Consider the following 57,671-nt stretch of genomic DNA (forward strand, 5'->3'; position numbering starts at 1 on the left):
ACCGGCGTATCCGGGATTTCGATGGCAGCTTGAAAGCCTTTTGACTGAACAGCGTCATAATAGTGCAGGATATTTCGTTTGCATATGTCGTTCATATGTATTTTGGTGATCGGGATGTCTTTATCTTCAGATTCTAATTTGGCTAAATCAAAAAAGGAGTTGATCATTTGAATGAGTTCATTTGTTTTCTGGCGGAGCTTCCCCAGCAATCTTTCCCGCTCTTCGTCCGGCATGTCCGGGTCACTTTGAATCGTTTCGATATAGCCAAGAATGACCGTTAACGGCGTTTTAAGATCGTGCGACATGTTGGTCAGCATCCGCTTCATGGAGTGCTCTGTTTTGGCAAACCGGGCGCTGATCTGCTGACGATTCTCAACGAAAAGGTTGATGTTAACAAGCAGGTCTTTGAGTACCTGATCGTCTGTATGAAGCAAAATTTGCCCTGCCGAATCCCGGTTGAGCATGGCGCCAAGCTGTTCTGCCATGTACGCCAGATTTCCGTCCCGCTTCTTTTTCATCATGAATTGAATCACATTCAGACACGCCAGAACGATGACAGCGGCCATCCATAACACTGTCATTCTAAAACTCTCCTAATTTATAACCGATGCCCCATAACGTTTTAATGTATTGTGGAGAAGAGGGGTCATCTTCAATCTTTTCTCTGAGCCGCCGCATATGTACGTTAATGATATTTTGATCGTCAAAGTACTCGTTATTCCAGACGGAACGGTAGATCTGTTCTTTCGTAAACACTTTTTTAGGATTTGCCGCAAATAGGCACAACAGCTGCCATTCTGTTGACGTCAGCTGAAGCGGCTTCCCATTTTTCATAACTGAGACATTGTCTATATCTATCGTAAGCTGGTGAATCCGGATCACCTTCTTCTCAGCCGGTTCCTCCGCCGAATATTGCGTCGCCCGCCTTATCGCGGCTTTTACTCTGGCTGTCAGCTCAATCATCGAAAACGGTTTGGCGATATAATCATCCGCCCCAAATCCCAGTCCCAATGCCTTGTCCACATCTCCGTCTTTTGCCGAAATCATTAAAACCGGAACGTTGCTTTTTTCACGGATGATTTTCAGAAAATCCATGCCGTTCAGCTTCGGGAGCATGATATCAAGCAAAATCAAATCGTATGAATCCTGCTGAAACAGCCGGATGCCTTCTTCACCGTCGAAGGCATGTACCATCTCAAAGCCTTCTTTTGTTAAATAATGATCCACCATTTCACTAATTGAATGGTCGTCTTCTACTAGCAATATGCTTTGCATTCTCTCACCTAACCTTTGCAAAATCAAAAAACACACACGTGATTACACTTATTGTAATTGAAAAACGTGTGTGTTTTACAAAAATTATTCATTTTTACCTGTTTTCAGTTTTCTATATTCCATGCCCGTTATGATAATAAATACGGCTGCGCATCCAATCGTTTGAGTAAGCTGGAGCCGCTCACCGAGAAATAAGGCTCCAAAGAAAATCGTCAGGACAGGCCCTGCCATTGAAATAGTGGCAGCTCGCATTGCCCCGATTCGTTTTATGCCCTCAAGCATCAGCACAAATGGAATCACAGTGGAGACGACTGCGATGAACACAAACAAACCGTACACAGCAACCGGATATGCTGTCATTGGCGTATTCATGCCGATCGCCGCCTTTATGCCTGTGTAAAGCATCATGACCGCTCCGGCTGCTGTCATCCCGTAAGCATTGAGTCGGATGCCGCCGATTTGATGGACGAGACGCCCGGAAAGGACAAGATAACCTGCATAAACGGCCGAGGATAACAAAATGAATACAGATCCAATCATATTCGCCTGAAAAAGCTCAGCATTCCAGCCGCCGAGCGCAAAGAAAAAACCGATCATGACCATCAGCGCTGCGAAAAGGTCTTGGATGGAAACCATTTTCCGGTCACGACACGCGTTGAATCCGATCATAAACACCGGATAGCTCATCAGCAAAATACGCTCAACCATTGCGGATACATGGTTCAGCCCGATAAAATCAAACAAGGGAGACAGAAAAAAACAAAACACTCCCGCGACACACGCCCTCCATAGATCCCCTTTTTTCATACCGTCTGGGATTGGCGGACGGTATAACAAAAAAATCAGCCAAAACAGCGGAACAGCAAACAGCTGCCTGTATAACAATACCGCGTCTGGCTCAGCACCCATTTCATATGCGCATTTAATCCAAATCGACTTAGATGCAAAACAAACCGTTCCGATCAGCAAAAAAACCGTCCCTGCCGATGCCTTGGGAATCTCACTCTGCTCTTCTAATCTCATCTCATCTCAGCTTTTCTCCTTTACTTGTTCAAATGCTTTTGTATAAAATCCAGAAGCGTATTTCCTTGAGCCGTCAGAATGACACCCTTCCCGCCGCAAGCTGGACATGGGCTGCCTTCGATTTCTCCTGCTCTTTCACACTCAGGGCATGCGACCTCAAGATCATCAGTTGCAATGACCATTTGACATCCTCCTTTCCTATTTTCTGTTATGCACCACCAGCCATCATCCATTGGCCGTCACCTCCTTTAAGACACAAAAAACCCCCGTCCTATGCAAAGGACGAGGGTCTCGCGGTACCACCTTTATTAACAGCTAAACAGCCGTTCACTCTCAGTACAGAAAACATCCGTTTCGATACTCCTCTCTTGATAACGGGGAGAGAATCCCGGCAACGCCTACTATCCGTTCAGCAAAGCAATTCAGAAGCCCATTCGGCATCAGGGGAGGGTCGGTTCACACCTGCCACCGACTCTCTGAACCTCCACACTGATACGTACTTACTCTTCCTCACGATTGTTGATCCGTTCTTTTGTTAGTAAAATTTATAATACTCGGTTAATGTAAAGAAGTCAATTTTTAATCCGATTTTACGCCGAGTGCTTCCAGCGCCATATTGATGTGTTCCTCCTGCTGTGTCTGCAGAGCAAACTTGGCAACTTCCAGCGGATATGCCGCCTGCATCTCTGCGATGTGTTCCTGCATTTTTGCCCATATGCGGCCGCCTGCTTGATGATAGTATTCAAGCAAACGGGCGGTTTCCTCTTCCCCAAATAGCATTTGATAAAAGATAAAATCTTTTGCCGGATCAGCGACTTTGGCTTCTGTCCAATCCAGAAGGCCTGTGACATGTTCGTTTTGGCCAATCAAAATATGCGCCGGGTGGAGATCGCCGTGTATCAGTGCGGAAAATCCCGGCCAATATGCATCATCATTTATCCATGTTTGCCATCTTTGCCAAAGCTGTTCAGACACTCCAAGCTTGTTCTTTACGTCATCCATAGAATCAACTGTGTTTCGCCTGACTTCTTCCGGACTCATCACTTTTATACCGGATTGGCAAGCGTCTGCTGGGTTCACTCCATGTAATTCAGCCAGTATCTCGGCAAGTGTCCGTATAAAATGGTCTGACGGCGGCTGATGATTCATATTCCATACATACTGTTTCTGTTCCAAATCAATCCCAGCAGCTGGCGTTCCTTTTAACATTGGGTAAGCAATCAATTCCGGTGTATGAATTTTCCAATCTGGCACATCAGCTGTAAGAACCGTGCGGAGAAAGGCAAGCGTTCTGCCTTCTGAAGCTGCTCTTTCAACAACATCACTTCGCCGCGGTTTTCGCAGCACCCATGGCATACCTGTATCGTCCTCGACGAATACAACTTGAAAATCCATTCCAGTTTCATTTAATTTCGCGTTTTCAGAGTGAACCGCCAAACCTTGATTGCGTGCAAGCGCGACAGTCTCTGTGATCAGCTGCATGTCGTTCTGGTTTGTCATCTCTTTTCCCCTTTCTCATGCTCCGCCTGTCGTTAGAGAGAAGGGATGTTTTGAAGGCACAAAAAAGAGGGCAGCATTGCCACCCTCTTTTTATTACGATATAAGGGCTTATACATAGGCAGATCCATCCCGATTCTCCGCATTCAGGCGAGAGTCGTTCACTATTGAATTCGTGTCAATCGGAATCTAATGAATGCCATGCTGTAACCCCTCCGTTCTTTGTACGTCGATTTCCATTTTACATCATATTCCAAATTTGATCTACTAGAACAATGAATCAAGTCACTGGAGCAGGATTAAACAAGCACAAATCATTATGAAGGCCCCAACGGTCCGCCCACGTTTGTTTGCGGCCGCTTGCCACATCCAGAATCGTCCTGAAGATCTCCCAGCCTACGTCTTCAATACTGGCCTCCCCTGTTGCGATTCGCCCGGCATTGATATCGATTAAATCCGCCCAATGCTCTGATAATGAATGCCGTGTCGATACTTTCAGCACCGGTGCAGCGGACAAGCCGTACGGTGTTCCTCTTCCTGTTGTAAAGACTTGGAGATTCATGCCCGCCGCCAGCTGCAGGGTACCGCACACAAAATCGCTTGCCGGTGTCGCCGCGAACAGCAGGCCTTTTTGCTCTGCCTTTTCACCTGGGCCGAGCACGCCGGAGATGGGGCTTGTGCCTGATTTCGCTACCGAGCCTAACGCTTTTTCCACCACATTGGATAATCCGCCTTTTTTATTGCCTGGTGACGGGTTCGCGCTTCGGTCTGCTTCCCCCCGCCGGAGATAGCTGTCATACCACTTCATCTCTTCGATCAGCGAAAGTCCGACCTCTTCACTGACAGCCCGCGGCGTTAATAAATGAATCGCATCCCGCACCTCTGTCACTTCAGAAAACAAAACCGTTGCCCCTGCGCGAACCAATAAATCAGCCGCATACCCCACCGCAGGATTCGCCGTCACGCCGGAAAACGCATCACTGCCGCCGCATTGCAGGCCGATGACCAGATCAGAAGCAGGGCAGGTCACACGGGTTCTGCTGTTTAGCCTGATTAGCCGTTCCTCCGCCATTTCCAAAATGGATTGAATCATCGCTGCAAAACCTTTGTAATCTTGGAGTGATAGGATATCATCGTGATTCTGAGGCGCAATTCTTGCCGGGAGGAGCTTTTCACATCCCAATCCGATCACCATTACTTCCCCGCCGAAATTCGGATGCTTCGCCAGATTTTGAATCGTGCGAATCGGAATGACAGCGTCCGGCGCACTGATGGCCACACCGCATCCGTATTGATGATGCAGCGGCACGACATCATCGACATTTGGATATTTCGGCAGCAGCTCTTCTTTTATCCGTTTGACCGCATAATCCAAAACGCCAACGACACATTGAACACTTGTGGTGATACCGAGTATATTTTTCGTCCCGGCACTGCCGTCCGCATTCCGATACCCTTCAAACGTGTATCCTTCAAGAGGCGGCAGCGGTTTGGGCACTCTGTTTGCGAGAGGAAGATCGTCTAAAGCCGGAGGAGCTGGCATTCTTACCAGGGCTTCCCGAATCCAGCTCCCGCGTTTGATCGTCTCATCAGCAAATCCGATCACCTCTCCGTAACGCACAATCTCATCCCCTTGATTGAGATCGGTTAAGGCGACCTTATGGCCTTGAGGGACATCCTCTTCAAGTACGAGCCCGCATGAAAACACAGTGCCTTTTGGCAGCCCTCCATCATTGACAATAATCGCCGTGTTATCTGTTTCATTCACTTTGATGTAAAGGGGCGCTTGGTTCTGCCTGATGTTCATCGCCATAAGAAAATCACTCCTCATATCATAGTAAGCGTTTTCTAAATCGGTTCAAAAAAAGCCGCAGATCTTACGTTTCAACTGCGGCTGTCTCAACAATTATTGATCATCCATGCCCATCAGAATTTTGTCACGGACAAATTTCAGATGCTCATACATGTGGTAATGCGCTTTGTAAGGGTCTCTTTTGGCAAGAGCGTCGTAGATTTTTTTATGATATTCAACCGTTACATCCCTCTCCCTGTACGGAATCTGGCTGTCAATTTTCGCATGGGTGATCAGCAGGGATTGAATCATCCCTTCGACAACGGGATTATTGGCACTTAATGCTATAATTCGATGGAATTCTTTATCTGCTTCACCATAAAGATTGTCAGTGCTGTTGGCGATGTCGTCGATTGTCTTCTGCAAACGCTGAAGCTCATCCTCATTGATTTTTTCCGCGGCAATCGTCACGAGTCCGAGTTCTAACGCCATCCGCGCTTCAATGATCGCCGGAAGATTATCAGTCGCCAAGGCAAGCATGACGGAAAATGGCTGCATGCCGATTTTATCGTTGAAATACGTGCCGCCACGGGTTTTTCTCGTAATCACACCAAGTGTTTCTAGTGAACTCAACGCCTCCCGAAGCACGGGCCTGCTGACATGCAAAATGTCCATCAGTTCCATTTCTGTCGGCAATTTGTCTCCAGCCTTTAACTGTCCGCTCGACAATAAATGGACAATCCGTTCAATGACCTGCTTGGCTAATGTTTTCCGATTGACTGTATCGACTTTCAGATCTTCTAAACCTTCGTACACGAACAACTCTCCCTTCAGTTGTTCAATTGTAAGACAAAATAGCCGGTATGACAATATTTACAATCAAACTTATCGCACAAGACACGGGCGTTTCCGGTCGAACTCCCAGTTGCTGATCAGAAACTGCATAGGGATCGCGTCATTCCGCGCGCCTAAATTCATTTTTCGATAGAGGCCATACGCTTTTTCGACTTGTTCCATATCAATGTCGACGCCAAGACCGGGCTTATTTGGCACCTTGACACAGCCATCAGCAATCTCAAAAGGCTGTTTCGTTAAACGCTGCCCGTCCTGCCAGATCCAATGGGTATCAATCGCCGTGATGCGCCCCGGAGCCGCTGCTGCTACTTGGGTAAACATCGCAAGGGAGATATCAAAGTGATTGTTGGAGTGGGAGCCCCATGTCAAACCCCAATCATGGCACATTTGCGCAACCCGCACCGAACCCTGCATCGTCCAGAAATGAGGATCAGCCAGCGGGATATCCACCGCATGAAGCTGAATCGCGTGACCCATTTCCCGCCAGTCGGTCGCAATCATATTTGTCGCGGTCGGGAGCCCTGTCGCGCGGCGGAATTCAGCCATCACTTCACGGGCGGAGTAGCCATTCTCATCTCCGCACGGGTCTTCCGCATACGCGAGCACATCATGCTTTGCTTTGCATAATGCAATGGCTTCCTCTAATGACCACGCCCCGTTCGGATCAAGGGTGATCCTTGCCTCTGGAAAACGTTTTGATAATGCGGTGACAGCTTCGATTTCATCCTCTCCTGACAGCACCCCGCCTTTCAGCTTGAAATCCTGAAAGCCGTAGCGCTCCTGTGCGGATTCGGCAAGACGTACTATTGCCTCCGGCGTCAGCGCTTCCTCATGGCGGAGACGGAACCACGCACAATCTGACTGCTCATCACTTTGATACGGCAAGGTCGTCTGCTTTCGGTCGCCAATGTAAAAGAGGTAGCCGAGCATTTTTACTTCATCACGCTGCTTCCCTTCGCCCAGCAAGGCCGCGACCGGTTCCTGAAGAAACTTTCCAAGCAAATCTAACAAAGCCGCTTCCAGCGCTGTAACGGCGTGGACTGTGGTGCGCAAATCAAACGTCTGGATTCCGCGTCCTCCCCTGTCCTGATCGGCAAACTGCTTTCTGACTGTTTGCAATATCGACTGGTACGCGCCAATGGATTTTCCGATAACAAGCGGCTCTGCCAGCTCCAGTGTGCGGCGGATGTGTTCTCCGCCAGGCACCTCGCCGACTCCCTGATTTCCGCTGCTGTCGGTTAAGATCACGATATTCCGGGTGAAAAACGGGCTGTGTGCGCCGCTCAGATTCAGCAGCATGCTGTCATGTCCCGCAACAGGGATCACCTTCATCTCACGAATTGAAGGAATATTCGATCTCTTTTCCTTTTGAACCTGCTCTTGTATTGGTGAACTCATGTTTTCTCCTCCTTATATAAAGCGCTTTCATAAATATTAGACAGGCAATGATTGATCGGGGTCTTGCTCTTGTTTCTTTAACACGACCCGTTTGATCGGCCCGACCAGCAGCAAGTAGCTGAGGATTGCCGCAATCGCGTTAGCACCGACAAACACGAGCGCGCCATTAAAAGATCCTGTTGCATTCACGATGTAGCCGATAATAATCGGGGTTGTGATCGAGGCAATATTTCCGAAAGTGTTGAACAAACCGCCGCTTAATCCTGCACACTCTTTCGGAGACGTATCCGACACGACAGCCCATCCCAGTGCGCCGAAGCCTTTTCCGAAAAACGCGAGTGACATAATAACAACGACGAGCCACGCTGAATCCGTGTAGTTGCAGACAATCATACTGCAAGACAGCAGCATGCCGATAATGATCGGCACTTTTCTTGCAAAGGTGAGCGAACGGCCTTTTTTGAGTAGAATGTCTGACACAATGCCCCCAAGCACACCGCCGGCAAAACCGCACAGCGCCGGCAGGGAAGCGACAAACCCTGCTTCAAGGATGGACATGCCGCGGGCTTGAACCAAATATACCGGAAACCATGTGAGAAAGAAATAGGTGAGAGTTGTAATGCAATATTGCGCGATGTACACACCGATCAGCATGCGGTTCGTTAACAGCTGTTTGATATAAGGCCATTTCGATTCTGTTTCTTGCTTGCTTTTGCTGTCATCCATGGAAATCAGCCCGCCGCCCTGTTCGATATAAGCAAGCTCAGCTTCGTTGACCTTCGGATGTTTTTTCGGTTCATACACCGTTTTTAGCCAGATGACAGCCAGAAGAATACCCGCTGCACCCATGACAACGAAGACGGAATGCCAGCCGAAAGAGTGGGTGAGCCAGCCCATTAAAGGAGAAAAAATGACGATTGCGAAGTATTGAGCTGAATTAAAAAAGGCTGAAGCTGTCCCGCGCTCGGAGCTTGGGAACCATGAGGCAACAACTCTGCCGTTTCCGGGAAATGAAGGCGCTTCGGACAAACCTACCAGAAAACGCAGTGCAAACAGCAGGATAATCGCTGTGCCGGCAGAGAAAAAACCAATCGCCCCTTGCAGCAGCGTAAAAAACGACCAGAAAAAGATGCTTAATGCAATAACAGTCTTTGAACCAAAGCGGTCCAGCAGCCAGCCGCCCGGAAGCTGCCCGATGACATAGGCCCAGCCAAAAGCAGAAAAGACATAGCCCATAGCGACCGAGTCCAATCCCAGATCATGCTGGACGGAATCTCCGGTGATGGAAAGTGTGGCCCGATCCGCGTAGTTAATAGAGGTCACAAGAAACAGCATAAAAACGATGAACCAGCGTACAGACGTTTTTTTGCCCGCCGGTGAAACATTCGCATAGTCTTTTTTCATAGTATCTTCTCCTTTTCAAAGTAGAGAATCATATGCTGGCTGTGATAAAGCTGGGAAAGAGACGTTCGCCTCTTTCCAGCACCATTACGGCTTCATAAAAACGGTTTTGATCGCAGTGAAAAAGTCCTTCGCCGCCTCACCCTGTTCGCGGGAGTGGGAGCTCGACTGCTTCATGCCGCCAAAAGGCGCCTGAAGCTCAACACCCGCGCTTTCCGCGTTAATCCGGACTAGCCCGGCGTCAATTTCATCAACGAATGAAAGCATTCGGCCGATGTTTTGCGTGAAAATGGATGCGCTTAAGCCGAACTTCACTTCATTGGCGATGTCCAGCGCCTCCTCCATCGTGTCCACCTTGATCAAGGCGATCACCGGGCCGAAAATCTCCTCTTGGGCAATCGTCATCTCAGATGTCACATTGTCAAAGATGGCAGGCTGAACATAATAGCCGCTTTGATACTTTCCATCCTCCAGCTTTTCTCCTCCGATCAAAAGGGAAGCGCCCTCCTGTTTGCCTTTCTCAATGTACGATAGGCAATTATCAAGCTGACTCTTGCTGGCGATCGGTCCCATCCAGACATCCTCTTTTAAGCTGTCTCCAATCGTAATATCCTTTGTGTGCTGGAGCAGTTTTTCTTTAAATCGCTCGTAAATTCCGCTTTGCACGATGACGCGGCTTGTCGCGGTGCACTTCTGGCCGGTTGAACGGAAGGCACCCGTAATGACAGCTTCGGCCGCAGCTTCAAGGTCAGCGTCATCGGCTACGATGACCGGGTTTTTGCCGCCCATTTCAAGCTGATATTTGGCTCCTCTCGCTAAAGCGGCCTGCCCGATGATTTTTCCGACTTGATTGGAACCGGTAAACGTAACAGCGTTTACCCCATCATGCTCAGCAAGCCCCTGCCCGACAACAGAACCTGGGCCTGTCACCAAATTGATGACTCCTGCCGGGAGCCCCGCTTCTTCAAAGCAAGCAATGATTTTCGCGCATGTCACGGCTGTTTCTGTCGCCGGTTTGATGACAACGGTATTGCCGTACACCAATGCCGGGGCCATTTTCCAAATCGGAATCGCCACCGGGAAGTTCCACGGAGAAATCACGCCGACCACACCGAGCGGAACACGTGTGGTAAACATGAGCGCGTCTTTGTCAGTAGACGGAATAACGTCACCCGTTTTGCGCATGCCTTCTCCGGCGTAATAGCGAAGAATGGCAATCCCGCGGGCTGTTTCCCCTTTCGCTTCCGGCAGTGTTTTTCCCATCTCACGTGTTGCGCAGGCGGCGATGTCTTCTAAGCGCTGCTCCATAATATCCGCTGTTTTGTATAAAAATTGACCCCGCTCGGCCCCCGTCAGCTTTCTCCAAGCCGTTTTGGCTTCATTGGCGGCGGCGACAGCCCGTTCCACATCTTCAGCTGTTGAATTCTGTACATAGCCGACAATATCGTTTACATCCGCAGGGTTTTCGACCTTGACCATATCGCCTGATTGAGACTTAACCCACTCTCCGTTAATAAAGTTGAGATACGTGTTTTGTTCCGTGATCACAGACATGCCCATTGCCCCTTTCATATTTTTTCTGTTCATCAAACCGTCGCGGCTTTTTTCGGAAAACGATCCGCCGCCTGCTTCAGAATCGCTTCTAATTGCTGATAGTGATCTTTTTCAACCGGGCCGACAGGCGGTCTGGCTGTGTTTCTCACATTCAATCCCATGATCTCCATGCCCGCTTTAATCAAAGATACGGCATATCCTTTTCGTTGTTTGCGAATGTCGTTGATCGGGAGAATCACATGCTGATAGAGCTCCTTCACAAGCTCGTCGTTTCCATTTTTCAATGCATCATAGAACATCCGGGAAATATGCGGAATATAATTTGAAATCGCTGAGGAATAGGAGTGAAACCCGATCGGCAGATAAGCTGGCATCGTCACTTCAGCCATCGGCATTCCGTTGAGCCATCCTAAGCGGTCGCCGAGCGTATAGACGAGGTTAATATTCAAATCCATGTTCCCCACCCCGTCCTTCACACCGACAAGCTGTTCACATTCGGTCAGCCGCTTGATCTGTTCAAGAGAGAGAACCGCGTTATCGCGCTGATAAAGAATCGCATTCAAATCGGTGCTTTCAATAATCGTTTTCGCATACTGATACAGCCCCTCCTGTTCGCCATGCACCAAATACGGAGGCAGGATCAAATACCCGTCGGCGCCTTTTTTCTCCGACAGCTGCGCCCAGTCCAGCGCTGTGCTGAGGTTGCCGCCCACCCCCGTGTAAACCGGCACCTTTCCTCCGGCTGCCGAGACTGCGACTTCCACCATTTGCTCGTATTCTTTTTGGCTGAGAGATTGAAATTCACCAGACCCGCAAGCGATAAAAATTGCTTCCAAGCCTTCTTCCAGCAAGAATTCAATGTTTTGAAAAAGAGCTTCTTCCTCCAGTTTTCCTTGTGTATTAAAAGGTGCAACCGGAAAACCTAAAATTCCAGCGGGTGCTTTTCTGATACGGCTCATCAACATAACCTCCTGTTATTTGGATATACAGCCCCTGACTGAAAGCGCTTTTATTATTTTTTCTTTCATATCCGCTCCTTCCCTATATCCTTTTGTTTTATTGTAAGACAAATAAACAATAAGTCAATATCTTTATTTTCTGATATTTTTCAGAACCCAGGAAAAACGCTGTCTAGCCGGGGTTCTGCATAACAAAAAAACAGCCGTACTGCCGGCTGTTTTGGTTTACATGCTTCTTTGTTTCATCGTCTCGTGCAAAAGCTTCGCTTCCAAAAAGAATACGTGGATGAATTTTTTCATATTCACTCTTGCAGGGGCGAGAGGTTTTGCATCCTTTGATTGAAGTTCTTTCATTTTCTGGCTGACAACCGGAAAATCAAAGAATTTCGATGCATAGGTTTCAAATTTCGGATTGGAAAAATCCGTTGTTCCTAATGAAGCAAAATGGTGCAGCGAATGGATAATTGCTCTGCGGATGCGCTGCTCCGAGGCTTTCATTTCGCGATTGACTTCCGTTTGGGATGCTCCTGCGCCCAGCTTCCGTTCCGCTACTTGGATGAAGATCTGTTTTAGCGAAGGGATATGTTTTTCGTACGGCTCAGATTGCTCATGTTCTGCTAAATACTGCAGAACCGCCATGAGATCATGAGCGCCGCCTTCCCCCATCATGCCAAGCTCGGACAACAGGAATGTTCCTGCTTCTTTTAAGCCGCTGTCACTCTTCTGCTGAGGACGCGCTTTCCGTTCAGTCCGGTTGACAAGCCGGCTTAGAGAGTGCTGAATATCCCCAATCGAGTGCTCAAGCTCGATCCGTTCCTTCACCTTTTGGAGAACCGTGACAATTTCAATGCGGTTAATTGGCTTATGGATAAAATATTCGATGCCGAGCGAGTACGCTTCTCCGACCATTTCCTTCGCTTCCACTTGAGAGATCATCACGATCTTTCCGGAGTACGTATCCTGAAGCTGGCGAATCGTTTCAATGCCGTCCCGTCCGGGCATTAACAGATCGATTAATAAAATATCAATCTGCTTAAATTGCAGCATATGACCTTCCACCTGGCTTCCGTCTTCTGCTTCACCAGCAGCTTCCCCCAGATCCTCATCCTCAATGATCTGTCTTAAAATCGACCGTACCGCACGGTCATCATCCGCGATAAAAAAACGCATAGCTTTCGGTTCACCCTTTCTGAATCAAATGCCGGACAGGCAGCCTGATGGCAAATACCACTCCCCGCTGCTGATTATCGAACCTGATATCTCCTTCTAGCTCTGTCACGATTTCCTTCACGTAGGAAAGTCCGATTCCGGTAGAAGGCGTGCCAAATTCGTCATATTTTGAAGTAAAGCCCGGGTCAAACACAATGTCTCCGATTTTCTCAGAAATGCCGGGGCCATTGTCTTCCACCTGGAATTCTACCATACTCTCATTTGGCTTATGGAGCCTCAGGCTGATCATTCCCTCTTCTCCCATTGCCTCTACCGCATTTGCCGTTAGATTATTAATGATCGAAAGCACGATAAATACGTGATAATCGTTATGCTCCCCCTCTATCGAGCAGTGAAAATCAATCTGCTTTCCAAGTGCTTCAGCGTACTTTTCATTCATTCGAATCACAAGCTGCAGCAAATCAGAAGCCCTCATATAATCTCTCAAGCTCTCATTCGAAATCAGTTTTGAAAGCCCTGCGAATATCCGCTGGTTGTCCTTTTTCACTTCATGAATCTCCCCGGCCAGCCTCAGGATTCTGCCGCTGAGCTGTTCATCCTTGCCCTTCACTTCCCGATAGAGCTGATACGAATCATTCGTCACTTGCTCTGTCGTCTTCAATGTCTTTTTTAAATGCACCGTTTCTTCATATAAATTCGAAACGATCATTAGCATGTGCTCATGCTGCCGCCTTGTCTGTTTTTCTCTCGATTGCGTTTCATACAGCTTCAGCACACTGTAAAAGCTCATGACGATAAATGTGTGAGAAATTGCGATCACCGCAATGTCTGTGATTTTCTCAGGCGTCACAACCGTATGAAAAATGAGAAACTGCACGACCAGCTCGACACAATCTGACACAATTTCAATCATAAACCCGATGAAACCGAGCATAACCGGCCGTTCCCGAAAACGATTAGCCTTCAATACGTAAAACAGACAGGCGTAAGTCATATAAAAGAAAAAGCCAGACGCTTGGTCATACAGAATTGGAGCCAGTCCATCATGTCCCCCGCCCCATAATCCCAGAATGACGCGAAAGATGAAAACTGCCGCTCCAGTCAAAAAACCCGGCAGCACAGCGGGCACTTGCCGCAGCAGCGATAAGAAGAAGAAAAAAACCGGTGCGCCAAAGCTGATCCGGAACTCTTCATTAAGGGGATAAAATTTCAGTTCACCGGCCAGCGGCACCGTAATCAGCATGAGAGCCAGTATATATCCGTCTTTTTCAAAAAAACGTTCCAGTTTTATGATGATCACATCCTCGCTTCTATTTTGGGGAAACAGCAGAAAACCTGCAAATTTCTTTTGACCCAGAACATGAGCTTTTTATAAATCTTACGGCTTATTTTCAAAATATTTTTGTCGTATTTTGTATGATTCTGTAGTCGTCATTATACAGTAAATATACCTTCCGCTTTTATGAAAGCGTTTAATGCCCCTTCAGCCTTCGTTTTGATAAACCTCAGTCCTTAAAGAAGAAAAACAGTGAGGAGGAATTCGATGAAAGAATTGATAAAAGAGCCCCAAATAGAAATAGACCCGGCGTCACAGCTGCATCATTGGGTTGAGCACTATCGCCCCTTTGCCGCCAATGGACAAAGTGCAAACTATATCCCCGCTTTAGGAAAAGTCAATGACTCACAGCTCGGCATTTGTATATTGGAGCCTGACGGAACAATGATACATGCCGGCGATTGGAACGTCCCTTTTACCCTGCAAAGCATTTCAAAAGTGATCAGCTTTATCGCCGCCTGCATGAGCCGCGGCATTCCCTATGTGCTGGACCGCGTAGATGTCGAGCCGACAGGTGATGCCTTTAATTCAATCATTCGGCTCGAAATCAACAAGCCGGGAAAGCCGTTTAATCCTATGATCAACGCTGGTGCCCTTACCATCGCATCGCTTCTTCCGGGTGAGTCGGCACACGATAAGCTCGAGTTTCTTTATTCGGTGATGGAAACCTTAATAGGAAAGCGGCCAAGAATTCATGAGGAAGTGTTCCAGTCAGAATGGGAAACCGCCCACCGCAACAGAGCGCTGGCCTACTATTTAAAAGAAACAAACTTTTTAGAAGCAGATGTAGAAGAAACGCTTGAGGTTTACTTGAAGCAATGCGCCATGGAGAGTACCACAGAAGACATTGCATTGATCGGCCTGATCCTTGCCCATGACGGCTATCATCCGATTCGCCGCCAGCAAGTGATTCCAAAGGACGTGGCAAAGTTGGCCAAGGCGTTAATGCTGACGTGCGGCATGTACAACGCTTCAGGCAAATATGCGGCGTTTGTCGGCGTGCCGGCCAAAAGCGGCGTCTCCGGCGGCATCATGGCTCTCGTTCCTCCAAGTGCCAGAAGAGAACAGCCTTTTCAATCTGGATGCGGCATCGGCATTTACGGGCCTGCTATTGACGAATACGGCAACAGCCTTACTGGCGGTATGCTGCTGAAACATATGGCGCAAGAGTGGGAGCTCAGCATTTTTTAAACATTAAAAAAGAGGTGATTGTATGCAGCAAATCCTGGAACATATCGTCGGTATCGCAAATGATCTTTTATGGTCAAAGCTATTAATTGTATTGCTCCTTTCTCTGGGAATCTATTTTACGTTCAGGCTTAAGTTTTTGCAGGTTCGCATGCTGAAAGAAATGGTGAGAGTGTTAAGAGAAGGAGCTGCTTCCCGGTCGAAAAACAGCATTTCTCCGTTTCAAGCCTTTTGCATCAGCATGGCAGCCCGTGTCGGCACGGGAAATATTACGGGCATTGCCATCGCTATTGCGCTCGGCGGGCCAGGTGCAATCTTCTGGATGTGGATTATCGCCATTATCGGATCAGCATCAAGCTTTGTGGAAAGCACACTGGCTCAGATTTATAAAGTAAAAGATGTAAACGGCTTCCGCGGCGGGCCGGCTTATTACATGGAAAAAGGGCTGAACAAAAGGTGGATGGGCGCGCTGTTTGCCGTATTAATCACCTTATCGTTCGGTATCGTCTTTAACTCGGTTCAATCAAATACAGTCAGCCTCGCCTTCGAAAACGCGTTCGGCACAAACCGCCTGACTTTGGGACTCATTTTAATTGCTGTGTTCGGCACGATTATTTTCGGCGGTGTAAAACGCATTGCGAAGCTGGCTGAATCCATTGTTGTCGTATTGGCTGTCCTGTATATCGGAGTTGCGTTTTTCGTGATTGTCACCAACATTACACAGCTGCCAGACGTGCTTGCGCTTATCGTGAAAAACGCATTTGGTTTTGACCAGGCCGCTGGCGGCGCCTTGGGAGCAGCGTTAATGCAAGGCGTCAGACGGGGAATCTTTTCAAACGAAGCGGGAATGGGAAGTGCACCGAATGCCGCTGCCACCGCAACAACAAGCCATCCTGTCAAACAGGGGCTGATTCAAGCTTTTGGTGTGCTTACTGATACGCTGGTCATTTGTACAAGCACCGCCTTTATCATTCTGTTTTCAGATGCCTACCATACTCCGGGACTGAGCGGAATCGCGCTAACTCAAGCCTCTCTCAGCGCCCATGTCGGATCGTGGGCATCAGGCTTTCTCGCCATTCTGATTTTGTTATTCGGATTCTGTGCTTTAATCGGAAACTATTATTATGGCGAAACCAATATCGGCTTTTTGAATAAAAGCAAAAAACTGATTTTTATCTACCGTATCGGCGTGCTGGCGATGATTGTGTTTGGCTGTGTTGCCAAAGTCCAGCTCGTCTGGGATCTGGCTGATTTGTTCATGGGCTTGATGGTCGTCGTGAATTTAATCGCGATTTTCTTATTATCCAAGGTCGTTTTTACGGCGCTGAAAGACTATACATGCCAGAAAAAAGCAGGCAAAGATCCGGTCTTTTATAAAGATGTGCTCAAAAACCATAATGGCATTGAATGCTGGCCGCTTTCTGACACAAAGGCTGACACAAACAACAAACAAATATCATAAAAAAAGGGTGTTCAGACATACGGGCTGAACACCTTTCTCTTGTTCGTTTATTGACAAACATGTAAGCGTCCATTACGATTTTCATATCTTTTTCAAAAAAATCTGAAAGAAGGCATCGGTACATTCTATGAATCCTATCCAACACATTCTTGATACATACCCGCTCATCGTGTTAGACGGCGCCATGGCGACCGAGCTTGAACGCAAGGGCTGTGATTTGAACGACAGTCTCTGGTCGGCAAAAATTCTGCTGGAAGAGCCGAACCTGATTAAACAAGTTCATACTGATTATTTCGCGGCAGGCGCCGACTGTGCGATCACCGCCAGCTATCAGTCTACGTTTGAGGGCTTTGCCGCACGCGGGCTGAGCGAAGCGGAAGCACGCCGGCTCATCGAGATGTCCGTCACCATCGCAGCTGAAGCACGTGATGAATTTTGGGCGGTTGGAGAGAACCGTCTGAATCGGCCAAAACCGATTATTGCGGCTTCTGTAGGCCCTTATGGCGCTTATCTTGCGGACGGCTCTGAGTATCGCGGCAACTACGGAATCTCAGAGGATGAACTGGTTGAATTTCATCGCCCCCGCATGAAAGCGCTGATCGAAGCCGGAGCTGATGTTTTGGCATGCGAAACAATTCCGTGTCTGACCGAAGCAAAAGCGATTGTGCGGCTGCTGAAGGAGTTCCCTGAAACATATGCGTGGATTAGCTTCAGTGCAAAAGACGGCCTGTACATCAGTGACGGAACACCTGCCGCTGACTGTGCGTCATGGCTTGATGAGCACCGCCAAATTGCAGCGCTCGGCATTAACTGCACGCCGCTCCAGCATATCCCTTCCTTGATAGAGGAGTTAAAAAAGCACACATCAAAACCGATCATCGTCTACCCGAATTCAGGCGAGCAGTATGATCCGGAAACAAAAACGTGGAACGGCGCAGCATGCGCAGAGCCTTACGGAACAAGCGCCCGCACTTGGCATGAAAAAGGAGCGAAGCTGATTGGCGGCTGCTGCCGGACAAAACCCGAAGATATTCAAGAAATTGCGGCTTGGGCGCGCTCATTAAAAACAACTTGACTTATCGGAATTGTTTGTATATTCTATCTAAAAGCCGGTACGCCGGAGTCTCGTGTCACTCGCTGACATGAGATTTTTTATTAGGAAGGAAATAAATCGCCGATAGAAAGTTGGAAAAAGATGAAATCAGCTCACAACAAGAATGAGACAAACTTTCAGAGAAGTATGAAAAGCCGGCACCTCTTTATGCTTTCCTTAGGAGGTGTCATCGGAACCGGGCTGTTTTTAAGCTCTGGCTACACCATTCAGCAGGCAGGCCCGGCAGGAACGATACTCGCCTACCTATTCGGAGCCGGAATCGTCTATTTGGTCATGCTGTGCCTCGGTGAGCTGTCAGTGGCCATGCCTGTAACAGGCGCCTTTCACACCTATGCAGCCAAATACATAGGGCCGGGCACCGGATTCACGGTCGCTTGGCTGTACTGGCTGACATGGACCGTGGCATTGGGATCAGAATTCACAGCAGCCGGCCTGTTAATGCAGCGCTGGTTCCCCCATACGTCCGTTTGGATGTGGAGCGCCGTCTTTGCGCTGTTCATTTTTTTGCTTAATGCATTTTCGGTCAAGTTTTTCGCTGAATCAGAATTTTGGTTTTCCAGCATCAAAGTGTTAGCCATTGTGTTGTTTATTCTTTTAGGCGGCTCTGCCATGTTCGGCATCATCCCGATCAAAGGCGGAGAAGCCGCTCCGATGCTGTCCAATTTCACAGCGGAAGGCGGGCTCTTTCCAAATGGATTTGTCCCGATTTTGATGACGATGCTGTCTGTCAATTTTGCCTTTTCGGGTACTGAGCTGATCGGAATTGCCGCAGGAGAAAGCGTTGATCCCGACAAGACGATACCAAAAGCGATTAAAACAACGGTCTGGCGTCTCTCACTCTTCTTTGTCGGAACGATTTTTGTGCTGTCAGGGCTGATTCCGATTCAAGAAGCTGGCGTCATCAAAAGCCCGTTTGTTGCTGTCTTTGACAGAGTCGGTGTCCCGTACGCAGCCGATATCATGAACTTTGTCATCCTGACAGCGATCCTGTCAGCGGCTAATTCCGGACTCTACGCTTCTTCCCGGATGCTGTGGTCTTTATCAAAAGAAAAAACGCTTCACCCGACATTTGCAAAGCTGACGTCAAAAGGAACCCCATTTAACGCGCTGGTGTTCAGCATGATCGGCGGCATTCTGTCATTGCTGTCCAGCGTATTTGCGCCAGACACTGTATACGTTGTGCTCGTATCGATTTCCGGTTTTGCGGTCGTAGTCGTATGGATGGGAATCGCCGCTTCTCAATTCATGTTCAGAAAACGTTATGTCGAAGCGGGAAACAAGGTTGCCGATCTGAAATACCGGACCCCTTGGTATCCGTTCGTGCCGATTGCCGCGTTCCTGTTATGCCTGGCTTCCGTCATCGGCATAGCCTTTGATCCGAATCAAAGAATCGCACTGTATTGCGGCATTCCGTTTATGGCCATCTGCTATGCAGTGTATTATGCGAAAAACCGCAAAAGCCAGCCGACTGCTGATATGACTCATTCAAAATAAAAAGAACCTGCCTCCGGGCAGGTTCTTTTTCATCTTCAAACCTCCACCGTCCAGCTGAACGGCCCTTTTACTTTGCCAAGCTGAATATCTGTTATCGTTTCATACAGCTTTTTCGAGATGTCCCCGATTTGTCCGTCGCCTACAATCACCGTTTTCCCATGAATATTGAGTTCACCGACAGGCGTAACGACCGCTGCCGTGCCCGTTCCGAAGACCTCTGTCAATTCCCCGCGTACAGAAGCCGAATAAATCTCATCAATCGAAATTTTCTCCTCACGAACCGGAATGCCCCAGCTGCGAATCAGTTCAATCGCAGACGCACGTGTTACTCCGCTTAAAATACTTCCGCTTAAAGCCGGTGTGACAGCTTCCCCGTTAATGACGAAAAAAATGTTCATGCTCCCTACTTCTTCCGCGTATTTCTTTTCAATGGCGTCCAGCCACAGCACCTGGTCATAGCCCATCTCATTCGCTTTCCGCTGCGCCTGAAGGCTGGCCGCGTAATTTCCGGATGTTTTTGCACTGCCGACTCCGCCGTTCACCGCCCGAACGTACTCATCTTCGACGTAGATTCTAACCGGCTTCATCTGATCGCCATAATAGGAGCCGACAGGAGAAAGCACGATCATAAATGTATAGCTTTTGGATGCCTTCACACCGAGACTCGGTTCTGTGGCAATGACAAACGGACGAATATACAGTGACGTACCCTTTTCCTTTGGAACCCAATCTTTCTCCAGCTCAACTAATTGCGTCAATGCCTCAAGCACCAGCTCTTCGTCTAAAGGAGGCATACTCATGCGCTCACACGATCTGTTCAGCCGCTTGATATTTTGATCCGGCCGGAACAGCAGCACCCTGCCATCTTCCGTTCTGTACGCTTTTAACCCCTCAAAGACAGCCTGGCCGTAATGAAAAACAGATGCAGACGGATCAAGCGTAAGCGGCGCGTACGGGGCAATTCTTGGATGATGCCAGCCTATTCCCTCTTCATAATCCATCACAAACATATAATCTGTAAAATATTTTCCGAATCCTAAGGATGACGGGTCGGGCTTTTCCTTATGAAATGCAATTTTTTCTCGTTCGATAAGCTTATTCAATTTGATCAGCACACCTTTCACAATAATTGTTTAAATATTCAGTCTTTTTAAAGCTGCAAAAAATATACAGCCTCTCCTTTTATCATACGCCGCTTCAAACCTATAAATTTCAGAATATTCTTTAGGATCATCAGCTATTATACACCACATTCATTGTCAAATGAAGATGAAATAAAAGAAAAACAGCCAGATTCATTCCGGCTGTCTGATTTAGATTGCTAAATACAGGACGACAATATGGCAAATCAGCAAAATATACACCGCAATCACAAATTGCCAATTGATCTTCTGCGCCCATGCAAACACCATCATCAAAACAGGAAGTATCACTATCCCTGCCAGCTTGTTAATCGTCATATCCGGACTGTTTGTTCCATCATAATGAATCGGCATTTCCGCCGGCAGAAACTGGTAAAACACGATTGAAAGGATGAAAGCAGCAATGACAGCCCCCCACAGCACTTTTCCATTCGTCAATAAAAACATAGAACCACCATTCCCTTCTTAAAACGCATTGCTTTATGAATGATATGACTGTTCTACGGTGAATTTCGTTCGGTCTCCCCGCGTAATAATTTGCGCATATTCCACCACATCTTCATTTTTATCATAGGTGAGGGATTCTGATAAAAACGCAGGCGCTCCGACATTGGTTAACAAGTGGCCGCTGATCGTTTCATCCGTTAAAATCGGCTCGATCGATTCCGTACCTCTGCTGATTTCAATATTGTATTTTGTTCTTAACAGTTCAAACAGCGAGCCGGTGCACTCTTCCTGCGCCAGCCCCGGTGCCGCTTTCCAAGGAATATATGAGGTGTGATACTGCAAAGGCTCCCCCTCGGCGTATCTGACTCTGACAAGCTTGTTGACAGGTTCATTCTCTTTCATTTTCAAAAGCTCGGCAATGGAGTGATCAGCAGGGATCACCACGAGTTCAAGCACTTTTGATTCAGAACGCAGGCCTCTCATTTGTTCTGCAAAGCTCGTAATCTTGTGCGGAATCGGCGTTTGTATTTTTGCCGCTGATACAAATGTTCCTTTTCCTTGAATCCGTTTAATATATCCCTCAAGCTCAAGCTGCTGCAGGGCCAGTCTCACAGTTGTTCTGCTGACATCATATTGCTCGCAAAACTCGCTCTCCGTCGGCAGCTGATCATTCGCCTGATATTTGCCCGACTTAATTAACTCAATGATTTTAAACTTGATAACAGAATATAAAGCTGTCATTTCATTCTCCCCATTCTGTATGCAAACCGTTCTTTTTGATTGAAACCATAATACCACTTGCCTTCCGATTATGAAAGATTTGTATCCTTCTTTTATAACAAATTTTCAGACATTAATATTGACAGTTTGATAACGGCGGTGCTAAATTCGTAATGACAACTATCATAAATTGATCATAACAAATATGATGCTTGTCTATCTCTTTGAGGGGGTGTCACATGAAGATTCTTATCGCCAATCACTATGAAGAACTCTGTAAGTTAAGCGCTAACATTATTAAAGAACACGTACAGGCTAAGAAAGATGCCGTACTCGGCCTGGCAACAGGAAGCACGCCGGTCGGCTTGTACAAGCAGCTGATTTCAGACTATCAAGCAGGCGAAATCGACTTTTCAAAGATTACTACATTTAATTTGGATGAATACGCAGGTCTCTCTCCATCACATCCGCAAAGTTATAACCATTTTATGCACGAGCATCTTTTTCAGCATATCAATATGCAGCCTGATCATATCCATATCCCGCAAGGAGACAATCCGCAGCTTGAGGCTGAATGCATGGTATACGAGGATCTCATCCGTCAGGCGGGAGGCATTGATGTTCAAATCCTCGGCATCGGCGCCAATGGCCATATCGGTTTTAATGAACCCGGATCTGATTTTGAGGATCGGACACGAATTGTTAAGCTGTCAGAAAGCACAATACAGGCAAATGCCAGATTCTTCGGCAGCGATCCTGTACTGGTGCCGAGACTTGCGATTTCAATGGGCATTAAAACCATCATGGAATTCAGCAAACATATTGTGCTTTTAGCGAGTGGCGAGGAAAAAGCAGACGCCATTCAAAAGATGGCTGAAGGCCCTGTCACGACAGATGTACCGGCCTCAATTCTTCAAAAACACAATCATGTAACCGTTATCGCCGATCAAAAAGCAGCTCAAAAACTAAAGAAAGCATCATACTTATAAAGGAGACTGTCATGTTTAAAAAGGCATTTCAAATTCTGCAGCAGCTTGGCCGCGCGTTGATGACTCCGGTTGCCGTCCTCCCGGCAGCCGGTCTTTTGCTCCGGTTCGGTGACAAGGATTTACTGAACATCCCTATTATAAAGGATGCGGGCGGCGTTGTATTCGACAACCTGCCGCTGATTTTCGCCGTGGGGGTCGCGATCGGGTTAGCCGGCGGCGAAGGTGTAGCCGGTCTTGCCGCTGTCATCGGATACTTAATTTTAACCGTCACCCTCGACAACATGGGAAAATTGCTCGGCCTTCAGCCTCCGTATGAAGGAGCCGAGCACCTGATTGATATGGGGGTATTCGGAGGAATCATCATCGGGCTTCTTGCCGCATATTTATATAAGCGTTTTTCATCAATCGAGCTGCATCCGGTCCTTGGATTTTTCTCAGGAAAACGGTTTGTCCCGATTATTACTTCCATCAGTTCATTGGTAATCGGCGTGATTTTCTCATTCGTTTGGCCGCTGATCCAAAACGGAATTAACGCAGCCAGCAGTTTAATTGCCGATTCAACGATCGGCCTGTTCTTTTATGCAACGATCTATCGTTTGCTGATTCCTTTTGGCCTGCATCATATTTTTTATACACCTTTCTACTTTATGATGGGAGAATACACAGACCCGTCAACAGGCAATACCGTAACCGGCGACCTGACAAGGTTTTTCGCGGGAGACCCGACAGCTGGGCGCTTTATGATGGGGGATTTCCCTTACATGATTTTCTGTCTGCCGGCAGTTGCTCTTGCCATTATTCATACAGCGCGTCCGGAAAAGAAAAAAATGATCTCCGGCGTTATGATTTCTGCGGCGCTCACATCTTTGCTGACAGGCATTACAGAGCCGGTTGAGTTTTCTTTCTTGTTCGTTGCGCCCGTGCTCTATTTGATTAACTCTATTCTCGCCGGCGTCATCTTTGTCGTTTGTGATTTATTCCATGTTCGCCACGGCTATACGTTCTCAGGCGGCGGAATTGACTACGTCTTGAACTACGGACTGTCGACAAACGGCTGGGTTGTCATTCCTGTCGGGATCGTGTTTGCATTCATTTATTATTATTTGTTCCGATTTGCGATTTTGAAATGGAACTTGAAAACACCCGGCCGTGAAACAGATGAAGCCGATCAGACTGAGGCAAAAGCTCCTGTCGCAAAAGACCAGCTTGCCTTTCATGTGCTGAAGGCCTTGGGCGGACAGCAAAATATCGCCAACCTGGATGCGTGTATTACAAGGCTTCGCGTGACCGTTCATCAGCCGAGCCAAGTCAGCAAGGACGAATTAAAACGGCTTGGCGCCGTAGGTGTGCTGGAAGTCAATAACAACTTCCAGGCGATATTCGGAACAAAATCCGACGCTTTAAAAGACGACATCAAAACGATCATGGCCGGAGGCGTCCCGGACACCGCCGCCGCACTGGATACAGAGCCTGACAAGCAGCAGAAGCACGCTTCCGAAGAGACTTTTATTTATCCGGTTAAAGGAGAAACGGTCTCTCTGACAGATGTTCCTGATCAAGTCTTTTCAGAAAAAATGATGGGCGAGGGCTTTGCGATTGACCCATCAGAAGGAAAAGTCGTTGCCCCTGCGGATGGCGAAGTCGTCTCCATTTTTCCAACAAAGCACGCCATCGGCTTTATGAGCGCCGGCGGCACCGAAATCCTGATTCATGTCGGCATTGATACCGTCAAATTGAATGGAGAAGGCTTTGAAACCTATGTCACGAGCGGACAAGCCGTCAAACAAGGCGAACTGCTTCTCACATTTGATCTCGATTACATTAAGCAGCATGCCGCTTCGGCTGTAACGCCGGTCATCTTCACAAATGCATCTGAAGAAGAGATGAAGCACATCCACATGAAGTAAAAAAGTCCCCCCTGCTGCGGGGGACTTTTTCGCCAACATAATGAAAGCGCTGTCAAAATAAAATAATTTGAAAAAAGGTGTTTGCAATTGATTCACGAATGATATGAATATGCCTAAATCTTATCATTCTAAAGGGGGATTCATTTGAAAAAATTTATCGCATTTCAAATTTTAATTGCTTTGGCAATCGGCGCAGTGATCGGCCACTTTTTTCCTGATTTCGGGATGGCACTGAGACCTGTCGGAGACGGATTTATCCGCTTAATTAAAATGATTGTCGTGCCGATTGTATTCTCTACCATTGTCATCGGAGCGGCAGGAAGCGGAAGCATGAAAAAAATGGGCAGTCTCGGCATCAAGACGATCATTTGGTTTGAAGTGATTACCACGTTGGTATTGGCGCTCGGACTCCTATTAGCGAATGTCTTAAAACCGGGTGTCGGGCTTGACCTCTCCCATTTGGCGAAAAAAGATATCAATGAACTTTCCGGCTACACAGACAAAGTTGTTGATTTCAAACAAATGATCCTCGATATTATCCCTACAAACATTATTGATGTCATGGCCAGAAATGATTTGCTTGCCGTTATATTCTTTGCTATTTTGTTCGGTGTTGCAGCGGCTGGCATTGGCAAAGCCTCTGAACCAGTGATGAATTTCTTTGAATCTGTCGCTCAAATTATGTTCAAACTCACGCAAATCGTCATGGTGACTGCTCCTATCGGTGTGCTTGCCCTTATGGCAGCCTCTGTAGGCCAATATGGCATTGAACTTCTCCTCCCTATGTTTAAGCTGGTCGGCACGGTATTCCTTGGTCTGTTCCTGATCCTCTTTGTCCTCTTTCCGCTTGTCGGTCTCATCTTTCAGATTAAGTATTTCGAAGTATTAAAAATGATATGGGATCTGTTTTTAATTGCATTTTCCACCACCAGCACCGAAACCATTCTTCCTCAGCTGATGGACAGAATGGAGAAATACGGCTGCCCGAAACGAGTGGTATCATTTGTCGTCCCCTCCGGCTTGTCACTGAACTGTGACGGCTCCAGCTTATACTTATCGGTTTCCTGTATTTTTCTGGCGCAGGCCTTTCATGTAGACATGACATTGTCCCAGCAGCTGCTCATGATGCTAGTGCTTGTGATGACCAGTAAAGGCATTGCAGCTGTTCCGTCAGGCTCGCTTGTTGTTCTTCTGGCGACTGCCAATGCTGTAGGGCTGCCGGCAGAAGGCGTTGCCATTATAGCGGGCGTTGACCGCGTCATGGACATGGCGAGAACTGGCGTGAACGTACCGGGACATGCGGTGGCCTGCATCGTGGTGTCGAAATGGGAGAAGTCCTTCCGCCAAAAAGAATGGGTATCCGCAAACGGAAAAACCGAAAGCATGTAGAAAAAAAGAACACCTCATTCCCGAGGTGTTCTTTCTATTATTCAGCAGCAGCGTGATCTTCTTTTTCAATCACTGCCAGTCTTGCGTTTACTTCTTCTTCTGTCATATTATGCTCTTGAACATACAGGTTTCTTGGGTTCGTGCGGCATTCGTGGCTGCAGCTGCGCATATATTTATACTCATTTTCCGGTGTGCATATCATTTTCTTGTTGCAAGATGGATTTGCGCAGTTCACATAACGCTCACACGGTTCACCTGTAAAATAGTCTTTTCCGACAATCACATGCTCGACACGGTTGACAGGCACGCTGATTCTTTCATCGAATACATAGCACTGGCCGTCCCAAAGCTTGCCTTGCACCTCAGGATCTTTTCCGTATGTCACGATTCCGCCGTCAAGCTGTGATACATCTTCAAAGCCTTGCTTCATCAGCCATCCTGAGAATTTTTCACAGCGCACGCCGCCCGTGCAGTACGTTAAAATCTGTTTGCCTTCAAGCATGTCTTTGTTTTCCTCAATCCACTCAGGCAATTCACGGAAGGCTTCAATGTCAGGACGGACAGCGCCTCTGAAATGGCCAAGATCATACTCGTAATCGTTACGTGCGTCGAGTACAATTGTGTTTGGATCCTGCATTTTCTCATAAAATTCTGCAGGCTTCAAATGCTGCCCTGTTGTTTCATTCGGATCCACATCATCCTCAAGACGAAGCGTTACAAGCTCTTTTTTATGACGAACGAAGATTTTTTTGAACGCATGCTCTTCTTCTTCATCAATTTTAAATACCATGTCCGCAAAACGAGGGTCAGCTTTCATTGTTTGCATATATTTTTCAGTCTGCTCAACCGTACCTGATACCGTACCGTTAATTCCTTCAGAAGAAACAAGGATACGGCCTAACAAACCAAGCTCCTTACAAAAAGCCAGATGCTGCTCTCTAAACGCCTCTGGATCTTCAATCGGAACATATTTATAGTAAAGTAATACTCTGTATTGTTTTTCCATGATTTAAACACCCTGTTCAATTATAGTTAGTTGCTATGCACACTCTTACTATATCATACAGGAAAATGCCGCAAAGATGAACATATCCGCACAGACTGATAAAAATATCCAAGCTCTTACAAACCTACGCGGCACAAGGGTTTATTAATAACAAATAGTATTTTCCATTAACTTACTAATAAAAGTAGTTGTCTGAAAACTATTTTTGTAGTTCCTCTTCAAAAGATAAATTTACCGGTTCATCTAAAAGTTCTCCCGGCATTTCAAGGTTTGTTGAAGGAACGCTCTCATCTACCTCTTCAAAAACAACATGATCCATCCACACCTGACCCGGCCCAGATAATTGAACGCCAAAAGATATCACAGCGCTATTTTCAGGGACATCTAAAACGATAGCATAATGATTCCAATTGGTTGTTCCGGTAATAGGTCTGTTGCTCATATTATCAAATTGGAGAACGTCATCAGCAGCACTGTCAACCCGCATCCAAAGTGAGGCAAAATGCTGCACTCCTTTTGTTTTGATAAAACTTGATAGACGAAGCCTTTTTCCTAGATAGCGATCTGCTTTGAATTGCTGCATCATCGTCGCAAATTCACCGATATCCTGCACCATCGTTGACTTTAAATATCCTGAAGCTTTTCCCTGATGTACATTTTCCCTGTCAACTCCCATTTCGAATTGGAACGGATGGCTCCCGCTCAATACCCAACCCTTCATTTTTTTCTCCATGTAAGATTCCTCCTTTTTTGAAGTAAAACGCTTCATAAATGTTCGATATGCGCCAGGCGGCATGTGATACAGCTTTTTGAACGTCCTCGTAAATGCTTCTTGAGATTCAAACTGATAATACAAAGCAATATCAATAATACGAAGATCTGTATAAAGCAAAGCTGCCGCTGCATTCGCAAGACGTCTTAACCGAATATAAGAAGCAACCGACATGCCGACTTCTTTTTGAAAAATCCGATGAAAATGGAATTTTGAAAAGCCTGAAACGTTTACAATATCCTCATTTGATATTTGCTCATGTAAATGTGATTCAATCCAATCGATCGTTTTCTGGACAGCTTTTTCATAATACATTGCACGCTTCAATCTCCTTTCTGTTTTAGAATAATGGATCACAACTTATATGTTTTGATTATTTTTGCGATATGTAAAAACCCCCTGTTATACCACAGGGGGACACTGCTCACTTGATAATGGCAGATGGCGTGATATGCTCCAGCCAAATGACACCGTCATATTGTTCCTTCAGGAGCATCTGCTCTTCTTTGTCCCCCCAATAGAGTGCTGTCCGGGGGGTGTACATCCACGAAGTGCCTTTCTTGTTTGTTGTATGGAGAAAATCAACAAAGACAGCTGGATGGTCCGCAGCTTTCAGCAAGGCTTCGAGACTTCCAGATGGCGGCGGGCTTGTGACCGGCTTAACGGTCTTATTATCGTAGCTATCCAGACTCGCACCTGAGTAAGCGTAGATTCCAATCGTATATGTTTGTTTTTTCAGCCGCTCCGGCAAATAATCACCCATGTTAGGGCCGTTTAGCTGTACCCAGTCCTTTATCATTTTGGTATTCTGTTTACGAAGATGGTAGTTGTGGCCCCAGACAATGATTTTCTTTTTCGGATAAAGGGTTTCCGCTACCCACTGAAATTGTTCAGCCATCATGCGGTCTCTCATAAAGAATGAAAAATCCTCAATATTCTCCGGATAATCCTCTAGTTTTTCTTTCATTTCTTCCAGCATATACGTCTCCATTACGTTAATTCTCAGCTGAAGGGAATGCATAAACATCTCATAAGCTTTCGGCTCTTTCGGAAGGTGGGCTTTTAGCTCTGAAGCATGTGTTTCAGCGAACTTAATCAGCTCCTGATAGTTTTTCACAAGCTTTTCCTTCTTTTGCGTAAATTCATCAAACGTGTTGCTGTCTGTCACCAATGTTGAAAAGTCATTTTCTGATTGGGAGAGCAGCTCTGCTTTTTCAGGGTCCACCGCTTTTACCCATTGGTTTGCAGCATCATTGAATGAATTCCTCATGCTTTGAATATCAAACCCCGTAAGGATAAGCGGATCGCCTTTCTCCTTTTGCTCTTTCATGTAATCAAACAGTTCAACGACATCTTCTGTGTGCCAAACAGCGTAAATGGAGTTTTTCATCGTGCTTTTAGAGGTTAGTTGGTCCATATTAAGGTAGGATGCATTTGTATCGGGAAAGCCAGACTCAAAGGCCAATACATCGTATCCCAGTTCTTCGTGGAGGTATTTGATCATGCGGACCTTTGTTGCATTGATTTCGCCAGCGCCATGTGTGGTTTCTCCTAACTGAACGATTCGTTTTCCTTTCAGCACCTTCTTGAGAAAGCGAAGGTCTTTGTTTGAGGCATCGGAAGAATCCAGTGGATGTGCATGTCGTTCAATCCAGCGTTCCCAATGTTTTTCTTCAGAAGCAGCACGGGCTGAGGCTGAAAAAGAAGAAAACACAAAACAGACAATCAGCAGCGGCAGCGTCATTTTCACTATTATTCGTTTCATTCTATCTCTCCTTTTCTTCTGGGTTCTCTAGTAGTTACGAGATAGATATAGAAAAAGTTTCCTTTATCGGCCAACAAAAAAAGCTTCTCTACTGAAAGAAGCTTTATCTGGATCCTCTCATCACTTGATGAAAGTAAAACCGATACGTATTTCGTAAAAATGTTTCAACCGGAAGCTGCACATCCGCTTGGTATTTGCTGATGATGAACGGAAACCGCTCGATTCCTTTCTCACGCAAATCACTCGCTTGCTCTTCATCTGTTCCCTTCTCTTGCAGAACCGCTTCAACGATTGGCCAGCACGCTTCCCGCAGTTGTCTCAGGACGGCTTCGTCTCCGGTGTTCTGATAATCTGTGATCCAGCTGATGATTTGTTTCTCCATGAGTTTCACCTTTCTTCAAAAAAAGAGGCGCTGCGTTTATGCGAGCTCCTCTTTTTACTCTTCGTAACCTATCAGTTCTCCGACTTGGACTTCTTGGCCTTCTGTTAAATTGGCGGAAGGCTGGAACGCGTCTTTTTCAAAAATCAAAATGACGGTTGAGCCGAATGAAAAGTATCCCAGCTCCTCGCCGATCTCCAGCTCGTCCCGTGTACTCGTCTGCACGATAGAATTAATATTCATCGCACCGACAGGAATCATCAGGACACTTCGGCTGCCGCCATTCAGCTCGTACACAAACCGGTAATTTTTCGACAAGACATCTTTTCCGTATTTCAACCCTAATTGATTGACCGGGTATGAGCGATTTCCAAGCTCGGCCAGCTTTTGATACCTGCAGCTGATCGGGGAATGGAAACGGTGATAATGCCGCGGGCTTAAATACAGAACGACAAAGTACCCGCCGTTGAATTGATGGTCTGCGCTTTTACAGCCGGTCAGCTCAGCGAATGAGTAATCTTTTCCCTTTACCGTAAAGGTTTGATTCGGGTTGATTTTTCCCACTGTCTGAACCACCCCGTCAACAGGGCTGACTACCGCATGAGCCTCTTTTGACACCGGGCGCCGCTCCAGATTAATATGTCGAATGAACAATTCGGACAGCGAACTGTAATCAGCGGCCGTACCATTTACATCATCCCAATTTAGCCGAAAATGTTTTGAGAAAAGCGGAATGACCGGTTTGCTGATTTTAGACTCGCAAAATCCTTTAATCAGATAGGATGACAGACGATGATTCGTCAGCTCTATCAATGATCGGTACAGAATCTTTACAGCCGTATTAAACATGAATAATCCCTATAACCCTTCCGATTGTAATAAAAATAAAGCACCATAAAAAGGCGCCGATTGCCGCAAACACAATATACGTTTTCAGCTCCATTTTGCCGATTCCCGAAAAGTAGCATGTCACATGTCTGACGCCGGGAATAAAATAACCTAAAATAAGAGAATATGGACCGTATTTCTTCATCCATTTTTCCACTTTCATCATTCTCTTTTCCTTCAATCCAACCCACTTGCCGTACTTGTCGATAAACGGGCGCCCGGCTTTTCTGCCAATCATGTAGCTGATCAGCATACCTAACAAAGCCCCGAAAAAGCTGATCAATATTGAAAGCTCATAATTCAGCACGTCAGTATGTGTGAAGTAACCGACGACGGTCATCATCACTTCATCTGGAATCGGCAACCCAACGATCCCCAAAACCAGCATCAAAAAAATAGCGAGATAACCGTAATCCGCTATGAGCTGCTGAACTAATTCCATCTCTCGGACTCCAGATTTTCTGCCGCATGTTTTTTAAAGTGAGGAAATTTGATTTTACTCACCATTAAATATGAAAGTCCGCAAGTCCCAATTGCCAGCAGGATCGGGTTATAGACGAAGCTTAGAATAACGAGACACATACCCGCAAATGGAATCGGCATTCCGATAAAGGTCGGAAGCTTGCTTTGCTCAGTGTTAAATTTAGAGAGGCGAAGCATTCCGCAAATGCTGTACGTCAATGCGCATAAGATCCCGACAAATGGCAGGGCGTACAATGCAACACTGTAAGCAAGCATAGAAGGAGCCACGCCAAACGTAACGAGATCTGCAAATGAATCCAGTTCTTTTCCCATATCAGAAACGGCATTCAGCTTACGTGCAGCCATTCCGTCAAAGAAATCAAGAAACATGCCGGTAAAAATGAAAAGCACTGCTGAGTGAATGTTGTGATATAACAAGGAATGAATCGCCAGCAGTCCGCAAGTAAAATTTCCTATCGTAATCATACAGGGGATATAATTCACAGTGTAACCAAACCTCCAATTGTAAAACCATCTATATCATTCGACGATATGGATCGAATAGCGTTACAGGAAAAATTTTCTCTATTAAGCATAATAACATAGAATGCCCCCAAAAAAGCAGCACTCAAATTCTATTATTATACAACATTTGTTACCTTTTGAACAATGAATGCCATTCTTTTCATGTTTCTGACAATTTTATTCCTCGCTTAAAAAGGACAAGACACGTTGATTGACGTACTCTGCCTGCTCCAGAGATAACAGATGTCCGGCGTTCTTCACAATTTCTGCCTGAATTCCCGGCACTAATACCGAAGCCCGTTCTAAAGCCATTTGCTGATGGTACATGACCTCGTGCTCACCGAACATCAGCAGTATTGGGACCGCAATCGATTTCAATTCCCGGTCTGTGAACACATATGGAAAGCCATTTTCTGTCGGCTTCAGGCTTCTTTGTTCATCCTGCCAATCCACACCCGCCACAATTTGTTTTTGCAGCAGAGGATGCAGATCATAACGGCTATCCGTGATCCACTTGATATATGCCTCAGCCCCCCTTGCCCCTGTAAGCCCCGCAGCGTATTTATAGACATCCGGATGAAGTGATATAAACGCTTCAGCAGGACTCATAACAACTGCCCGCTCTACTCTTTCAGGCGCTTGAAGCAAGAAATTCACGATATGGGCCCCGCCAAGCGAAAGGCCGGCCAGATGTGCCGTCTGAAGTCCGAGCAAATCAAGAACGTCTTTCAGCCAGACTGCGCAATCAACTCTGTTATCCAAAGGAGCTGATGGTATACTTTTATTTTTGTCTCCTATTATATCGACCGCATATGTACGATAATGACTGCTCCACGCCGCAATATTCGGATACCACATAGCAGAGCTGAAGAGCCCTCCGTGAAGCAAAACGAGCGACGGTGCGTCCTTTGGCCCACTTGCAATGATATGTGTTTTTCCAAAACGAGTAGAAACATAGAATGCTTCCGACTCAATCGGCCACAAAGAAAGGCTTTGATCATATGCCTGGTAAAAGCGAAGGCCGCTTTCTGCCGCGGCAAGCTGCATCGAATCTTGTGTCATCTTCTTCTTTTTCCTCCGGGTTTGATTGATATAAAATAAAGGATAATGCCCCTTTTGTCTCGTAAGAAAAAATGCCTATTTCTCATTATCTCATATTATAAATTTCCAGTATATAGCTTGGCTTCCTGTGAAAATAAAAAAAGGCAATTTCCCTTAAAATCAGGAAAACCGCCTATTCTTTGAAAACTAAAGGAATAACCTTATCTTTTTTATCCTCTGTTAATGAGATGTGATGGGTTACTGATTTTTCACCCTTCGTCAATGCGACGGAGTAGTCACCCTTTTTGCCGGTGTCCCATTTGATGTCTCCGTTTTTGTCTGTTTTACCGAGTATCTCGCCAATCTCTGTACTCGGCTCCTGGTCTGGGGCCGGTGCTTTAACGATCGTCACTTGAACCCCTTCGACCGGCAGCCCCTTGGCATCCTCCACATGAAGTGTGACAGGAATAGCCGTTTCTTTCTGAGCAGAATGCGTCTGTGAACTGCATCCGCATAAAAACAAAATAGATATGAAAATGGCTAGTTTGCTGTATTTATTGATTTGCCCAATATTGAATATTGTTGAATACATCGTTCGTCACCCTTGTTCCCAAGTTATATGACGATCCCCCGTTCGTGTGAATCGCAATAGCTGTCTGCCCTGTATCACTGTAGTTTCGATAAACTGGCGAGCCGCTTTGGCAGCCGTACGTATCAGTTGTATAGGTCAGCTTATACGTTTCAGCGGAACGAATCGGCTTTGTATCAGACCACATCGTGCCAAATGTCTTGTCACACGGGAATCCTGTCACTGACGAGGAAAGGCCCACGGGACTGCTGCTGTTTGTTGTCCGATAGCCGTACCAGCCAACCGTGTTTCCAGGAGAACCGTTTAATTTAACAGCTCCGTAATCATAATTGGTGTTTTTGCTTTCCGTCCATCCTTTGACGGAGTAAAACATCGTGCCAGAATAAGTTCCGTATGGATATGACGAATCATTGCGTCCCGGCGCGGCGGTTATCGACGAAGCCCATCCGTGATCCTGGCTGTACACACAATGTCCAGCCGTTACGACTGTATTCGGATTGACTAAAAATCCGGTACATCCATAAGTGCTTGAGGTGTTGGGATACTTGATTGACAGTTGAACAGTTGCTCTGTAAGGAAAAGATGTAGTACTGGAGATTCTAGTGCGTTCATCGGTTCCGATGATACTTGAAGGCTGTAAGGTTTTAATGTTTTTTTCCAATTGCGTTTGGCCGTATACCGATTTACTTGTTTTCCCGGTTCCCTCATAAGGGGCGGAAACTTGTTCTGCTTTTGACGTTTGGTTTTTCTTGACATCAGCTTCTTTACCGGTGTTGGAAACAGAAGTTTGCGGGTTCTCTGCCGCTTTTGCCGGTACTCCGATAGATACTGCAGCTGCCAAAGCCAAGCACAAAACCGTTAAGTAAGCGAACCATTTTTTTCTGAATGTTGAAACTAATTTCATTTTGTCATCTCCCTCCTTTTGTGTCAACCACCTTTATTGATGGAAGACTTTTACATTATAATCAGGTTTCTGATTCTTATGATAAAACTTTTATGGAGGATGAAAAAAAAACAGGCCTTGTCCAAGACAAGACCCGCTCAAATTTTATTTTATAAATAGCTGATCCAATGCCTTCTTTGCGTTCTCTCTCGCTGTTTCAACTGTATCAGCCGCAGAAAGCGCAACCGCCATACGGCGTCCGGCTTTCGTTATCGGCTTACCAAATACGCGAACTTGTGTCTTCGGAACTGCCAGTGCGTTTTCCAGTCCTTCAACAGTGTAATCCGCTGATTCTTCCGGTGCTTTGAGGGGCCGGCTGGCGCCAGGAGAAAGCTGTGTGATTTCTGTAATCGGAAAGCCGAGAATCGCACGAACATGCAGCGCAAATTCTGACAAATTTTGCGTCACCAGCGTGACAAGGCCCGTATCATGCGGACGAGGTGATACCTCACTGAAATACACCTTATCTTTCGCAAGGAACAGCTCAACGCCAAACAGGCCGTATCCGCCAAGCTCATCTGTAATGGCTTTCGCAATATGCTTTGCTTCTTCCATTTGCTGCTCTGTCATATGATGAGGCTGCCATGATTCGATATAATCTCCATCCTTTTGCAAATGACCAATCGGCTCGCAAAATGTCGTGCCGTTTACCGCACGTACGGTTAAGAGCGTAATTTCTGATTCGAATGGAATAAACTCCTCAACGATCACGCGGCCGTTTTTCACCCGTCCACCTTCCATCGCCGTCTCCCAGCAGTTCTCTAAATCTGCTTCAGAGCGGCACACGCTTTGGCCTTTTCCAGAAGAACTCATCAATGGTTTAACGACACAAGGGAAGCCGATCTGAGCTGCCGCTTGTACAAATTCCTCATATGTATTCGCGAATTCATAGCCAGCGGTCGCAAGTCCGAGCGTTTCCGCCGCTAGCCGTCTGATGCCTTCACGGTCCATCGTCAGCTTCGCCGCACGCGCATTCGGGATGACGTGAAACCCTTCCTCTTCAAGCTTCAGCAATTCATCCGTCGCAATGGCCTCAACCTCAGGCACAATCAAATCCGGCTTTTCTTTCTCAATAATGGTTCTGATCTGTTCGCGGTCCAGCATATCAACGACATAGCTGTTATGCGCGACCTGCATCGCCGGAGCATGCTCGTAACTGTCAACCGCCACCGTCTGTACCCCAAGACGCTGGGCTTCAATCACTACCTCTTTTCCTAACTCACCTGAACCTAACAATAAAACCTTCTTTGATTGATACATCTTTGCCCCTCCTATCTGTTTCCCAACCATTATAACTGAAATATTCGAAAAATAAATTTTTATTAAAAAGACAAAATAATAACGGCCTTAATTTGTATCTTGAGCAAAAAATATTCACAAGTGTTGTGCAGATAAAGTTATTATTGAAGAATAAAAATCTTTGCATTCTTAATCGAAAGCAGACCAATAACGGGTCTGCTTTCTCTATTCCAAACAGCAACATCATACAAGAAATCCCTAAAAATCATGCTACACTTAACCCAAGACCACCACACCGACAGGAGGCATCCCATGCAAAACGAAACCCGAACACTGCAACTTGACCCGCATCTTCATATAGAAGCCTACCGCTTCAAGGGGATTATGCAAAAATTCCCGAACCACTTCCACGATTATTATGTGATTGGCTTTATTGAAAAAGGACAGCGGTATCTGGCCTGCCAAGATCAAGAATATATCATCAATCCAGGTGATCTTCTCCTCTTTAACCCCCGTGACACGCATAGCTGTGAGCAGATTGACGGGCGGACGCTTGATTATCGGTGTATCAATGTGATGCCGGATGTCATGGAGAAGGCGGTCGAAGAGATTACTGGCGCCGGGCATCTCCCTTATTTCTCCCAGCATGTGTTATTCCGCCACGAGCTGACATCCAGCCTGCAGGAATTGCACATTCTGATTTCCGAGGAAAAGCAGGCTTTGCGCAAGGAGGAGCTGTTTCTTCATTTGCTGGAAGAGCTGATCCGCCGTTATTCAGACGTCACGTTCCTCAACAGCATTCCGGAACCATCCGACGAAGTCAAAATGGTTTGCGGATTTCTAGAAAAACATTACGCTGAGAACGTTACGCTCAATGATTTGAGTGAATTAACAGGATGGAGCAAATATCATTTATTGCGTTCATTTACAAAACAAAAAGGAATTACGCCTAATAGCTACCTGGAGACAATCCGGATTAATCAAGCGAAAAAACTCCTTGAACAAGGGGTAAGACCGATCGATGCGGCATTTCAGACAGGATTCAGTGATCAAAGCCATATGACGAAGTTTTTCAAACGGCAGGTGGGGCTGACGCCGAAGCAATACATGAAGATTTTTGAAAAGGAGCTTCAAAGATGAGCACACAAAGAGAAACGGCCGGGCATACCGCAGCCATTGTGACCATTCTGATTTGGGGGACGACCTTTATTTCGACAAAGGTGCTGCTGGCTGATTTTACGCCAATGGAAATATTATTTTACCGGTTTTTGATGGGCTTTATTGCTCTTATTCTCGTACGTCCCAAAATGATTCCATTCAAAAACTGGCGGCATGAGCTGTTATTTGCCGGGGCAGGTTTATTTGGCGTAACACTTTACTTTTTATTAGAAAATATAGCCCTTACGTATACATACGCTTCAAATGTCGGCATGATTGTGTCCATTATCCCGATGATTACTGCTGTACTGGCTCACTTTCTGCTTGAAGGCGAAAAATTGCGGCTGACTTTTTTCATTGGATTTGGGGCAGCACTGATCGGGCTTTTATTGATTACGTTCAACGGCAATGTCGTACTGCGTCTGAATCCGTTCGGAGACATCATGGCAGTCGGTGCCGCTCTCGTGTTTGGAGGCTACTCGATTTTCATGAAAAAATTAAGCGCGTACGATTATCACATCATCGAGCTGACACAGAGAGTGTTTTTGTACGGTTTGTTGTTTATGGTTCCCGCTTTATTTTTGTTCGACTTCCATTTTGACCTGAGCCGATTTTCATCCGCTTCAAATGTACTCAATATGCTCTTCCTCGGCATCGGTGCTTCCGCCCTGTGTTTCGCCACATGGAATTACTCAGTCGGCGTGCTCGGCGCCGTCAAATCCAGCGCGTATATTTACATGGTCCCGGTCATCACAATCGCCGCTTCCATCCTGATCCTGCACGAAAACATGACATGGATCGCTCTTCTGGGAGGTGCGCTTACACTTTTAGGCCTCTACATTTCAGAGCTGAAACCGAAGGCGAAGCTGATGGAGAACGGATGTAAAATGGATGCTTAACGTTGTCTATTTCACGGGTTTATGGGCAGACACAAACCTCTCTCACTGCGTCACAAATTGACTCTTACCAAAACCTTTTAAACAGTCTCAGCTTATCAGCACGCAATGGTTATTTGGAGGTTTATGTAAATTCAACCACTCTATCGTTAAATATTCAAGTTAAAAATTTTTACCCCTTATATTCCAGTAGGTGACAGTGCCAGATGGACATACGACTACGATTACTTTTAAAATAAAACAGAAGCACTTTGCTTTACCAGATACTGAGGAAATATACTCTCCAGATTGGGAATCTACTCTTACTGATATTTCTTTTGGAGTGGCTGCTGTATTAGGAGTTGTTGTCTTGATAACAGCTATACCTGAATCCTTAGCAGTAGGAGGAGCCGTAGCTTTTATTAGTGCGTTTTTAGCTTTATTCCCTTCTGCGAATAAATAATATACCAGCACTACATGGGTTATTTATATCACATCTCATGTAGTGCTTTACTTTTAAGGAGGCTACTGGATGACTCTAAATCAACAAACATTTAAAGAGACCGTAAAAACAGCCGAAACAATTACACAGTACAAGGAAAATGATAAAGAAATCCTGGCTTTTCTAACCAAACAGGATTCTATCATGCTGAATCAGCTAAAAGTGTTCTTTAGCGAGCCCCAGCTGACTCTTATACATAGTATAAAAACAGTAATCTACGGCACATTAGTTACTCTATTTTTATATTTTACAACGAATGAATTACCCCATGCAGGGAGTTTACTTGCTAGATTATTTTTTGTTGTTGTCGGGTTTATCTGGCTTGCCTCTTGTTTTAAAAACGCAAAAGCCATTCAAATCTCCCAAAACTTCAAACAAAAATCCGAAAACACCCGCATTGTCGGAATGATTGACTTCGTATTAGAACAAAAATACAAAAAAAGCATCTCTGAATAATCCCAACATCAGAGATGCTCCTTCTTCCTCTCTTCACACCTTCTCCACCACAGCCGCACTGTCACGTGTGACCGACGCGGGCTCCCTCAGCATCGCATTCATCACGCTCGCCAGCACGAGCATCCCAATCGACAAATAAAAAGCCAGTGTATACTCACCCGTTACAGTATAGATGACGCCGGGCACATATGCGCCGAGTGCCGAGCCGATTTGATGGGCGAGTGACAGCCAGCCGATCATGAGGCCGATCGAGTAGTTTTGAAAGTACTGGGTGGCGAGCATCTGAGTCGGTGCTACCGTTGCGAAGTCCACTAATCCAAACAAAATGGAAAAGGCTAACAGCAAGTAGGGCTCGTGGCTGTAAATCAGAATCACGATCGACAGCGCGCGCACCGCATATAAAAAGCACAGGATTTTCCGGCTGCTCCACCGGTCAGCAACAATTCCGGACAGTAAGATGCCAGCGATATTAAAGCCGGCGAGCAGACTGACAGCTGCACTTGTGACTGTCGTTGAAAAGCCGTGATCATGAGAAAACGGAATCAAATGGGTATCCATCAGCCCAACGGTCGTAAATCCGCAAATCAAAAACGGCAAAATCAAAAACCAGAATTGTCTCATGTGAAACATCCCGGTTACTGAAAGAGCTGGGGTTTTGGGTGCTGTTTCTTTTTCCGCTTCAGCCAACCCGCCTATTGGCTCTGCATTCTTTTCTGAAGGGTTGTTCCGCAGCATCAGCAGTGCAGCCGGAAAGACAATCACCATTAACAGCAACCCCAATACCACAACCGTCAGCCTCCAGCTAAACCAATGGATCAGCATGAGTGAGCCGGGAACAAGAAGCATCTGCCCCGCGCCAAAGCCTGCTTCCATGATCCCAAAGGCTAGTCCCCGCTTTTTGCTGAACCAATTGACGACTAATACACTTGCGGCCACATTCGACGCTCCGCCAACGCCAAGCGAGACACCCAGCCCATAAAGCAGAAACAGCTGCCAAGGCGAAGTGACAAAGTATGTTAAGAAAATGCTGACTCCTGTCAGTAACGCACTCCATGACAAAACTGCCCGAGCACCCCATTTGTCCACAAGCCGCCCGATCACAGGCTGTGATATGCCATAAACAATAAAACTCAGCGTAGAAATCAGTGAGATGGTGCCTCTATCCATTGAAAACTGCCGTTCCCATGGCTCCACAAATGCACCAAACGACAGACGCACGCCCTGAACGGCCAATAAGATCAAAAAGGTGACGGAAACGATGATCCAAGCATAGTGCAGTCTTTTCATGACAGCTCCAGATCCCACCGTTCTTCTGTCAGACGCTGTCCCCATAATGGCGCTTCTTTTTTCACTTCACTTACCCTGAATCCAAACTTTTCGTAGAGCGGACGAGCCTCAGCCATGGTGCTCACCGTCCAAAGGAAAATGCGTTCAAACTTCATGTCTCGGCAGTATGCAAGTAGATGCTCCATCAATTGAGTGCCGAGCCCTCTGCCTCGAAAAGCAGCATCAACCAGGAACCATCTGAGCTGCACTGTCTGTTCATCATGTTTGACCAACCCGACACAGCCGGCAAATTTCCCGCCGCTTTCCGCGATCCATATATTTTCGATTTCCGCATCAAATGTCTCATGAAGATAAGCTAAAAACGTGTCGTCCCAGCCATGAGCCTCCGCATAAAAGTGTCTCTGTTTTTCGATGAGAAGCTGAAGATCATCCGAAAGAAAATAATCTCTAATCGATATGTCTGGCGTTCTGGAAGAAAGCGACTGTGAAAGGATCGCTTCAATCTCTGCCATCGCTTCCGCAAGCTTGTGCTGGTCCTTTTGGTCAATTTCATTCAGCATCAGTTCCACTTGTTCGTTGGCTTTCTCCTCCAGCTTTTTATAAATCGTTTTCCCCGTTTCCGTGACATAAATATAATGATGGCGGGCGTCATCTTTGCTCCTTTGTTTATAGATCAAATCTTCTTTTTCAAACTGTTTCAAAATCCTGCTGACATATCCCCGGTCAAGCCCAAGCTTATCCTGAAGGGCTTTTGCGGTACAATGAGGCGTATTATAAATTTCAAATAAAATCCTTGTTTCTGTTAAGGAAAACGGGCTGTCGTAAATGTGCTCATTAAGGAAGCCAAGAACATTTGTGTAGAATCTATTGAACTTTCTGAATTTTAATCCGACAGTTGATTCGCTGGTTTTCAAACTCATCCCCACTTTCTTATATCGTTGATTAAGTCAATTATAATCAAATATAGTTGCCATAGTCAACGATATGTTAGAAAGTGGGGCATTTTCATTTTCCTGAAGCTTTTCTTTTCCTGATCACAATCAATGTGATATAGGATAAAGCCAGCGAAACCAAGCTATAGACAACAACCCACCCTAAAAATGATTCGTTAAAAATGGTAAAAGTGAGCACTAACGAAATGAGCAGACTAAGCATTGGCATGAGATACACGTTTTTACAAACACAAGTCCCGGCAACCGATATCAATATAATCCCTAACGGTAAAATACCGAATGCAATATCTAATTCATCCACCTGCAACAGCCTCCCTCCAAATTTTTATGCTGCCTGCAAAAAAACATAACCGCAATAAGTAAGAAGAATTTTAAAATCCAATTTGAAAATTACCCGTTTACATTCACTCCGGACTATGATAATTTAAGAAAGCGCTATCACGATAAGTTAATAGCTTGGATGGAGATGAGGAGAGCCAGGAATCAATCCCCTTTTTAACAAGGGGTGTTTTCTGGCTCTTTTTATTTTTCAGAAAGGAGGCACACCACACATCCAGCACAAACAGCAAAGGGGGATGATTTTGATGTTTCATATATTTAAACCGGCTCCTCATATTGAGAGACTGGATGATTCAAAGACGGATGCGGCTTATAAAAGACTAAGGCTGCAAGTATTCATTGGTATTTTCATCGGCTACGCAGGCTACTATCTGCTGCGGAAAAACTTTGCCTTTGCCATTCCTTATCTGCAGGAACAGGGGTTTTCAAAAACAGAACTGGGCTTAGTGCTGGCCGCTGTGTCGATTGCGTACGGATTCAGCAAATTTATTATGGGCATGGTGTCTGATCGCTGTAACCCAAGGTATTTTCTTGCGACAGGCTTATTTTTATCAGCAATTGTTAATATCCTTTTCGTTTCAATGCCTTGGGTGACTTCGAGCGTCACCATCATGTTTATCTTTATGTTTATCAACGGATGGTTTCAAGGAATGGGCTGGCCGCCATGCGGAAGGACGATGGCCCATTGGTTTTCCATTAGTGAACGCGGCACCAAAATGTCGATCTGGAATGTCGCCCATAACATAGGCGGCGGAATTCTCGCACCGCTTGTCACTCTTGGCATCGCGATGTTCGTGACTTGGAAAAGCGTGTTTTTCTTCCCTGCCATCATTGCCATTATCATTTCATTTTTGATTGTTTTATTGGTGCGCGATACGCCTCAATCTTGCGGACTTCCGCCAATTGAAGAGTATCGGAATGACTATCCAAAACACGCTTTTAAAAATCAGGAAAAAGAATTAACAACAAAAGAAATTCTTTTTCAATATGTACTGAACAATAAATTTCTTTGGTACATCGCGTTTGCCAATGTATTTGTTTATTTCGTGCGGTACGGCGTGGTTGACTGGGCGCCTACTTACTTAACAGAAGCCAAAGGCTTTTCTCCTGAAGACTCGCGCTGGTCGTATTTTCTTTACGAATACGCCGGCATACCGGGAACCATCTTGTGCGGATGGATCAGTGACCGATTCTTCAAAAGCCGACGGGCACCGGCAGGCGTTTTGTTTATGGCGGGCGTTTTCATTGCCGTATTGGTGTACTGGCTGAATCCGGCCGGCAATCCGCTGGTAGACAACATCGCCCTGATCAGTATTGGCTTCTTAATCTACGGACCTGTTATGCTGATCGGCCTGCAAGCGATTGATCTCGCGCCCAAAAAAGCAGCCGGAACTGCAGCCGGTTTGACCGGATTTTTTGGATACATCGGCGGATCTGCTTTCGCCAACGCCATTATGGGCTTTGTCGTTGACCGGTTTGATTGGAACGGCGGCTTTATTATGCTGATCTCTTCCTGCATTCTTGCTATCGTCTTTTTAGCTATGACGTGGAATACAGGAAAACGGGCTGAGCACGTTTAAGAAAGAAACATAAAAGATTAATAGTTTTCCAACACGCCGTTTACATCTGTTTTTTAATATGAAAGACAGGTACTGCCTATCTATAAGGAGGAGAAATCATGCGAAAAAATAGAATACTGGCCCTGGTTCTTCTGTCGCTGGGCTTACTCTCATTTATGGTAACACCAGTGTCGGCAGCGTCAAAAGGAAACCTGCTGTCACCTGACCGTATCCTGACGGTTGCGCACAGAGGGGCTTCCGGATATGTGCCTGAGCACACGATCCTGTCTTACGAAACCGCTCAGAAAATGAAAGCAGACTATATTGAACTGGATCTGCAAATGACAAAAGACGGCAAATTGATTGTCATGCATGATGAAAAACTGGACCGCACCACAAACGGAACGGGCTGGGTGAAAGACCATACGCTTGCGGACATTAAGAAACTTGATGCCGGTTCTTGGTTTAATGAAGCCTATCCGGAAAAAGCAAAGCCGAAGTACGCCGGCCTTAAAGTTCCTACATTAGATGAAGTATTAAACCGTTTCGGAAAACACGCGAACTACTACATTGAAACAAAATCGCCTGACACCTACCCAGGCATGGAAGAAAAACTGATCGCTTCTTTACAGAAACATAAATTACTAGGCAAACATGCTAAGCCCGGCCAAGTAATCATTCAATCGTTCAGCAAAGAAAGTCTGGTAAAAATCCATCAATTACAGCCAAACCTGCCAACTGTTCAATTGCTGGAAGCCAAACAAATGGCGTCAATGACAGATGCTGACCTGGACGAAATCAAAACATACGCTGTCGGTGCGGGTCCGGATTACAAAGCACTGAATGCTGAAAACGTCAGCATAATCCGCAGCCACGGCCTACTGCTTCACCCTTACACAGTCAATACAGAAGCAGATATGCGCCGCCTGCTTGACTGGGGAGTGACAGGAGTGTTCACCAACTATCCTGACCTTTTCCACAAAGTAAAAAAGGGTCATTAAAAGAAAAAAACCTTGCGCCCACAGCGCAAGGTTTTTCATTTATTCTTTTCCGGCAGCAGCTTCTGACTGTCCGTTAAACAGCTGAGAATTAATCTCTTTCGCATCCTTTAAGTATTCTGTCTGATAGCCGCTCTTCAGCGCCCACACATAGAATACAAGTGATACAACCGCAATCAGAACCATATCCCAGCCGTAATGAATGACATTCAGGCCGCCGAATTTATCACTGCCCAAATAAGATATAATCATCATGACCAGCAGATAAAACACCATCCAGACGCCGGCCTTAAAGTTTTGGCCAAACCCTTTCCATTTCGCCTTCGCCTGATAATAGAAATAAATTGGAAGACCGATCAGGATAATAAACAGAACCTGTCCTGTTAACGGCCAGCGTGCCCAATACAGCACCAGCGACGCAAAGATAAACCCAAGCGGCGCAATCACGCTTAAGCCTTTTAAACGAAGAGGCCTGTACAGGTCTTTCCCCGTCCGTCTCAAAGTCATTACTGTAATCGGGCCGGTGATATACGAAATTAACGTGGCGACAGAAATAATTTCCGCTAACACGCCCCACCCTCTGAACAGGAACAAAAAGATGAACGAAACAATCAAGTTAAAAAACATCGCTTGGCGCGGAACGCCGTAAATCGGATGAAGTTTCCCGAATATACTCGGCATGTATTTGTTTTTCTCCATTCCGTAAATCATGCGGGACGTTGTCGCTGTATACGTAATCCCTGTGCCAGACGGTGACACAAACGCATCCGCATACAACACAATGACAAGCCAGTTAATATTCAGCGCAATCGCCAAATCAGCAAAAGGAGAATTAAAATTCAGATGGCTCCAGCCGTGAGCGATATCAGAAGGATTCACCGCTCCGATGAAGGCTACCTGCAGCAGTACATAAATCACTGTCGCAACGAAAAGGGAGCCGACAACCGCAATCGGAATCGATCTTCCCGGATTTTTCGCTTCACCCGCCATATTGATCGGGCTTTGGAAACCGTTAAATGCAAACACGATACCGGAAGTTGCAACCGCCGTCAGCACACTCGCCCAGCCATTCGGCGCAATGCTTTGACCGGCCGTAAAGTTTTCTCCGTGAAACCCGACAAACAGCAAAGCTCCAATCGTCAGGCCCGGAATAATAATTTTAAAAATCGTAATGAGTGAATTCGCTTTGGAAAATAGATTGACTGTCCAGTAGTTCAGCAGAAAATAAATGAGAAGCAATACAGAGGCAAATGCGAGTCCTTCCCCAGTCAGCGTTCCATTCTTCACTAAACCGCTTGTCCATTTCGCCCATTCCCAAGGCCACGAGCTCATATATTGAACAGAGGCCACCGCTTCAACCGGAATAACGGACACAATCGCAATCCAGTTGGCCCAGCCTGCGATAAATCCAATAAACGAACCGTGTGAATATTGCGTATATTTTACCATTCCCCCGGCTTCAGGGAACATAGAACCTAATTCACTGTAAGAAAGAGCAATAAATAAAATAACGACCATTCCAATAATCCATGAAATAATAGCAGCTGGCCCTGCTATTTGGGCCGCACGCCAAGCCCCAAACAGCCAGCCTGAACCGATCATCGATCCGAGCCCGACCATCATGAGGGAAAACGTTCCCATTCTTCGATGCAATTGATTCATATCGTAAACACCTTTCATGTATGATGACATTATCTTGCTAATTATATTATTATTCTGATTACTTCACTTTGTCAATATTTATCGAATTGTGGCTAATAATGATAATAAGTCAATGTATATTACCTTCCAATACAGGAATGAAGTCATTAGTTTCTTTCTAAATGGAATTTACTTCAAATATCAATAATAAAAACACAATAGGTTTAGCCATAAGCAAAACGGGAATGATACAGGAAACACTACTCTTACAATAGAAAGGAGTATTACCATGAAACAAAAGCTGTTACTTTCAGGTCTCGCTGTTTCAACCGTAGGCATCACTTCTTATCTATTAAAAGACCCGTCAAATCGCCAAAAGGCAAGAGAATTCATTCACAGCATGAAAATGAAAATGACCAAACAGCCAGACATGGACACGTTCCCAGTCGATAAAGCAGGACACCCGCACCCGGAAGATATCGAAGACAACAAAATGGTATCAGAAGGCTCCATGTACCCCGTCCAATACTACGATGAAAAAAAGAAGTAATCAAAAAGCTCTCTTCGATAAGGAAGAGAGCTTTTTGATTTAACTTTTCCGTCTGATTCCGCTCATCACAAAGCCGCTTTCAGGCAATGACGGCATTCTGGCGAGACTGTAATGCAGCGATTGTTCCGGCACGTCGTATTCAATCTGATTGACGAGAAAATCCAGGCTCGCTTTCATGACTTCAATTGTAATGCCTTCCCCTGGACAGCGATGGCCTTTCTCGGCGTGTCCCCCGCCTTGAGGAATCAAATCAAACGGATTTTCCTCCCGCTCCGCAAATCGCTCCGGCCGAAATTCTTCAGGATGATCCCATAAGCGAGGATCGTGATTCGTTCCATAAACATCAAGCAGTACCGATGTGCCCTTCTTAAACTCACAGTTATTCCATTCAAAGTCCTTTTTGACAAGCGCCCCTACAAACGGGCCAAACGGATAATATCTGCGGACCTCCTGCACAAACATTTCTCTTTCCCGGCTGCTTCCAGACCGCAGCCATTCCTTATACTTCGGATGTTCATGAAGCGCCAAAGCTGAAAACACAAGAAAGTAAGAAATAGCAACAATAGGCCTCAGTACATTCATCAGCTCAATGGCTGCCATTCGGGAATCCAGCTGGCTTCCATCTTCTTGTGTATGAAAAGCCATCTCATGCTGTGCTGTTCCGGCAGATGTTTTCAGCAAGCCGGCACGAACATCTTCAATCATTCTTTCAATCCACTCTTCCGCACGCGGCCTTGCTCGTCTTCCCTTCCAATGCCGCGGCCCCACAGCACCAAACGCGTCAACCATATCGATGAAGTCATCTGCCCGCTCTTTGACTTCCGTTTCCTTCAGCGGAACACCTGCCCAATAGCACGCAACCCGGCATAGAATTTCTTTTGCTTCTTCAAATAACACAACCTGATCTGCCTTCTCCCATCTCGTGACTGCCGCTTCCCACTCCTCTGTCATCAGCTCAGCCAGCCGCTTTTGATGCGGCGGTGTCATTAATGATAGAAAAAGCATCTTCCGATGGATATGTGCGCCCCCATCCATCGTCTGAATCGCATTTACGCCAAACAGCGTTTTCTGCACCCGCTTCGGCACAGCGTTCTGCCGCTGAAACCGCTCAGTATCATAAAACACCTTCGCGGCCTCAGCACCGGTCATGCATATAAAGGTTTTTCCCATTAAACGAGCCTGAAACAGATCTGATTGATAGCGCTCTGTTCTGTTTTTAATAAACAAATATCCTTCCTGCATCAGCGTCAGGCTGTTGTCGAGACTTTTGTCATGTGGAATCTGCTCATTCATTCGCTTACCCTGCCTTCCTTTTTACCCTCTATTTTCACTTAATCCTACAAGCATAAACCCAATAACAGTATTTGTTTACGAAACCAAATTTAAGCGTTTTTATGAGCAACTTTTTAGAGGAAGAGCAGAAGAAATAGAGAAAAGGTAGTTGATCAAAACAAAGGGGAGAACAAAATGAAGAAATGGATATATGTTGTGCTTGTGCTGAGTATTGCAGGGATCGGCGGCTTTTCCGTCCACGCAGCAACGTCTGCCTATGAAAAACACCTGAATGTCAGCCGAATGAATGTCGATGACGAATTCAAGGATACGGATGGAACCTTCATTCTTCACGATGTGCAAAAGGATAAGACCTTTGTCTACAACAGAGAACGGGCAAACAAAAGACAAACCCCGCAGTCCACCTTTAAGGTCGTAAACGCCTTAATCGGGTTACAGGTACAAGCTGTTCGGGATGAATACGATGTCAAACGGTGGGACGGGGTAAAGCGCGAATTCGAATCATGGAACCGCGACCATACACTAGGCTCGGCCATGCGGGAATCCGCCATCTGGTATTATCAAGCATTAGCGAGAGATATCGGTGAGGAAAGGATGAAAACATGGCTTCATACGCTGTCATACGGCAACGAAGATATCAGCGGGGGAATCGACCAGTTTTGGCTGCAAAGCTCTCTGACAATATCTCCGTTGGAACAAGAAGCCTTTTTGGAGAAATTTTTTAAAGAGGAGCTTCCATTTGACAAATCGGTGATGAAAACCGTCAAGCGCATGATGATTCAAGAGGAAGGAGATCACTACACGCTCTACGGAAAAACCGGAACCCGCCTGACAGACATGGGATTAGGCTGGTTTGTCGGATTCATCAAAACAGAGCATGGCTCTTATATTTTTGTCACCAATGTTGATGATTCCGGCACAAAAGCCAAAAACATCACAGTGGATATCCTGAGAAAGTATGGCCTGATCACATCCTAAATGAAGGAGCCCCGCAAATAGGCAGGGCTCTAAATCTCATGCTCAAAACAATAATGATTCACTAGCTCTTCAATCAAATCATGATCCGGATATTCTCCGTTAAATTCAAATTCGATTTCTTCCACAAATTCTCCGTGATGGTACACATGGATGGCTCCATTTTGACGGACGACGCTAAACTCCGGCTGAAATGTATATCCGCTTCGTTCAATTGCTCCCATTTCTTCCCCGCCTTTCAAAGCAGTAATTCATACACCTCGTTTAATTCCTTGGCCCGTTTTTGATCCTGTTCATTCTGGGCATACTTAATTTCTTTCTCTAATACATGGTTCAAAAAAGACATTTCATTGTCATCTAAGTCTTTTACAAATTCCTCTTCATTCACATACCGCTTCGCCAGCATCTTCTTGCAAATCCGCTGGCAGACTTCATTTTCAAGATGGTTTGAAAGTGATTCGCGCAAATAACCGAGTGTAACATCCATTTTTGAACACCTTTCCTTCTGCTATCTTTACCCTATAGCTTGCTGAAATAGGGAAAATCCATACGCCAAAAATAAAAAAAGAGACATCCGTGAATGTCTCTTTTTTCTATGGTTATTCAGCCGCTTGGCTGCTTTTTGTCAAATTGGCCTGCGCACGTTTGCCAATCCCAAACACATAATAACTCATGACCACAAGGGCTAAGAATATCACGCCTACAATCAGAGAAATACGAGTATCATCATTAAACCACATGCCGACCAGAACCATCAGCAAGAAAGCAATCGTCAAATAGTTTGTGAAAGGTGCAAACGGCATTTTGAATGGATGTTTATCTAATGCAGCGCCCTTCGCTTTTCTGAATCCGATGTGACTGATCAAAATGATAAACCAAGGAATCATGCCGGGCAGCACGCTTGCGCTGTATACATATACAAAGATCTTCGGCGGCGCAATATAGTTCAGCACAACACCGACAGCCAAACCGATCAGTACCGCAATTGTGCCATACAGCGGCACACCGTTGCGTGAAATCTTCTTAAAGAATTTCGGCGCTTGTCCATTGACGCCTAATGTATAAAGCATACGGCCCGCACTGAAAATACCGCTGTTACAGCCGGACATTGCCGCTGTAATCACGACAAAGTTAATAATGCCGGCGGCTGCCGTAATTCCGATTTTCGCGAACGTAGACACGAACGGGCTTCCAAGTGAATTGAGCTCATCCCAAGGATAAACTGTCACGATCACAAAGATAGCGCCAATATAGAAAATCAAAATACGCCAGATAATACTTTGAATCGCACTTCTTAGCGTGTTTTGCGGGTCCTTCGCTTCACCGGCTGTAATCCCGATCAGCTCAACTCCTTGATAGGCCGCAATGACGAGAGACAGTGCAAAGAAGAAACCTGAGAAACCGCCCGCAAAGAAGCCCCCGTGAGACCACAGGTTCGACAATCCGATCGCATCTCCGCCGTTGCCAAACCCGAAGAAAATAATCCCGATTCCCGCAATAATCATCAAGATAATCGTCACAATTTTAATCATCGCAAACCAAAACTCAAATTCGCCAAATGACTTAACAGAAATTAAGTTCGCCGCACCAAGAATCACCATTGCCACGATACCAGGTATCCAAGCAGGCAAATCCGGGAACCAATACTTCATATAAGAACCGACAGCGATAATTTCTGACATGCCGACGATAATCCACTGGAACCAGTTGCTCCAAGCTGTTATATAACCTGCCAGCGGATGAATATATTGATGGCCGAATGTCGCAAAAGAACCCGTGCTCGGCTCGACATAAAGCATTTCACCCATCGCACGCATAATAAAAAAGATAAAAATTCCGCATATTGCATAAGCCAGAAGGACAGACGGGCCAGTCCATGAAATCGTGCTGGCAGAACCCATAAACAACCCAACACCGATCGTACCGCCTAAGGCGATCATCTGAATATGACGCGCGCCAAGGCCCCTCTTTAATTCTTTATTTGCCACTCCTCTTCCTCCTCTTAACAAAATACTCGAAAATGAGAAAACAGCAGGTCTGCTTGCCTCCATATCTTTCTCATCAATCAGTTATAACAATCAGAAAATTCAAACTTAAAATTGTTATATAATCTCCAAAATTACTTATTTCATCATAATAAATTTCTCTGGAAAATACAATTGTTTTTTTGAGGTAAACACTTTTGTTCAGAGTTTTTAATAAGAACTTTGATTAAAATCTTTTATATGAATATAATTAAATTATTCGAATATTAAAATTATATTCCCTCTATTGATTCTCATAAAAAATAAGCTGTTCACAATGAACAGCTTTCTAATAATTCACACCCGTTTGGTGCTTTAATGTCTCAAGCCACCCGGTATCTCCGATGCCATAGCCCTTGCTTTGCCCCACATCTCTTAAAGATCCATTGCTGTAGTTAATTGATAAGATGAAATCAGGAATGGTATCATACCCGGCTTCCGCAATTTTACTGAGCTCTGAACGGTAGTGAGATATAGCATAAGAAGCCGTTTGTTTTTGCAGAGGATTTTTTTCAAGCTCTTCTTTATATACGTCTAATAAGTCACGTCCATCAGGCGTTACATACCGCCCGTCAATCACTTCTAAATCCTTCAAATGATAGCCTGTAACTTCATACATCTCACGAGCAGCCTGATACTTTTTATATGCTTCTTCGGAAAATTGTGTTGAATCACTGCTTTGGCTTTTCATGATATGTAAAAATAGCTCTTTGCTGTTGTCTCCAGATTGCAGCACTTGCTCAATTTGCTCAATCAGTGCCTGATCGTCTGTCCCGCTCACCCGTACCTTATAGTCAATCGGCGTAATCGTAAACGTCAGCTCTATCCCCTGCGGAATGTGAATATGGTTTCGGTTCAACAGCACTTGCAGCTGTTGGTTAACCTGGCTTCGCTGATATACCTTTGCATTCTCAGCCTCCACGTCTCCATTAAACGTGACATTGCGAAACGCAGCATCCTGCAGGTTATAGTTTTGCGCCTTCCCTTTGAATAGCCATTCTGTTTCATTATCGTAAGCAGCCTGTCTTTCTGCAGCTGACAGATCACTTCTGAAATAAGGCGACTTTGAATTTTGGTACTTATCCTTAATATAGCCTAATGGATCAGACTTTGTTTTGTTAATCGCATTCATCCTGCTGTATTTTTCATCTAGTATTTTGATTCTGATATCACTCTCAGATTCATAGGGGTTTTTGGATTGAATCACTGTTTCTTCCCCTGTGTCTGTCACTGTTCGATCATTCGCTGATTGATACACTTTGCTGAAAGTCCCGCCGTTTCCCGCCACACTGGTTTTAGAATAATTGAACTGGTTGATTCCCTCATTTGAAGATCGTGCCTCAAGCCTGCTGTATGCCTTTTCCAGCATCGCTGCTGTATTTTCAGCCATATTCTCGCGTTTAGTAGCCGCATTCCTATTCAATATGTTCTGTGCCATCAGCTGGGTGCGGATAAATTGCCGATTCAGACGCATTGGATTCCCTCCTGAACAATTCTCTCTTACCCTTTTTTATCGGCAATTCCATGTATATATTAACCTCAAAAAACATTTATTTACACATGAAACTTTAATATGTATGATGGAAATAAAAGGAGGTTGTTTACATGACGAAAAAATGGCTTATTCCATTCGCTATTATGCTGTCTGTCTTATTCACCTTTACTTATTCGGCATCAGCTGCCGGAGTCACTGCTATTACAGGAAACAATTCATTTGATACCGCAGCACCGATCGGATATTGGAAATATAAGAATATCGATACAACGATACTGGAAGCCGGACAAGATGAAGCCTATTTCACTTTTACAGCTAATAAGGGAGAAAAAGTATACGTGAGAAGTACATATCAGAGCGCGTACACAGGGATGAAAATTGAAATTTACGATAAGAACAGAGTACCTGTTTCACAAGGTACAGAAGTCATTAACCCTGACACTTTTTCTTCATTTATCTATGCCAATGCTGACGCTCAAAACACGACGGATACCTTCTATGTGAAAGTGTCACGCGGTACCTATACCGGGAACATGTATTTCACACTTTCAATTGAAGACCGAATCAAATCCGGCAGCGGAACGTTCCAGTTCAGCGGCGTTGCTGAAAATAAAGGAAACACAAGCCTTAGTCCCTCAGGTTCTGACTCCAGCGTGATCAAGGTTGATTTAACAAATCAATCCGAAATACCGCGCGATGCCATCGTAACCAGAGTACAAACAACCGCCACTCAAACACCAAGCCAGGGAAATACACGCCACTTCATCATGACGAGTGAAAACAACGAATGGCGCCGTGCTCTTGTGAATAGCTCGACTTCAGGGTCTTATGATATATCCTTGTCAGATCAACTCAGTGTAGCAAAGGTATGGAGTTTTAAATATAATACACTAGCAACTGCTAAATCGACGATGAGTAATGTAAAAGCAAAAATAGATTATCAATACGATGTCACAAAACAGTTTTAACTTATACCGAGCCGGTTATCCGGCTCTTTTTTATTTTTAGCCTAGAAGGCAATCGTTTTGATACACTATAGTCAGTACAACCAAGGGAAGTGCAGCAAATGGCATTAAAACAGCTAAAAAAACTGTTGTTTGACCGTCCTCTGAAGGACGGCGACTTACTGAACAATCAATACAGAATCGAAGAATGCCTCGGCATGGGCGGCTATGGCTTAGTTTATTTGTGCACCGATGTCCATACTCAAACATCTTATGTCTTAAAACAGCTACGGCCCACAAAAGCCAAAAAGGAAAAAGAAAGAGTCCGGTTCCAGCAGGAAATGAAACTGCTCAAAAGCATGCACCACCCGCAAATCCCGGCCTTCATAGAAGATTTCATCATTGACGGACAAGCTTATTATGTCATGCAGTTCATTGAGGGAGATAATATAGAAGAATTATTATTTTTTCGAAAACAGCCGTTTACAGAGCTCATGGCGTTACAGCTGATTTCACAGCTCCTTGAGATTGTAGAATACCTGCATGAACGCCTGATATTTCATAGTGACATCAGAACGCCTAATATCATCATCAATGACGGCAGGCTCTGCCTCATCGATTTCGGCCTTGCCAAACAATTGACTCCTGAAGAAACGGAGGAAGTAAAGGTGAGGAAACAGGATGACTTCTTCGATCTTGGAGAAACGCTGTTGTTCCTGCTGTATTCTCAATATAAAGGAAAAAAGAAGAAAAACGGCACCTGGATGGAGGAATTAACGCTCACAAAAGAAGTAACCCTGCTGCTGAAAAAATTATTGGGCATTGATGAAGAGTATCAGCACACCGCTTTCATTCGCGAAGATTTAAACCGAGCCATTCAATCGGTCACATAAAAAAACCCTTGTCCCAAAAGCGGAACAAGAACTTTTTTTTGGATTAACTGCTGCTGTAGCTCCGGCGTTTGTAACGATGACTGCCGCCATAACGGTCGTAGTGTCTTCTTTTGCCTGAGCTGCTGCTGTAGCTGCGGTAATGTCTGCGCCGGCTGCTGCTGTAATGCCGGTGTCTGCGATATCGGTCACTAGAGCTGCCTGAGAGGTACTTGATCGTTTTGATGATTTTTTTAAACATTGCTGATCACCTCATTTCTTTCTTCCTATTATATATATTTTATGGGAGAAAGAAAAACATCAGCGGGGTCACTCTTTTGAAAACAAGAACCGCGTTCCATTTTCATTTGTCTGCAGCTCATAAGTAATGGCAAGCAGTCTGCATATATCCTCAATAATCTTTAACCCAAGCCCCTCATTGTTCTCGGTCTTATCAAATCCAATACCGTCATCCCGAATAGAAACAGTGCCATGTTCAATCGTAACTTCCATCTTTTCAGCTTTTGAATGCTTTAACGTATTTTGAAAAATATTATCGAACAGCCTTTGCATCCATAACGCGTTGCTCATCCATATCACTTCTTGATCTGCTGGCTTATAGTGCAATTCAATCCCATTCATACTGTATAAATAATCCCACTTTTTCACCGCTGTTTCTAATAGCTCGTTTAGGCGCACTTCTTCATTTACGATATAAGAACTTTCTAACGTCTCAGCGGAATATAGATTGAATTCATTGGTTAGTTCCGAGATATATTCGATTTGCTGATACAACGATTCGAATACGGCCGGATCATGACATTGGCCTTCCAAATAAAACAACTGCAGCCTGAGAGCGGTTAAAGGTGTATTAATGTCATGACGCAGTTTTTGCAAAAGTTCCTTTTTGATTTCCTCCTGCTGTCTCAGTTCCAGTTCACGGTATGTCGTCCGTTCAATTAACAAATTGACCGATTTGGTCAGTTCCCCGATTTCATCAGCGCGTTTCACTTCTATTTTATCGGGCACCTTTTGATCACTCGCCAGATGCCGAATGGTTTGATTTAATAGATTGATTTTATGCAGCAGGGAATGAATCGACTTTGAAAATAAAAAAGCTAACAATAAGAGTGATAACAAAAATACAACGAGCATTGCCGGATACGCAAAAGACCTGTGAAAAGGCATACCATGATTCATCGGTTTAAACATGCTGTCATAAATTACAGACATCAAAATACTAACCGCCAGCAATAGCACCGGAACACTAATAACGGCCGTACATAATAACAGCTGATATTTTGTCTTTAGCTTCATTTCTTCACAACGGTATTCAGCCGATACCCTTCTCCATATATATTTTCAATAATCTCACCCGCTTGATCATTGATTTTGGCTCTTATTTTTTTAATGTGCACATTGACGATATTCGGGTTTCTGTCTTCGAGCTGCCACAGATATTCAAAGAAATGTTCCTTTGTCAGGGTGCTGTCCCTATTTTCATATAAATAAAAGAAAATTCTCCGCTCAATCGCAGTAAACAACACCTCATCATGCAAGCTTTCATTGAACACTTTTTTGGTTTCCGCATCAATATACAAATGTTTGATTTGCGTAAAGGTGCCATAATGATGCTCAAGCATATTCTTCATTCTTAATAGCAGCTCTCTCGGATCAAAGGGCTTTACCATATAATCCTCGCCGATCTGCAAACCTTGAAGCTTGCTGTCCATGTCATTGCGGGCCGAGAGAAAAATGACCGGAATACGCAGCCCCAGCTTTTTGATTTTTGCAGACATTTGATATCCGTCTTCACCCGGCAGCATCACATCCATAATGACCAAATCCACCTTCTGAATTACCGAAAGTACATCCGCTCCATCTGTTTTCCACATCACATGATATCCCTCACGCTGCAAAATCTTTTGCAGCAAATCACCAATCATCACATCATCTTCAACGATTAAAATATGATAACCCTTCATCCTAGCGAACCTTTCTCATAAACTCCATGGAAAGTTTATATATTTGATCAGGCTGATATAAATAAATACTGTGTGTTCCCCTCAGTTCCTTTATATCAGCTGTATTAAATTGAGCCGCAAACGCTTCATAATCTTTTCGGTTTTGTATGGCATACTTTGAATGTCTATTTTGGTCAGAGACCGCATCTAAAATCAAGACGGGAGTTTCTTTTGGCGCCGGCAGATTCACAGATTTCCTGCCGTTTTGGTAAGACTGTAAAAGCTCATGCTCCATATCTGCATTAAAAAATTGCTTAAAGTTAATGGCTTTATAGATTTCTTTTTCTTCATCAGTTAAAAATGACTGCCGAATCACCTCAGGATTATATACTGCGGAAGACATAAACCGATGAAAACCAATCGAAGTTAACAGATGGAACCCTCTCACTTTCAGTCTGTCAATCCCGCTCAATTTATACGTGACATACTGCTGAGGCAATCCAATATCCATCGCAATAATCGCCTTAATTTCCTTAGGATATTTCTGCGCCCAATACATCGCTTCAATCCCGGATATGGAATGAGGCATTAAAATATAAGGAGGCTTATTTCCGCTTTTCATAAGCGCTTTCCTCGTCTGTTCCAGTACCGTGTCAATATCTCTGTCATCGTTAGACACATCACTGTATCCATAACCAGTCCGATCAACAACAGCAATCTTGTTTTCTTTTGAAAACTTGCTGTACAAACCTTTCATCTCATAAGCAGGCGCAGCAATCCCCGAACCGGACATAAACACAAACGTATCCTTCCCGCTTCCCTCTTCATACACATTCATCTTTTTACCGTCAACATCGACTACTGTGCCTTTGCCTTTCAGCAGTGCCGCCTCCTTATTTAGCTGGTAATGGTGATAAATAAATACCGAGACGGATACAAGCAAAACCAAAGCAGCCAAGCTGCCAAAAATGATTTTTAGGACTTTCCATAAAGTTTTCATATGATGCTCCTTTCACGTGATACGGAAAGGATACGACATGAAAATAAATTTCTGATTAATTTTGGGTCGATTTTATTTAGACATTTGACTTTGTCCTTACGGAAAGGTGTACATTTGGAGCATGGAGGTGATCGTTTGCTATCGATCGGTGAATTTTCAAAGATATGCAAAGTATCAACAAAAACACTGCGATACTATGATGAAATCGGATTAATCCACCCCGAAGACATTAATCCTGAAAATGGATATCGATATTATTCTATCAGGCAGCTGAAAGAAATGCTCTTGATTAACCGTTTAAAGTCGTATCATTTTTCTTTAGAAGAAATCAAAACCATTCTCGATTTGGAAGAGGATCAGGCTGAAGAAAAGCTTGGTTCTGCCCTTCAGCGAAAAAGAAGAGAAGTACAGGAAAAGATCAATGCTTATGAATATACCCTTACACAATTGAACCTCGATATTCTGCGTGCAGAGAAAGGCAAACCAATGATGTCATGGTTTGACGATATAGAAGTAATGCTTGCCGAAACCCAGCCAATGAACATTCTTTATATACGCCAAATGCTGAGCAGTGATGACTACGCCTTAGGATATGAGAAGTATTTTAGCAGGCTATATGAAAGAATTGCTGTTGATAAACTTACCTTGCTCGGCACGCCCATGACCATTTATCACAGCCCTGAGTACAACCCTGCCGGCAATGATACAGAGTTTGCGATTCCAATAGAGGAGACGGTAAGGGAGACAAGAGATTTACGCGGAGGTCTTTGCGCAAAGTCTGTTTGGAAGGGACCATATGCAGAATTAACAACCGTATACGCTAAGCTGAGAGAATGGGTCGAAGGTGAAGGCTATGAATTGGCGCAATCACCCTATGAAGTGTATGCAACCGATCACCACCAAGCTGGTGTGCCAGAGGATATTGTGACTGAAGTGTATTTTCCAATAAAGAAAAAAGAGAGGTAACGTCATGCAAAGAAACGACTGGCCAACTGCAGACCCGGCAGCCTTGGGGATAGACGCCGATAAACTGTCTGAGCTTGACCCTAAAATAAAATCCGAATACAG

General features: G+C 45.3%; 57 protein-coding genes, 2 pseudogenes and 1 other annotated feature (2 of these 60 only partly in view). Of the genes and pseudogenes, 19 read left to right on the plus strand and 40 right to left on the minus strand.

Going from position 1 to position 57,671, the window contains the following annotated elements:
* The 13 genes from LWH95_RS03460 to glnK form a co-directional block, all read right to left on the minus strand.
* Positions 1–581, minus strand: partial view of a HAMP domain-containing histidine kinase gene (locus LWH95_RS03460; RefSeq protein WP_232918963.1) — the 5' portion only. 355 nt of this gene lie to the left of the window's left edge; only the first 581 of its 936 coding nucleotides appear in the window; its start codon is at positions 579–581; the stop codon falls past the left edge of the window.
* Position 582: 1 nt separating this feature from the next.
* Positions 583–1,263, minus strand: coding sequence for a two-component system response regulator YcbL (ycbL, locus tag LWH95_RS03465; protein WP_232919013.1), 681 nt, complete (start codon positions 1,261–1,263; stop codon positions 583–585).
* 96 nt (positions 1,264–1,359) lie between these two features.
* Positions 1,360–2,298, minus strand: coding sequence for a DMT family transporter (locus tag LWH95_RS03470; RefSeq protein WP_232918964.1), 939 nt, complete (start codon positions 2,296–2,298; stop codon positions 1,360–1,362).
* 20 nt (positions 2,299–2,318) lie between these two features.
* Positions 2,319–2,480, minus strand: a complete 162-nt coding sequence (locus LWH95_RS03475) for a hypothetical protein (RefSeq protein ID WP_003241325.1) — start codon at positions 2,478–2,480, stop codon at positions 2,319–2,321.
* Between the two features lie 93 nt (positions 2,481–2,573).
* Positions 2,574–2,821, minus strand: a binding site (T-box leader).
* A gap of 56 nt (positions 2,822–2,877) precedes the next feature.
* Positions 2,878–3,798, minus strand: a complete 921-nt coding sequence (mphK, locus tag LWH95_RS03480; protein WP_232918965.1) for a macrolide 2'-phosphotransferase MphK — start codon at positions 3,796–3,798, stop codon at positions 2,878–2,880.
* 277 nt (positions 3,799–4,075) lie between these two features.
* Positions 4,076–5,608, minus strand: a complete 1,533-nt coding sequence (gene garD / locus LWH95_RS03485) for a galactarate dehydratase (protein WP_232918966.1) — start codon at positions 5,606–5,608, stop codon at positions 4,076–4,078.
* 93 nt (positions 5,609–5,701) lie between these two features.
* The gene (locus LWH95_RS03490; protein ID WP_003241331.1) at positions 5,702–6,403 is read right to left on the minus strand and encodes a FadR/GntR family transcriptional regulator; all 702 of its coding nucleotides are present in this window, start codon (positions 6,401–6,403) and stop codon (positions 5,702–5,704) included.
* Between the two features lie 69 nt (positions 6,404–6,472).
* The gene (gene gudD / locus LWH95_RS03495) at positions 6,473–7,840 is read right to left on the minus strand and encodes a glucarate dehydratase (RefSeq protein WP_232918967.1); all 1,368 of its coding nucleotides are present in this window, start codon (positions 7,838–7,840) and stop codon (positions 6,473–6,475) included.
* Positions 7,841–7,876: 36 nt separating this feature from the next.
* Positions 7,877–9,244, minus strand: a complete 1,368-nt coding sequence (gene gudP, locus LWH95_RS03500) for a glucarate transporter GudP (RefSeq protein ID WP_003241335.1) — start codon at positions 9,242–9,244, stop codon at positions 7,877–7,879.
* An 84-nt stretch (positions 9,245–9,328) separates the two neighbouring features.
* The gene (gene gucD, locus LWH95_RS03505; protein ID WP_232918968.1) at positions 9,329–10,795 is read right to left on the minus strand and encodes an alpha-ketoglutaric semialdehyde dehydrogenase GucD; all 1,467 of its coding nucleotides are present in this window, start codon (positions 10,793–10,795) and stop codon (positions 9,329–9,331) included.
* A gap of 32 nt (positions 10,796–10,827) precedes the next feature.
* A complete protein-coding gene (kdgD, locus tag LWH95_RS03510) occupies positions 10,828–11,754 on the minus strand; it encodes a 5-dehydro-4-deoxyglucarate dehydratase (protein WP_003241339.1) in 927 nt (308 codons plus the stop codon).
* A gap of 225 nt (positions 11,755–11,979) precedes the next feature.
* Positions 11,980–12,924, minus strand: coding sequence for a glutamine utilization two-component system response regulator GlnL (gene glnL / locus LWH95_RS03515; protein WP_060397848.1), 945 nt, complete (start codon positions 12,922–12,924; stop codon positions 11,980–11,982).
* 10 nt (positions 12,925–12,934) lie between these two features.
* Positions 12,935–14,167: a two-component system sensor histidine kinase GlnK gene (gene glnK, locus LWH95_RS03520; protein WP_232919014.1), complete on the minus strand. Its 1,233-nt coding sequence runs from the start codon at positions 14,165–14,167 to the stop codon at positions 12,935–12,937.
* Between the two features lie 300 nt (positions 14,168–14,467).
* Here glnK and LWH95_RS03525 point away from each other — a divergent pair, with 300 nt between their 5' ends.
* From LWH95_RS03525 to mmuP, 4 genes are all read left to right on the plus strand, one after another.
* Positions 14,468–15,451, plus strand: a complete 984-nt coding sequence (locus tag LWH95_RS03525) for a glutaminase (protein ID WP_003241345.1) — start codon at positions 14,468–14,470, stop codon at positions 15,449–15,451.
* A gap of 22 nt (positions 15,452–15,473) precedes the next feature.
* On the plus strand, positions 15,474–16,910 hold the full coding sequence (locus LWH95_RS03530; RefSeq protein WP_232918969.1) for an alanine/glycine:cation symporter family protein: 1,437 nt from the start codon (positions 15,474–15,476) through the stop codon (positions 16,908–16,910).
* A gap of 127 nt (positions 16,911–17,037) precedes the next feature.
* The gene (gene mmuM, locus LWH95_RS03535) at positions 17,038–17,985 is read left to right on the plus strand and encodes a homocysteine S-methyltransferase (protein WP_232918970.1); all 948 of its coding nucleotides are present in this window, start codon (positions 17,038–17,040) and stop codon (positions 17,983–17,985) included.
* Positions 17,986–18,105: 120 nt separating this feature from the next.
* On the plus strand, positions 18,106–19,518 hold the full coding sequence (gene mmuP, locus LWH95_RS03540; RefSeq protein ID WP_232918971.1) for an S-methylmethionine permease: 1,413 nt from the start codon (positions 18,106–18,108) through the stop codon (positions 19,516–19,518).
* 35 nt (positions 19,519–19,553) lie between these two features.
* On the opposite strand, the gene LWH95_RS03545 is transcribed toward mmuP, so the two are convergent.
* From LWH95_RS03545 to gamR, 3 genes are all read right to left on the minus strand, one after another.
* Positions 19,554–20,621, minus strand: a complete 1,068-nt coding sequence (locus LWH95_RS03545) for a branched-chain amino acid aminotransferase (RefSeq protein ID WP_232918972.1) — start codon at positions 20,619–20,621, stop codon at positions 19,554–19,556.
* A 210-nt stretch (positions 20,622–20,831) separates the two neighbouring features.
* Positions 20,832–21,107, minus strand: coding sequence for a DUF1648 domain-containing protein (locus tag LWH95_RS03550; RefSeq protein ID WP_232918973.1), 276 nt, complete (start codon positions 21,105–21,107; stop codon positions 20,832–20,834).
* A gap of 33 nt (positions 21,108–21,140) precedes the next feature.
* Positions 21,141–21,848, minus strand: a complete 708-nt coding sequence (gamR, locus tag LWH95_RS03555) for a transcriptional regulator GamR (protein ID WP_003241365.1) — start codon at positions 21,846–21,848, stop codon at positions 21,141–21,143.
* A gap of 218 nt (positions 21,849–22,066) precedes the next feature.
* Here gamR and nagB point away from each other — a divergent pair, with 218 nt between their 5' ends.
* The 3 genes from nagB (at position 22,067) to gltP (ending at position 26,112) form a co-directional block, all read left to right on the plus strand.
* Positions 22,067–22,816, plus strand: a complete 750-nt coding sequence (gene nagB, locus LWH95_RS03560; protein ID WP_232918974.1) for a glucosamine-6-phosphate deaminase — start codon at positions 22,067–22,069, stop codon at positions 22,814–22,816.
* A gap of 11 nt (positions 22,817–22,827) precedes the next feature.
* Complete coding sequence (ptsG, locus tag LWH95_RS03565; protein WP_232918975.1) at positions 22,828–24,723, plus strand: glucose-specific PTS transporter subunit IIBC; 1,896 nt, start codon at positions 22,828–22,830, stop codon at positions 24,721–24,723.
* 144 nt (positions 24,724–24,867) lie between these two features.
* Positions 24,868–26,112: a glutamate-aspartate/proton symporter GltP gene (gltP, locus tag LWH95_RS03570; protein WP_119913331.1), complete on the plus strand. Its 1,245-nt coding sequence runs from the start codon at positions 24,868–24,870 to the stop codon at positions 26,110–26,112.
* A gap of 37 nt (positions 26,113–26,149) precedes the next feature.
* Here gltP and trhO read toward each other — a convergent pair whose 3' ends face one another.
* The 11 genes from trhO to purT all read right to left on the minus strand — a co-directional run bounded on the left by trhO (position 26,150) and on the right by purT (position 35,742).
* A complete protein-coding gene (gene trhO / locus LWH95_RS03575; RefSeq protein WP_119913330.1) occupies positions 26,150–27,118 on the minus strand; it encodes an oxygen-dependent tRNA uridine(34) hydroxylase TrhO in 969 nt (322 codons plus the stop codon).
* 199 nt (positions 27,119–27,317) lie between these two features.
* Positions 27,318–28,205 (minus strand): helix-turn-helix transcriptional regulator, encoded by an 888-nt coding sequence (locus LWH95_RS03580; protein ID WP_019257352.1) that lies wholly within the window; start codon positions 28,203–28,205, stop codon positions 27,318–27,320.
* A gap of 109 nt (positions 28,206–28,314) precedes the next feature.
* Positions 28,315–29,655, minus strand: a complete 1,341-nt coding sequence (locus LWH95_RS03585; RefSeq protein WP_232918976.1) for an erythromycin esterase family protein — start codon at positions 29,653–29,655, stop codon at positions 28,315–28,317.
* A 103-nt stretch (positions 29,656–29,758) separates the two neighbouring features.
* Positions 29,759–30,037: a hypothetical protein gene (locus LWH95_RS03590; RefSeq protein ID WP_232918977.1), complete on the minus strand. Its 279-nt coding sequence runs from the start codon at positions 30,035–30,037 to the stop codon at positions 29,759–29,761.
* Positions 30,038–30,091: 54 nt separating this feature from the next.
* On the minus strand, positions 30,092–30,883 hold the full coding sequence (locus LWH95_RS03595) for a phosphatidylserine decarboxylase (RefSeq protein WP_019257349.1): 792 nt from the start codon (positions 30,881–30,883) through the stop codon (positions 30,092–30,094).
* Positions 30,876–31,364, minus strand: coding sequence for a DedA family protein (locus tag LWH95_RS03600; protein ID WP_003241384.1), 489 nt, complete (start codon positions 31,362–31,364; stop codon positions 30,876–30,878). Before LWH95_RS03600 ends, LWH95_RS03595 begins: the two co-directional genes overlap by 8 nt.
* Positions 31,355–31,888 (minus strand): CDP-diacylglycerol--serine O-phosphatidyltransferase, encoded by a 534-nt coding sequence (pssA, locus tag LWH95_RS03605; protein ID WP_133488650.1) that lies wholly within the window; start codon positions 31,886–31,888, stop codon positions 31,355–31,357. The genes LWH95_RS03600 and pssA overlap by 10 nt, the downstream gene beginning before the upstream one ends.
* Before the next feature lie 198 nt (positions 31,889–32,086).
* Positions 32,087–32,971 (minus strand): alpha/beta fold hydrolase, encoded by an 885-nt coding sequence (locus tag LWH95_RS03610; RefSeq protein ID WP_232918978.1) that lies wholly within the window; start codon positions 32,969–32,971, stop codon positions 32,087–32,089.
* Between the two features lie 172 nt (positions 32,972–33,143).
* Positions 33,144–33,542 carry a YbfJ family protein gene (locus tag LWH95_RS03615; RefSeq protein WP_232918979.1) on the minus strand — a complete coding sequence of 133 codons (399 nt, stop codon included), beginning with the start codon at positions 33,540–33,542 and terminating at the stop codon, positions 33,144–33,146.
* Positions 33,505–34,443: an extracellular metalloprotease Mpr gene (mpr, locus tag LWH95_RS03620; RefSeq protein WP_225516583.1), complete on the minus strand. Its 939-nt coding sequence runs from the start codon at positions 34,441–34,443 to the stop codon at positions 33,505–33,507. Before mpr ends, LWH95_RS03615 begins: the two co-directional genes overlap by 38 nt.
* A gap of 144 nt (positions 34,444–34,587) precedes the next feature.
* Positions 34,588–35,742, minus strand: coding sequence for a phosphoribosylglycinamide formyltransferase 2 (gene purT, locus LWH95_RS03625; RefSeq protein WP_232918980.1), 1,155 nt, complete (start codon positions 35,740–35,742; stop codon positions 34,588–34,590).
* A gap of 291 nt (positions 35,743–36,033) precedes the next feature.
* On the opposite strand from purT, the gene LWH95_RS03630 reads away from it, so the two are divergent.
* From LWH95_RS03630 to LWH95_RS03645, 4 genes and pseudogenes are all read left to right on the plus strand, one after another.
* Positions 36,034–36,861, plus strand: coding sequence for an AraC family ligand binding domain-containing protein (locus LWH95_RS03630; RefSeq protein WP_019257343.1), 828 nt, complete (start codon positions 36,034–36,036; stop codon positions 36,859–36,861).
* Complete coding sequence (locus LWH95_RS03635) at positions 36,858–37,778, plus strand: DMT family transporter (RefSeq protein ID WP_232918981.1); 921 nt, start codon at positions 36,858–36,860, stop codon at positions 37,776–37,778. Before LWH95_RS03630 ends, LWH95_RS03635 begins: the two co-directional genes overlap by 4 nt.
* A 23-nt stretch (positions 37,779–37,801) precedes the next feature.
* Positions 37,802–38,217 (plus strand): annotated as a pseudogene (locus tag LWH95_RS03640) (glycoside hydrolase domain-containing protein); the annotation flags it as partial.
* A gap of 69 nt (positions 38,218–38,286) precedes the next feature.
* Positions 38,287–38,712, plus strand: a complete 426-nt coding sequence (locus LWH95_RS03645) for a hypothetical protein (protein ID WP_148982935.1) — start codon at positions 38,287–38,289, stop codon at positions 38,710–38,712.
* Between the two features lie 33 nt (positions 38,713–38,745).
* On the opposite strand, the gene LWH95_RS03650 is transcribed toward LWH95_RS03645, so the two are convergent.
* From LWH95_RS03650 to LWH95_RS03660, 3 genes are all read right to left on the minus strand, one after another.
* A complete protein-coding gene (locus tag LWH95_RS03650) occupies positions 38,746–39,999 on the minus strand; it encodes an MFS transporter (protein WP_232919015.1) in 1,254 nt (417 codons plus the stop codon).
* Positions 39,996–40,913 carry a bifunctional helix-turn-helix transcriptional regulator/GNAT family N-acetyltransferase gene (locus LWH95_RS03655; protein ID WP_080030900.1) on the minus strand — a complete coding sequence of 306 codons (918 nt, stop codon included), beginning with the start codon at positions 40,911–40,913 and terminating at the stop codon, positions 39,996–39,998. The genes LWH95_RS03650 and LWH95_RS03655 overlap by 4 nt, the downstream gene beginning before the upstream one ends.
* Before the next feature lie 91 nt (positions 40,914–41,004).
* Positions 41,005–41,253, minus strand: a complete 249-nt coding sequence (locus LWH95_RS03660; RefSeq protein WP_003241403.1) for a YbeF family protein — start codon at positions 41,251–41,253, stop codon at positions 41,005–41,007.
* A gap of 283 nt (positions 41,254–41,536) precedes the next feature.
* Here LWH95_RS03660 and glpT point away from each other — a divergent pair, with 283 nt between their 5' ends.
* Positions 41,537–42,871, plus strand: a complete 1,335-nt coding sequence (gene glpT, locus LWH95_RS03665) for a glycerol-3-phosphate transporter (RefSeq protein WP_003241404.1) — start codon at positions 41,537–41,539, stop codon at positions 42,869–42,871.
* A 98-nt stretch (positions 42,872–42,969) separates the two neighbouring features.
* Entirely contained in the window at positions 42,970–43,851 is an 882-nt protein-coding gene (locus tag LWH95_RS03670; RefSeq protein ID WP_232918982.1) for a glycerophosphodiester phosphodiesterase, read from the plus strand.
* A gap of 39 nt (positions 43,852–43,890) precedes the next feature.
* Here LWH95_RS03670 and LWH95_RS03675 read toward each other — a convergent pair whose 3' ends face one another.
* Positions 43,891–45,510, minus strand: coding sequence for an APC family permease (locus LWH95_RS03675; RefSeq protein WP_232918983.1), 1,620 nt, complete (start codon positions 45,508–45,510; stop codon positions 43,891–43,893).
* Positions 45,511–45,778: 268 nt separating this feature from the next.
* Here LWH95_RS03675 and LWH95_RS03680 point away from each other — a divergent pair, with 268 nt between their 5' ends.
* On the plus strand, positions 45,779–46,039 hold the full coding sequence (locus LWH95_RS03680) for a hypothetical protein (RefSeq protein WP_003241409.1): 261 nt from the start codon (positions 45,779–45,781) through the stop codon (positions 46,037–46,039).
* A 39-nt stretch (positions 46,040–46,078) separates the two neighbouring features.
* Here LWH95_RS03680 and LWH95_RS03685 read toward each other — a convergent pair whose 3' ends face one another.
* Positions 46,079–47,332, minus strand: a complete 1,254-nt coding sequence (locus LWH95_RS03685; RefSeq protein WP_232918984.1) for a cytochrome P450 — start codon at positions 47,330–47,332, stop codon at positions 46,079–46,081.
* Between the two features lie 174 nt (positions 47,333–47,506).
* Here LWH95_RS03685 and blaOXA point away from each other — a divergent pair, with 174 nt between their 5' ends.
* Positions 47,507–48,310: a class D beta-lactamase gene (blaOXA, locus tag LWH95_RS03690; RefSeq protein ID WP_232918985.1), complete on the plus strand. Its 804-nt coding sequence runs from the start codon at positions 47,507–47,509 to the stop codon at positions 48,308–48,310.
* Positions 48,311–48,339: 29 nt separating this feature from the next.
* Here blaOXA and LWH95_RS03695 read toward each other — a convergent pair whose 3' ends face one another.
* The 4 genes from LWH95_RS03695 to LWH95_RS03710 form a co-directional block, all read right to left on the minus strand.
* Positions 48,340–48,531: a DUF5370 family protein gene (locus LWH95_RS03695; protein WP_029316749.1), complete on the minus strand. Its 192-nt coding sequence runs from the start codon at positions 48,529–48,531 to the stop codon at positions 48,340–48,342.
* A gap of 14 nt (positions 48,532–48,545) precedes the next feature.
* A complete protein-coding gene (gene csgA, locus LWH95_RS03700; protein ID WP_003241413.1) occupies positions 48,546–48,794 on the minus strand; it encodes a sigma-G-dependent sporulation-specific acid-soluble spore protein CsgA in 249 nt (82 codons plus the stop codon).
* Positions 48,795–48,906: 112 nt separating this feature from the next.
* On the minus strand, positions 48,907–50,295 hold the full coding sequence (locus tag LWH95_RS03705) for an amino acid permease (RefSeq protein ID WP_019257328.1): 1,389 nt from the start codon (positions 50,293–50,295) through the stop codon (positions 48,907–48,909).
* 325 nt (positions 50,296–50,620) lie between these two features.
* On the minus strand, positions 50,621–51,805 hold the full coding sequence (locus tag LWH95_RS03710) for a DUF4885 domain-containing protein (RefSeq protein ID WP_133488674.1): 1,185 nt from the start codon (positions 51,803–51,805) through the stop codon (positions 50,621–50,623).
* 131 nt (positions 51,806–51,936) lie between these two features.
* Here LWH95_RS03710 and LWH95_RS03715 point away from each other — a divergent pair, with 131 nt between their 5' ends.
* Both LWH95_RS03715 and LWH95_RS03720 read left to right on the plus strand, forming a co-directional pair.
* Entirely contained in the window at positions 51,937–52,794 is an 858-nt protein-coding gene (locus LWH95_RS03715; protein WP_133488676.1) for a hypothetical protein, read from the plus strand.
* A gap of 98 nt (positions 52,795–52,892) precedes the next feature.
* Complete coding sequence (locus LWH95_RS03720; protein WP_133488678.1) at positions 52,893–53,663, plus strand: serine/threonine protein kinase; 771 nt, start codon at positions 52,893–52,895, stop codon at positions 53,661–53,663.
* On the opposite strand, the pseudogene LWH95_RS03725 reads toward LWH95_RS03720, so the two are convergent.
* The 4 genes and pseudogenes from LWH95_RS03725 to LWH95_RS03740 all read right to left on the minus strand — a co-directional run bounded on the left by LWH95_RS03725 (position 53,648) and on the right by LWH95_RS03740 (position 56,603).
* Positions 53,648–53,852: pseudogene (locus LWH95_RS03725) on the minus strand (hypothetical protein). The gene LWH95_RS03720 and the pseudogene LWH95_RS03725 overlap by 16 nt on opposite strands.
* Before the next feature lie 117 nt (positions 53,853–53,969).
* Positions 53,970–54,956, minus strand: a complete 987-nt coding sequence (locus LWH95_RS03730; protein WP_166638387.1) for a sensor histidine kinase — start codon at positions 54,954–54,956, stop codon at positions 53,970–53,972.
* Positions 54,953–55,624, minus strand: coding sequence for a two-component system response regulator YbdJ (gene ybdJ / locus LWH95_RS03735; protein ID WP_232918986.1), 672 nt, complete (start codon positions 55,622–55,624; stop codon positions 54,953–54,955). Before ybdJ ends, LWH95_RS03730 begins: the two co-directional genes overlap by 4 nt.
* Position 55,625: 1 nt before the next feature.
* Positions 55,626–56,603 (minus strand): alpha/beta fold hydrolase, encoded by a 978-nt coding sequence (locus LWH95_RS03740; RefSeq protein WP_133488682.1) that lies wholly within the window; start codon positions 56,601–56,603, stop codon positions 55,626–55,628.
* Positions 56,604–56,738: 135 nt separating this feature from the next.
* On the opposite strand from LWH95_RS03740, the gene LWH95_RS03745 reads away from it, so the two are divergent.
* Together LWH95_RS03745 and LWH95_RS03750 are read left to right on the plus strand one after the other, a co-directional pair.
* Positions 56,739–57,569 (plus strand): MerR family transcriptional regulator, encoded by an 831-nt coding sequence (locus LWH95_RS03745; protein ID WP_232918987.1) that lies wholly within the window; start codon positions 56,739–56,741, stop codon positions 57,567–57,569.
* A gap of 4 nt (positions 57,570–57,573) precedes the next feature.
* Positions 57,574–57,671, plus strand: partial view of a serine hydrolase domain-containing protein gene (locus LWH95_RS03750; protein ID WP_232918988.1) — the start only. The gene runs 898 nt beyond the window's last position; only the first 98 of its 996 coding nucleotides appear in the window; it begins with the start codon at positions 57,574–57,576; its stop codon lies off the right edge, out of view.

It is taken from the genome of Bacillus sp. G16 (assembly GCF_021282335.1).
In the GTDB taxonomy this organism is placed as follows: domain Bacteria; phylum Bacillota; class Bacilli; order Bacillales; family Bacillaceae; genus Bacillus; species Bacillus inaquosorum.

Coding starts and splice junctions, on each gene's coding strand:
- LWH95_RS03615 (WP_232918979.1), bottom strand. CDS start 33,542: ATGTATTCAACAATATTCAATATTGGGCAAATCAATAAATACAGCAAA.
- mphK (WP_232918965.1), bottom strand. CDS start 3,798: ATGACAAACCAGAACGACATGCAGCTGATCACAGAGACTGTCGCGCTT.
- LWH95_RS03730 (WP_166638387.1), bottom strand. CDS start 54,956: ATGAAGCTAAAGACAAAATATCAGCTGTTATTATGTACGGCCGTTATT.
- LWH95_RS03630 (WP_019257343.1), top strand. CDS start 36,034: ATGCAAAACGAAACCCGAACACTGCAACTTGACCCGCATCTTCATATA.
- LWH95_RS03610 (WP_232918978.1), bottom strand. CDS start 32,971: ATGACACAAGATTCGATGCAGCTTGCCGCGGCAGAAAGCGGCCTTCGC.
- mmuP (WP_232918971.1), top strand. CDS start 18,106: ATGAAATCAGCTCACAACAAGAATGAGACAAACTTTCAGAGAAGTATG.
- LWH95_RS03585 (WP_232918976.1), bottom strand. CDS start 29,655: ATGAAACGAATAATAGTGAAAATGACGCTGCCGCTGCTGATTGTCTGT.
- glnL (WP_060397848.1), bottom strand. CDS start 12,924: ATGCGTTTTTTTATCGCGGATGATGACCGTGCGGTACGGTCGATTTTA.
- LWH95_RS03470 (WP_232918964.1), bottom strand. CDS start 2,298: ATGAGATTAGAAGAGCAGAGTGAGATTCCCAAGGCATCGGCAGGGACG.
- LWH95_RS03710 (WP_133488674.1), bottom strand. CDS start 51,805: ATGCGTCTGAATCGGCAATTTATCCGCACCCAGCTGATGGCACAGAAC.
- LWH95_RS03530 (WP_232918969.1), top strand. CDS start 15,474: ATGCAGCAAATCCTGGAACATATCGTCGGTATCGCAAATGATCTTTTA.
- glnK (WP_232919014.1), bottom strand. CDS start 14,167: ATGCTGATTACGGTGCCGCTGGCCGGTGAACTGAAATTTTATCCCCTT.
- nagB (WP_232918974.1), top strand. CDS start 22,067: ATGAAGATTCTTATCGCCAATCACTATGAAGAACTCTGTAAGTTAAGC.
- LWH95_RS03695 (WP_029316749.1), bottom strand. CDS start 48,531: ATGGGAGCAATTGAACGAAGCGGATATACATTTCAGCCGGAGTTTAGC.
- purT (WP_232918980.1), bottom strand. CDS start 35,742: ATGTATCAATCAAAGAAGGTTTTATTGTTAGGTTCAGGTGAGTTAGGA.
- LWH95_RS03680 (WP_003241409.1), top strand. CDS start 45,779: ATGAAACAAAAGCTGTTACTTTCAGGTCTCGCTGTTTCAACCGTAGGC.
- LWH95_RS03645 (WP_148982935.1), top strand. CDS start 38,287: ATGACTCTAAATCAACAAACATTTAAAGAGACCGTAAAAACAGCCGAA.
- LWH95_RS03600 (WP_003241384.1), bottom strand. CDS start 31,364: ATGGAATTAGTTCAGCAGCTCATAGCGGATTACGGTTATCTCGCTATT.
- gudP (WP_003241335.1), bottom strand. CDS start 9,244: ATGAAAAAAGACTATGCGAATGTTTCACCGGCGGGCAAAAAAACGTCT.
- blaOXA (WP_232918985.1), top strand. CDS start 47,507: ATGAAGAAATGGATATATGTTGTGCTTGTGCTGAGTATTGCAGGGATC.
- LWH95_RS03715 (WP_133488676.1), top strand. CDS start 51,937: ATGACGAAAAAATGGCTTATTCCATTCGCTATTATGCTGTCTGTCTTA.
- gamR (WP_003241365.1), bottom strand. CDS start 21,848: ATGACAGCTTTATATTCTGTTATCAAGTTTAAAATCATTGAGTTAATT.
- LWH95_RS03740 (WP_133488682.1), bottom strand. CDS start 56,603: ATGAAAACTTTATGGAAAGTCCTAAAAATCATTTTTGGCAGCTTGGCT.
- LWH95_RS03590 (WP_232918977.1), bottom strand. CDS start 30,037: ATGGAGAAACAAATCATCAGCTGGATCACAGATTATCAGAACACCGGA.
- LWH95_RS03550 (WP_232918973.1), bottom strand. CDS start 21,107: ATGTTTTTATTGACGAATGGAAAAGTGCTGTGGGGGGCTGTCATTGCT.
- ptsG (WP_232918975.1), top strand. CDS start 22,828: ATGTTTAAAAAGGCATTTCAAATTCTGCAGCAGCTTGGCCGCGCGTTG.
- LWH95_RS03670 (WP_232918982.1), top strand. CDS start 42,970: ATGCGAAAAAATAGAATACTGGCCCTGGTTCTTCTGTCGCTGGGCTTA.
- LWH95_RS03650 (WP_232919015.1), bottom strand. CDS start 39,999: ATGAAAAGACTGCACTATGCTTGGATCATCGTTTCCGTCACCTTTTTG.
- gucD (WP_232918968.1), bottom strand. CDS start 10,795: ATGTCTGTGATCACGGAACAAAACACGTATCTCAACTTTATTAACGGA.
- LWH95_RS03595 (WP_019257349.1), bottom strand. CDS start 30,883: ATGTTTAATACGGCTGTAAAGATTCTGTACCGATCATTGATAGAGCTG.
- trhO (WP_119913330.1), bottom strand. CDS start 27,118: ATGGAAAAACAATACAGAGTATTACTTTACTATAAATATGTTCCGATT.
- LWH95_RS03475 (WP_003241325.1), bottom strand. CDS start 2,480: ATGGTCATTGCAACTGATGATCTTGAGGTCGCATGCCCTGAGTGTGAA.
- LWH95_RS03685 (WP_232918984.1), bottom strand. CDS start 47,332: ATGAATGAGCAGATTCCACATGACAAAAGTCTCGACAACAGCCTGACG.
- kdgD (WP_003241339.1), bottom strand. CDS start 11,754: ATGAGCCGTATCAGAAAAGCACCCGCTGGAATTTTAGGTTTTCCGGTT.
- LWH95_RS03675 (WP_232918983.1), bottom strand. CDS start 45,510: ATGAATCAATTGCATCGAAGAATGGGAACGTTTTCCCTCATGATGGTC.
- ybdJ (WP_232918986.1), bottom strand. CDS start 55,624: ATGAAGGGTTATCATATTTTAATCGTTGAAGATGATGTGATGATTGGT.
- mpr (WP_225516583.1), bottom strand. CDS start 34,443: ATGAAATTAGTTTCAACATTCAGAAAAAAATGGTTCGCTTACTTAACG.
- LWH95_RS03525 (WP_003241345.1), top strand. CDS start 14,468: ATGAAAGAATTGATAAAAGAGCCCCAAATAGAAATAGACCCGGCGTCA.
- LWH95_RS03580 (WP_019257352.1), bottom strand. CDS start 28,205: ATGTATTATGAAAAAGCTGTCCAGAAAACGATCGATTGGATTGAATCA.
- LWH95_RS03720 (WP_133488678.1), top strand. CDS start 52,893: ATGGCATTAAAACAGCTAAAAAAACTGTTGTTTGACCGTCCTCTGAAG.
- gudD (WP_232918967.1), bottom strand. CDS start 7,840: ATGAGTTCACCAATACAAGAGCAGGTTCAAAAGGAAAAGAGATCGAAT.
- glpT (WP_003241404.1), top strand. CDS start 41,537: ATGTTTCATATATTTAAACCGGCTCCTCATATTGAGAGACTGGATGAT.
- garD (WP_232918966.1), bottom strand. CDS start 5,608: ATGGCGATGAACATCAGGCAGAACCAAGCGCCCCTTTACATCAAAGTG.
- mmuM (WP_232918970.1), top strand. CDS start 17,038: ATGAATCCTATCCAACACATTCTTGATACATACCCGCTCATCGTGTTA.
- csgA (WP_003241413.1), bottom strand. CDS start 48,794: ATGGATGTTACACTCGGTTATTTGCGCGAATCACTTTCAAACCATCTT.
- LWH95_RS03635 (WP_232918981.1), top strand. CDS start 36,858: ATGAGCACACAAAGAGAAACGGCCGGGCATACCGCAGCCATTGTGACC.